Here is a 56747-nt window from a genome sequence, read left to right on the forward strand (position 1 = left end):
GCGATCCACTCCCAGGTGCACCAGGCCCGCCCGGGCGTCGTCGCCGCCGCGCACAGCCACTCCACCCACGGCCGCGCGATCTCCGCGCTCGGCCAGAAGCTGGAGCCGATCACGCAGGACGTGTGCGCCTTCTACCAGGACCACGGCCTGTTCGACGACTACACGGGCGTCGTCACCGACCTGGAGGAGGGCAAGCGCATCGCCGCCGCCCTCGGCGAGTACAAGGCCGTCATCCTGCGCAACCACGGCCTGCTCACCGTCGGCGACACGGTCGACGCCGCCGCCTGGTGGTTCATCACGATGGAACGCTCGTGCCAGGTGCAGCTGCTGGCGAAGGCCGCCGGGCAGGTCGTCCCGATCGAGCACGACAACGCCGTCCTCACCCACGAGCAGATCGGCAACGACCTCGTCGGCTGGATCAACTACCAGCCGCTCTACGACCAGATCACCCGCGAGCAGCCCGACCTGTTCGACTAGTCCCCTACCGGGTCCCCCGGTCCGGCGGCCCCGGCGCACCCCCGTTCGCGCCGGGGCCGCCGCATGCCCGGGGCCCGCGTCCGCCGCGGTTCAGCGGGCCCTCGGGTCGTGGTGGGCCAGCAGCACGCGCACCATGCGCGCGAACTCGGCCCGGTCCTCCGCGGGGAGCGGGGCCAGGAGGTCGGCGTCCAGCTCGGCGGCGCGGCGGCCGATCGCGTCCAGCTCCGCGCGGCCCTCGGCGGTCGGCTCGACCACGTAGCGGCGCCGGTCGGACGGGTCGCGCTCGCGCCGGACGAACCCGGCCGCCTCCAGCCGTCCGACCACCTCCACCAGGTCGCTCGGGTCGATGCGCAGCCGCGCGCCCAGCTCCCGCTGGGAGGCCGGGGCCGCGTCGTCCAGCGCGGACAGCACCGCGAAGTGCCACAGGCCGAGGCCGTGCTCGTCCATCATCCGGCCCATCCGGACGCGGCCGGCCCGGCCCACCTGGGCCAGCGCGAACGTGGTGATCGCGAGGAGGCGGGGCGGCAGCGCGCCCGCGGTGTCGTCCATCCGCCTATTGTAGGGTTACACCCATCATTGGTGAAGACCCATGAATTGGAGGCGGCATGGACGCGCTCTACCCGCGCCTGCTGGTGGACGACTTCGACGCCTGCGCCCGGTTCTACACCGCGGCGCTGGACGAACTGCTCGGCATCCGGCCCGTCAAGATGCTCCCCGCCGCGCAGTACGCCAACTGGGACCGCGAGGACGAGTGCGTCCTGGTCCTGATGGGGCGGGCCCGCATGGCGGAGACGGTCGGCACCGCGGACCTGCCCGCCCCGTCCGGGCAGGACGGCGCGATGCTGGTGTTCCGGGTCGGCGACGTCGACAGGGCCGCCGACGCCCTGGCCGCGCTCGGCGGGCAGGTGGTGGCCGCGCCCGCGGACCGTCCGGAGTGGGGGCCGGGCCTGCGGACCGCGCACCTGCGCGACCCCGGCGGCAACCTGCTCGAACTCCAGTCGTACTGACTCCGCCCCCGAGAGGGATCAGCGCGGGAGCAGGTGCCGGTACGGGCGCCGCGGGACGGGCGCTCGGCCCGGCGGAGGGAGAGTCCGCCGGGCCGACCCCGGTGTGAGCCCGTACGCCAAGCACATCACCCGCGGGGAGGGGGGCGCTTGTCCCCCATCGACGAAAAGGAGCGCGCCACCCCGCCGGGAAGTGACTGGACGCGCGCCGTCAGTCCCCGTTGCGGGACGCCTCGGCCAGCGGCAGCAGAACCTGGAAGCGGGTGTCGCCCGGCAGCGACTCCACCTTGATGTCGCCGCCGTGCCGGTCGGCGACGATCCGCCAGGAGATGTCGAGGCCGAGGCCCGTCCCCTGGCCCACCGGCTTGGTGGTGAAGAACGGCGTGAAGATCCGGTCGATGTCCTCCTCGGGGATGCCGCAGCCGGTGTCGGCGATCTCCACCATCGCCTGGTCGTTCACCCGGGCCGTCCGGATGGTGAGCGTGCCCGAGCCGTCCATCGCGTACAGCGCGTTGACGATCAGGTTCGTCCATACCTGGTTCAGCTCCGCCGCGTACACCGGGACGGGCGGCAGCGACTCGTCGTAGACGGTCTTGACCGTCACGCCCGGCCCGAACTTGCGCTTGAGCATCGTCAGCGTGCTGTTCAGCAGCTCGCGCAGGTCGACCCGCTGGTAGGCGGCCCGGTCCAGCTGCGAGTACTGGCGGGCGGAGTCCAGCAGCGCGGTGATCCGGTCCATCGCCTCGGAGATCTCCGCCTGGAGCTGCCCGACCTCCATCACCTCCGCCAGCCACCGGATCGCCGAGGGCAGGTGCTCGCAGGCCGCCTCCGCGACCTCCTCGGCCTGCTCCACCCCGACCCCGGCGGAGACGAGGCCGGGCGCCAGGTCCCAGGCGTCCTCGACGCCGTGCTCCTCCAGCCAGTCGCCCAGCTCGTCCTCGGCGTCGCTGACCTCCAGCGGGCTGCGCCGCGCACCCGAAGGAGCGGAAAGCGTCGGCCGCAGCGCCACGAGCGCCGCCAGCCGCGTGCAGTCCGCGCCCTGCGCGGCGAGGTCGGCGAGGCTCTTCTGCGCCGCGAGCAGCCGGTCGCCGAGCTCGGCGCTGGCCCGCGCCGCGGCCGCCGCCGGGTTGTTCAGCTCGTGGGTGAGGCCCGCGGTGATCGTGCCGAGCGCGGTGAGCCGCTCCCGCTGGTCGACGGACCGCCGCAGGTTCGTCATCCCGAAGAAGATCCCGGCCAGCAGATGCGTCGCCATCGGGAACCACTTGCGGACGGCCTTGCTGAACTTGCGGGCCGGCAGCACGAACACCCGGGACGGGCGCGTCGCCCGGAGCGTGTGCTGGTACTTCTGCTCGATCTGGTCGTCCAGGTACGCCTGGACGGCGCCGCCGTAGGTGCCGGGACGCGACGTCCGGCTCGTCTCGACGCTGTGGTCCCGGACGAGCTGGCTCATCACCATCTCGCCCTCCAGCAGCACGTACAGGAACTCGGCCGGATCGCCCTGCGCGCAGATCACCCCGTCGGCGGGGATGTCGGCGACGGTGCCGCAGGCCGACAGCCATTCGAGCTTCTCGTCGTCGAGGTCCTCGAAGAGGAACAGCGACCGGAGCTCCTCCGGCGATGCGGTCATGGTCATGCCTGCTCCAGGTAACGGTGGACGAGCGCGACGGCCATGGCGCCGTCGCCCACGGCGGACGCGACGCGCTTCATCGACTCCGAGCGGACGTCCCCCGCCGCGAACACGCCGGGGACGCTGGTCTCCAGGTGGTACGGCTGGCGGGCCAGCGGCCACCCGGCCGGGCGGCGCCCGCCGGCGACCAGGTCGGGGCCGGTGACGACGTACCCGCGGGCGTCGCGCTCGACGAAGCCGTCCAGCCAGTCCGTGCCCGGCTCGGCGCCGATGAACACGAACAGCCAGTGGGCGTCGATGGTCTTCTTCCCGCCCGGCCACGCGAACGTGAGGCGCTCGAGCCGGTCGGTGCCCTCGGCGGCGCAGACCGTCTTGCCGGTGTGGACCTCGATGTTGGGCGTCTGCTCGATCTGCTCGATCAGGTAGTGCGACATCGACTTCTCCAGGCCGTCCGCCCGGACGATGATGTGCACCTTCTTGGCGTACTTGGCCAGGTGCACGGCCGCCTGGCCGGCGGAGTTGGCGCCGCCGACGACGGCGACCTCCTCGTCCGCGCACGACGGCGCCTCGGTGAGCGCCGCGCCGTAGTACACGCCGCGGCCGACGAAGTCGTCCACGCCCTCGGCGTTCAGCCGCCGGTACGACACGCCGCTGGCGAGGATGACGGCGTGCGCCGCGATCTCCGTGCCGTCCGCCAGCCGCGCCACCCGGGCCGTGCCGCGCGCCTCCAGCCCGACGACCTCCCCCGCCTGCAGCAGCTCGGCGCCGAACCGGTCGGCCTGCCGGCGCGCCCGGTCGGCGAGCTGCGCGCCGGTCACCCCGTCGGGGAAGCCGAGGTAGTTCTCGATCCGGGAGCTCTGCCCGGCCTGCCCGCCGAGCGCGCGCCGCTCCACCACGACGGTCTTCAGCCCCTCGGACGCCCCGTACACCGCGGCGCCGAGCCCGGACGGGCCGCCGCCCACCACGATCAGGTCGTAGAACCCGGTGGACGGGGTGCTCGGCAGCCCGATCACCGACGCCAGCTCCGCGTCCGACGGCGCGCACAGCGTGTCCCCGCCGGCCGTCACCACCAGCGGCAGCTCCGGCGAGCCCGCCGCCGCGATCAGCTCCGCGCCCTCCGGGTCGGTGTCCATCAGCCAGGTGTAGGGCGCCTGGTGGCGGGCCAGGAAGTCGCGGACCTCGTAGCAGCGGGCCGACCAGCGGTGCCCGACGACCCGCAGCTCCGCCGGCCGGGACCGGTCGGTGCGCCGCCACGCGTCCAGCTGCGCGTCGATCACCGGGTAGAACTTCTCCTCCGGCGGGTTCCACGGCTTCAGCAGGTAGTGGTCGAGGTCGACGACGTTGATCGCGCGGATCGCGGCGTCGGTGTCGGCGTAGGCGGTCAGCAGGATCCGGCGCGCGTACGGGAACAGGTCCATGGCGCGTTCGAGGAACTCCACGCCGTTCATCTCGGGCATCCGGTGGTCGGCGAGCAGGAGCGCCGTGTCGTCGCCGCGCAGCCGCAGCTCGCTCAGCGCCTCCAGGGCCTGCCGCCCCGACTCGGCGCGGACGATCCGGTACGACTCGGCGTACCGGCGGCGCAGGTCACGCGCGACCGCCCGGGACACGCCCGGATCGTCGTCGACCGTCAGCAGCACTGGTTTGGACAACGCGTCCCCCTCATCCATGACATCCCCGGGCAAAAGCCTACGTGGCCCGGGCAGGTCGCGTCCCGCCCGCACCGGCCGGCCGCCACCCCGGCGCCCCGCGGCCGGGGCCGCATCGGCAATGATCGTCGCATGGACCTGCGTGCAGCGCTGATCGGATACGGCACCGGGGGCTCGGTGTTCCACGCTCCCCTGATCTCCTCGGTGCCGGGGATGCGGCTCGCCGCGGTCGTCACGGGGGACCCGGAGCGGCAGCGCGCCGTCGCCGAGCGGTACCCGGAGACGACCGTCCTCGCCAGCGCGGACCGGCTGTGGGAGGCGTCCGGCGGCTACGACCTGGTGGTGGTCGCCGCCCCGAACCGGCAGCACGTCCCCCTCGCCCGCACCGCGCTGACCTCGGGGATCCCGGTCGTCGTGGACAAGCCGGTCGCGGCGACGGCGGCGGACGCCCGGTCGCTCGCCGCGCTGAGCGCGGTCCGCGGGCTGCCGGTGATCCCGTTCCACAACCGGCGCTGGGACGGCGACTACCGGACCGTGCTGCGGCTGGCCGGCTCCGGCGCGCTCGGCGGGGTGCTGCGGTTCGAGTCCCGGTTCGAGCGGTGGCGGCCCGAGGTGAGGGCGGGCTGGAAGGAGAGCGCGGACCCGCGCGACGCCGGCGGCATCCTCTACGACCTCGGCTCCCACCTGATCGACCAGGCGATCGCGCTGTTCGGCCGCCCCGACCGGGTCTACGCCGAGATCGACACGCGGCGGCGGGGCGCGGCGGCGCCCGACGACGTGTTCGTGGCGCTGGAGCACCGCGGCGGGACCCGCTCCCACCTCTGGATGAGCGCGACCGCCGCGGAGCTCGGGCCGCGGTTCCGCGTCCTCGGCGACCGCGCCGCGTACACGGTGAGCGGGATGGACGGGCAGGAGGAGGCGCTGCGCGCGGGCCTCACCCCGAAGGACCCCGGCTTCGGCATCGCGCCGCCCGAATCGTACGGGGTGTTCGGGACGCCCGGTGACGACCGCCCGGAGCCGACCGCCCCGGGCGCCTACCACGAGTTCTACACGGCGGTGGCGCGCACGCTGCGCGGCGAGGCGCCCCCGCCGGTCACCCTCACCGACGCGATCGCGGGCCTGGAGGTCATCGAGGCCGCCCTCCGGTCCGCCGGCGAGGGCGCCGTCGTGGGCACCCGCCCGGAGTGACGGCCGGTCAGTAGCGGAGGTCGGCCAGCACCCCGTAGTGGTCGGACGCGACGACCCCGTTCACCGGTTCGACGCCCAGCAGCGCGCAGCGGACGGGATGGCCCGCGCCGCCCGCGCGGGGCCACGCGGAGAAGACGTGGTCGATGCGGCGGTCCGGCCACAGGACGGGCCTCGCCCACGGGTTGGCGTTGCTCCAGGTGTGGCCGGGCGTTCCGTCGCCCGCCATCTCCCACGCGTCGTAGAAGACGACGCCGGCCGCGCCGACGGCGGCGCGGCCGGTGAGCATGCGGATCTCGTCGGAGCCGGGGTCGGCGTTGAAGTCGCCCGCGACGACCGCCGGCGCGTCGCGTCCCGCCGTCTCGCGCACGTGGGCGGCGAGGTCGCGGACCTGCTCCTGCCGCCGCCCGCTGTGCCCGAGCTTGTAGCCCAGCCCGACGCCGAACACGTGGACGGGGCCGCGCGGGCCCCGGACATCGGCGTACACGGCGAGACCGCCGTCGCCGCCGGCCTGGTCGCCGAGCGGCCGCTCACCGGTCCGCGCCTGCGGCCAGCGCGACAGGATCGCGATCCCCGAGCGGGCGCCCGGCACGGCCCCGGCGCCGGATCCGCCGAAGACCGCGTGCGGGAGGCCGAGCGCCCGGCCGAGGCGCGCCGCGAGCGAGTCGTCCCCGTCCTCCCATGCCTCCACCAGGACGAGCACGTCGGGCGCCGCTTCGCGGAGGATCTCGACGATCGCCGCCTCGCGCTCCTCGTAGGGGCCGTAGCGGTCCCAGACGTTCCAGGTCGCCACCCGGACCGTCGTCTCGATCAGCGGCCCGTACGGCTCCTCGATGTCATAGCCCATGCGGTGAGCGTGTCATCGCGACGCCCCGCGCGGCCACCCCGTCCGCCACGGGACGGCCCGTCTCACAGCACGGACACGTGGACGTGGTCGTAGTGGTTCTGGGTGACGCTGCCGCGGTCCTCCATCTGGCGCCATCCGCCGCTGCCGCGCATGTCGTAGATGCGCTGCCGCCAGATCACGTACTTGATGCCGAGCCGGGACGCGTTGTCGATCACGTACTGGGCGACGCGGTCGCCGTGCGCCTGGGCGGACGCGCTCGGCATCTTCCCGCCGGTGCTCTCCATGAAGTCGCAGGCGGTGCCGGAGCCGTGGTCCTGCGGGTCGCCGGGGCGCGAGCAGCCGATGGTGGGGAACGGCCCGAACCTCCCGTCGATCTCCAGCAGGACCGTCCGCATCCGCGCGGTCATCGAGTTGCCGACGATCGGGGACTTGCTCCCGGAGACGCCGTCGGGCCTCCCGCCGCCCGCCGGGGCCTTCGGCGTCTCGGGCTTGTACTTGACGAGCAGCTTCTTGACGCGGGCGCGCTGGCCCTCCAGGTCGTCGATCTCCTTGCGCACCTCGTCCAGCTTCGCCTGCGCCGTCCGGTGCGACTGCGCCGCCCTGGTGTTCAGCTGCCGCAGGCTCTCGACGCGGCGGCCGTTGTCCTGGCTGATGTGCTCGACCACCGAGGCGTCGCGCAGCGCCGCCGACGGGTCCCCGGAGGTGACGATCGGGATGAGGTCGAGCCGCCCGGTCATGTAGGTGGTGGACGCGATGCGGGCGACGGAGAGCCGGGCCGCGCCGTACTCCCGGTCGGCCCGGGCGGCGTCGGCGCCCGCCCGCTCGGCGGACTTCTTCGCCTCCTCGAGGGAGATCAGCTCGCCGCGGTACTGCTTGGACAGGGTGTCCGCGCGCTTCTTGAGCTTCGCGTACTCCTTCGCGAGGTCCTTCTTCGGCTCGGCGGGCACGCGGGCCGCGCCGCCGGCGGCCGGGGGGAGCGCCGCCGACATCCCGACCGCGAGGACGACCACCGCGAGCCGCCGCGCCGCCCGGCGCCCGCCGGCCGGGCGCGCCGTCCTGCCGAAGGGATCCAAGGACGCCACAGATCACTCCCGGATAACAGAGGGTCGGAGATTGGCGGGCACGCTACCACAATCACCACAAACCCTCCGACATTCGGGCAAGCACACTGCGTGACACCGGCACTACGGGCGACGTAAAGGGGGCCGGACCGCCCTTGGGCGATCCGGCCCCACCCCCGTGCCGCCGGACGGGGTCCGGCGGCCTCCCCTCAGGTCCCGACGAGGTCCTCCCAGCGCGGGGCCCGCGGCTCCCAGCGCAGCCGCAGCCCGGCCTCGCGGGGCGTTCGGTCCCCCTTGCGGTTGTTGCAGCGGCCGCACGCCAGGACGGTGTTCTCCCAGGTGTTCCCGCCGCCGCGCGACTGCGGGTGGACGTGGTCGATCGTGTTGCCGCGCTGCCCGCAGTAGCCGCACCGGCCCCGATCGCGCAGGTAGACGCCGCGCTTGCTCCACGGCGGCCGGCGGCCGTACCGCCACCGCATCGCGACGTACCGGACGAGCCTCAGCACCCGCGGCACCGGGAAGCGGCCGATGGTCCGGCCCTCCTCCGCCTCCTCGACGACGGCCACCTCGCGGACCAGCATGCGGATGGCGTGCCGCAGGTCCACCTTTTGTAAAGGCTCGTACGACGCGTTCAGGACGAGCACGTTCACCGGGTCACCTCCCACCCCGGGCCGCTGTCCCGCCAGGATTCGAACCTGGATATCCGCATTAACAGTGCGGCGTTCTGCCGTTGAACTACGAGACAATGTTCCGGAAATTCTCCGGTTTCCGGGCATTTCCCGGAAGCCTCCATCAGAATGCCGACGCGCGCCCCGCAAAGGCAACGGTTTTTCCCACCCGCTTCAGGTCACCGGCCCGGCCCCCTCCCGAGGTTTCACCGGGCCGGGTGGGGGCGGGCTCCGGCCGGGCGGGTCGGGGGCGGCCCGGGCGATCTTCGGCATCGCCTCCGCCGCCGCGCGCCACCACGTGTCCTCGGCGGGGCCGGCGTGCGGAGGCGACGCGCACGGGACCGGACCGGGCGAATCGGAGGCACGCGGGGCGGCCGGGACTCGGACGGGCGGGACGGCCTCGATGGCGGCGGCGCAGTCCGGGCAGTCGGTGCCGGTCCAGCCGAGCCGGACGGTGACGGACTCCGCGTCGCCGGGAGCGGGGCCCTGCGGCCCGGTGCCCCAGAAGCGCAGCACGTCGGCGGCGGACACCGCGCGGTCCCGGCGGGTGGCGCGGGTGCGGTCGCGGTGGCCCCGGCCGAGCCACGCGGTCTGCTCGGCGACCAGCTGCCAGGTCAGCCCGCGGACGAGGTTGGCGGCCGCGAGCACGCTCGCGTACGGCACGTGCCGCACGGCGACCTCCGGCAGGCCGAAGCGGTGCAGGCCGGCCGTGTCGACGCGGGCGCGGGCGCCGTCGCCGGGGTCGAGGGTGACGAAGACCGACACCCACGCGCGGCCGAGGACGCACCGCTCCGGCTCGGCGTCCGGTGGCGCGCCGGGGAGGATCTGCCGGGAGTCCAGGTCGGCGACGGTGCCGCCGACGGCGGCGGCGAGGGCGCGGGCGGCGAGCCGGGCCGCCTGCGCGGACCGCGGCTGCCCGGCGGGCGGGCCCTCCGCGGTGACCGCGATGTGCCGGCGCGCGCCGACGACCGTCCCGAGCCGGCCGTGCGGTGCGGCGAGCCGGTGGAAGCGGGCCTTCAGGTCGGCGGACGGGCGCGTGACGGGTTCGACGACGAGGCCCGCGGACGCGAGCATCGCGGCGGCCTCGCGCGCGAGCGCGCCGTCGCCGATGGCGTCCGGGAGGCGGCCGGGCCCGGGGAGCGTCCTCGCCTGGGTCGCCACGAGGAACCGCGTCGTCACCGACGCCGGGACCTCCAGCACGAACCGCCCGCCCATGGGCCCGCCTCCCCCGTTCCGCGGGCACGGCCCCCTGCCGCGCCCGGGGTTCCAGCGTGGCCGGGAGCGGTGGCGGACGGAACCAGAACGGGATTCTGTGGATAGGGCGCGCTCGGACGCCCCTCGGGCGGGGTCAGGGCAGCGCGGACGTCGGCGCCTGGTACTCCAGGGACTCGCGTTCGACGCGGAAGCCGAGCTCCTCGTTGACCGCGAGCATGTGCTCGTTGTCCCCCGAGTTGTCGGTCTCGATCTCGCGGACCTCGGGGCGCTCCGCCGCGAGCCACTCGAGCATCGCGGCCTTGACCCAGATGCCGAGGCGGCGGCCGCGGTGCTCGGGGGCGACGGCGGTGTCGTACTGGGCGGCGCGGCCGGCGGCGTCGTGCGGGACGACGACCTCGGTGAAGCCGGCCACGACCGTGCCGGACGCGTCGAGGGCGGCGACGGTGTAGAGGTCGTCGCCGCGCTTGGCGACCACCTCGGCCGTCTCGCGGACGCGGTGCGCGTCCCAGGGGGCGCCCTCGTACTCGGCGAGGTCGGCCATGGCGTACTTGGCGTGCGCGAGGGCGGTGGCGTGCTCGTCGGGGACGACGCCCTGCCAGCGGATCAGCCGGTACCCCGCCGGGCCCGCCGCGACGAGCCGGGCGACGCGCTCCGGGGGGACCTCGTCCAGCCGCAGCAGCATGCCGCGCAGCACCAGAACGCACTCGAACCCGTGCGACTCCAGGAACGGGACCGCCGGGGTGCCCGCGTGGACCTGCGCGATCACGCTGGTGCGGCCGTCGGCGCGCAGGCCCTCGGCGGCCGCCGCGAGCAGCCGGCGGCCGACGCCGCGGCGGCGGTCCCCGGGCCGGACCTGGATGTCGATCTCGGCGGGGCGGTCGGCGCCCGGCGCGCCGGGCAGCCGCAGCGCCGCGACGCCGGCCAGTCCCCCGCCGGCCGGGCCCCCGCCGGTGACCGCCCACAGCCGCTGCCGCGAGCCCGGGTCGCCGCCGAGGAGCCGCTCGGCCGTCTGCTCCGGCTCCGGCGCCGGCTCCCCCGCCGGACCGGCGGCGTGCACGGCGGACAGCACGGCGTGCCACTCCAGGATCTGCGCGTCCGTCGGATCATCGAGCGCGATGACGTCCATCCGACTGTTGTACCTGATCGTCGTCCGCCGCGACCGGGAGCCCGGGCAACCCGTGGTTTCGGACGTCTGGAAGGCCCCTTTGTATCTCTCGCCGGGGGACGCCTCCCGCGCCCCCGGCCGGCCTCGTCGGAGTCAGTGCCCGCGCGAGAACGCCTCCAGGATGCGCTCGGCGGCGAGCGCCGGGGTGAGCGTCCCGTCCGCGACGCTCTTCTCCAGGCCGGGCGCGATGTCGCGGACGGCGGGATGGGCGTGCAGCTCGCCGAGCAGCCGCTCGCGGACCATCGCCCACGTCCAGCCGACCTGCTGGCGGCGCCGCCGCGCCTCCAGCTCGCCGGACTCGCGGAGCCGCTCCTGGTGCCCGACGATCTCGTCCCACACCTCGTCCAGGCCGGTGCCCTCCCGCGCGCTGCAGGTCAGCACCGGGGTGGCGCGGGCGCGCTCGTCGCTGCGCAGCAGCCGCAGCGCGCCGGACAGCTCGCGGGCGGCCCGCTTCGCCTCCATCCTGTGGTCGCCGTCGGCCTTGTTGACGGCGATGACGTCGGCCAGTTCCAGGACGCCCTTCTTGATGCCCTGGAGCTGGTCGCCGGTGCGGGCGAGGGTGAGGAACAGGAACGAGTCGACCATCTCGGCGACCGTCGTCTCGGACTGCCCGACCCCGACCGTCTCGACGAGGACGACCCCGTACCCGGCGGCCTCCATCACGACCATCGCCTCGCGGGTGGCCTTGGCGACGCCGCCGAGCGTGCCGGCGGTCGGCGAGGGGCGGATGAACGCGTCCGGGTCGGCGGCGAGGCGCTGCATGCGGGTCTTGTCGCCGAGGATGCTGCCGCCGGTGCGGGTCGAGGAGGGGTCGACGGCCAGGACCGCGACCTTGTGCCCCTCTCCCGTCAGCTTCGTGCCGAGCGCGTCGATGAACGTGGACTTGCCGACGCCCGGCACGCCGGTGATCCCGACGCGGCGGGCGTTCCCGGTGTACGGGGTCAGCTCGACCAGCAGCCGCTGCGCCAGCTCCCGGTCGTCGGGACGGGCCGACTCGACCAGCGTGATCGCCCGCGCGATCCACGCCCGCGACCCGTCCCGGACCCCGGAGACGTAGTCCTCCAGGCCGGGCCTCACCGCGCGGAGTGCCCCAGCTCAGCGGTCAGCTCGTCCAGCAGGCCGATCGCCGCGTCGGCGAGCACGGTGCCGGGCGGGAAGATCGCGGCGGCGCCGGCGGCGCGCAGCTCGTCGAAGTCCTGCGGCGGGATGACGCCGCCGACGACGATCATGATGTCGTCGCGGCCGAGCGCGGCCAGCTCCTCGCGCAGCGCGGGCACCAGCGTGAGGTGCCCGGCGGCGAGGGAGTTGACGCCGACGATGTGCACGTCGGCCTCCACCGCCTGCCGGGCGACCTCGCCCGGCGTCTGGAACAGCGGGCCCACGTCGACGTCGAAGCCGAGGTCGGCGAAGCCGGTCGCGATCACCTTCTGGCCGCGGTCGTGGCCGTCCTGGCCCATCTTCGCGACGAGGATGCGGGGCCGGCGGCCCTCCTCCTGCTCGAACGCGGCGGTCGCGGCGCGCGCCTTCTCGATGCTCGACACCGTCCCTGCCTCTTCCCGGTACACCCCGGAGATCGTACGGATCTGCGCGGCGTGCCGCCCGTACGCCTTCTCCAGCGCGTCGGAGATCTCGCCGACGGTCGCCTTGGCGCGGGCGGCGTCGATGGCGAGGGACAGCAGGTTGTGGCTCAGGTCGGAGGGGCGGGTGCCGTTCTCGGCGGCCTCGGCCGCGGCGGTGATCGCGGCGAGCGCCGCCTGCGTCGCGGTCTCGTCGCGCTCCTCCCGCAGCCGCCGCAGCTTATCGATCTGCTGGGCGCGGACGGCGGCGTTGTCGACCTTGAGGACCTCGATCCGCTCCTCGACGTCCGGACGGTACTTGTTGACGCCGATGACGGGCTGGCGGCCGGAGTCGATGCGGGCCTGGGTGCGGGCCGCGGCCTCCTCGATGCGCAGCTTCGGCAGCCCCTCGTCGATCGCCCTGGCCATGCCGCCGGCCTTCTCGACCTCGGTGATGTGGCCCCAGGCGCGGCGGGCGAGGTCGTAGGTGAGGCGCTCGACGTAGGCGCTGCCGCCCCACGGGTCGATCGTCCGGGTCGTCCCGGACTCCTGCTGGAGGAGCAGCTGGGTGTTGCGGGCGATGCGCGCGGAGAAGTCGGTCGGCAGCGCGAGGGCCTCGTCCAGCGCGTTGGTGTGCAGCGACTGGGTGTGGCCCTGCGTGGCGGCCATCGCCTCGACGCAGGTCCGGGCGACGTTGTTGAACACGTCCTGCGCGGTCAGCGACCAGCCGGACGTCTGCGAGTGCGTGCGCAGCGACAGCGACTTGGGGTTCTCCGGGTCGAACTGCTTCACCAGCTTCGCCCAGAGCAGGCGGGCGGCGCGCAGCTTGGCGACCTCCATGAAGAAGTTCATGCCGATCGCCCAGAAGAACGACAGGCGCGGCGCGAACGCGTCGATGTCCAGGCCCGCCTCGCGGCCCGCGCGGATGTACTCCACGCCGTCGGCGAGGGTGTAGGCCAGCTCCAGGTCGGCGGTGGCCCCGGCCTCCTGGATGTGGTAGCCGGAGATCGAGATGGAGTTGTACTTCGGCATCCGCTGCGAGGTGTACGCGAAGATGTCGGAGATGATCCGCATCGACGGCGCCGGCGGGTAGATGTAGGTGTTGCGGACCATGAACTCCTTGAGGATGTCGTTCTGGATGGTCCCCGCGAGGCGCTCCGGCTTCACCCCCTGCTCCTCGGCCGCGGCGATGTACAGCGCCAGGACGGGCAGCACCGCGCCGTTCATGGTCATCGACACGCTCATCCTGTCGAGCGGGATGCCGTCGAAGAGCTGCCGCATGTCGTAGATCGAGTCGATCGCGACGCCCGCCATGCCGACGTCGCCGGCGACGCGCGGGTGGTCGGAGTCGTAGCCGCGGTGGGTCGCGAGGTCGAACGCGACCGACAGGCCCTTCTGCCCGGCGGCGAGGTTGCGCCGGTAGAAGGCGTTGGACTCCTCGGCGGTGGAGAAGCCGGCGTACTGGCGGATCGTCCACGGCTGGGTGGCGTACATCGCCGGGTACGGGCCGCGCAGGTAGGGGGCGATGCCCGGCAGGGTGCCGAGGAAGTCCAGCCCGGCGAGGTCGTCGCCCGTGTACAGCGGCGGGACGCCGATGCCCTCCGGGGTGTCCCAGGTGTGGGCCTCGGGGTCCTTGCCGGTGGCGTCGGCGACGGCGGCGCGCCACCGCTCGGCGGTCGCGCCGGCGGGGGGCGCCGTCCCGAGCCCGATCTCGGTGAAGTCGGGGATCATTCGTTCACTCCCAGATCGTGGAGGGTGGTCTCCAGCGCCTCGATCGCGTCGCATCCGGCGTGCACGCGGGCGTCGACCCCCTCGTAGGTTCCCTTACCCGCGAGCCAGACCTTCACCGCACCGGCGTCCTTCAGGACGCGGGCCGCTTCGGCGGCCTGCTCCTCGTACAGCCTGTCGCTGGAGCAGATGCAGGCGACGGCCGTGCCGGACGCCGCGAACTCCTCGGGCGCGCCCGTGACCGTCTCGATGCCGCCTGCCTGGAACAGGTTCGCGGCGAACGACGCCCGCGCGGTGTGCACGGCGATGGGGCCGAGCGTGGCGAGGAACACCTTCGGGCGGGCGCCGGTCGCCTCGGCGTGCGCGTCGGACCGGTCGCGGAGCGCCTCGAAGTCCTGCGCGTACGTGACGACGGGGAGCCCGCCGCCGGGACGGGCGGGGGCGGCGTCGCGCTCGGGCGGCGTCTCGGCGATGTTCGGGAACTCGCTGACGCCGGTGAGCGGAGCCTTGCGGCGGGCGAGGTCCTTGCGGCGGCGCGCCCAGGTCGCGGCGAGCCGGTCGGCGACCAGGCCGGAGCCGAGGGCGGCGGCGAGGCCGCCGGCCTTCTCGATCTCCGTGAACCAGGCCCAGGCGGCCTGGGCGAGGCCCTCGGTGAGGCTCTCGGCGTACCAGGAGCCGCCGGCCGGGTCGACGACGCGGGCGAGGCTCGACTCCTCCAGCAGCAGCGTCTGGGTGTTGCGGGCGATGCGGCGGGCGAAGTCGTCGGGCAGGCCGAGCCGCGCGTCGAACGGCTGGACGGTGACGGCGTCGGCGCCGCCGACCCCGGCGGCGAACGCCGCGACGGTGGTGCGCAGCATGTTCACCCACGGGTCGCGGCGCGTCATCATCGCCGACGAGGTGACGGCGTGGATGCGCGCGGCCATCCCCTCGGCGGCGCCGCTGACCTCGGCGATCCGGGCCCACAGCCGGCGCAGGGCGCGGAGCTTGGCGATCGAGGAGAACTGGTCGGCGTTGACGGCGACCCGGAACTCGATCTGCCCGAACGCCTCGTCCACGCTCAGCCCGGCGCCGGTGAGGGCGCGCAGGTAGGCGACGCCGGCCGCGGCCACGGCGCCCAACTCCTCGGCGTCGCCGCCGCCCGCGTCGTGGTACGGGGTGCCGTCCGCGACGACCGCGCGCAGCCCCGGGAACTCCCGGACGCACCGGACGGCCAGCGCCGCCGCCTCGTCCAGGGACCCGGCGGTGCCGGTGCGGGCCTGGAGGCCGAGGGGGTCGGCGCCGAGGTTGCCCGACGCGTCCGGGCCGTTCCCGCGCTCGGCGACCAGCGCGAGGAACGCCTCGGCGGCCTCCGCCGTCCGCTCCCCGGCGTCCAGCACGACGGGCGCCAGGTCGAGCAGGACGCCGCGCAGGATCTCCGGCAGCGCGGCGACGGGCGTCCCGCCCTCGCCGAGCCGCAGCCAGACCGAGGTGGCGCCGTTCTCCAGGTCGGCGAGGACCGCCTCGCGCGTCGCGGCCGGGTCCGGGTGGGCGTGCGGCTGCCGGACGTCCCAGCCGGCGAGGCCCTCGCCGTCGGGCCGCACCTCGCGGACGTACGGGGCGAGCCCGGGCCGTCCGGGCGGGGCGTCGTCGCGCGTGTAGAGCGCGGCGATCGGCACTCCGTCGTAGGTCTCGCGGGTCAGCAGGGACTCGATCTCGCCGAGAGGGGTCTCCTCGGTCGCCGCGCCGGACTTGCGCAGCACCCCCTTCACCATCTCCCGCCACCGGTCCCGCTCGGCCGGGGGGAAGGCGGCGGCCAGTTCGAGTTCTTCAGGCGGCACCGTCATGCCCTGGATGGTAAGCGCACGCCTACACCGCGTCCGAGGCCGGGTCCCGGTCACCAGAACCGCCGGGAGGCCCGCGCCCGCCGCCGGTTAGCGGTCCGGGTGCGGGGAAGAGGCACCCGCATGACGCTGGATGCGCTGCCGGGTGACCTGTACCACATGCAAGACCTGCTCGACGGGCGCGAGAAGGAGATCGTCGAACGCGTGCGCGGCTTCCTGGAGTCCAAGGTCGCGCCGATCGCCGACGACTGCTGGAGCCGGGCCGAGTTCCCCTTCGACCTCGTTCCCCGGTACGGCGAGCTGGGCATCGCCGGGCTCGCCCACGACGAGTGCCCCGGGGAGAAGCCGAGCAGCCTGCTCACCGGGTTCCTGGCCATGGACATGGCGCGCGTCGACCCGTCCATGGCCACGTTCTTCGGCGTGCACACCGGGCTGGCGATGGGCAGCATCGGCCGGTGCGGATCGCCGGAGCAGCGCGAGCGGTGGCTGCCCGCGATGGCGCGGATGGAGAAGATCGGCGCGTTCGCGCTGACCGAGCCGGAGGGCGGCTCCGACGTCGCGCTGGGGCTGCGCACCACCGCGCGGCGCGACGGCGACTCGTGGGTGCTGAACGGCGCCAAGCGGTGGATCGGCAACGGCACGTTCGCCGACCTGATCGTCGTGTGGGCCCGGGACGAGGCCGACGACCGGGTGAAGGGGTTCGTCGTCGGCAAGGACGCGCCCGGCTTCACCGCGACCCGCATCGAGAACAAGATCGCGCTGCGCACGGTGCAGAACGCGGACCTGGCGTTCGAGGACTGCGTGGTCCCCGAGTCCGACCGGCTGCCCGGCGCGAAGGGCTTCAAGGACACCGCCGCGATCCTGCGCCGCACCCGCAGCGGCGTCGCCTGGCAGGCGGTCGGCGTGATGCTCGCCGCCTACGAGATCGCCCGCGACTACGCGGTGGGGCGCGAGCAGTTCGGGCGGCCGATCGCCAAGTTCCAGCTCGTCCAGGACCTGCTGGTCAGGATGCTCGGGAACGCGACGGCCTCGCTCGGCATGGTGGTGCGGCTGGCGCAGCTGCAGGACGAGGGGCTCTACCGCGACGAGCACTCGGCGCTCGCCAAGGCGTACTGCACCAGCCGGATGCGCGAGGCGGTGGGCTGGGGCCGCGAGCTGATGGCGGGCAACGGGATCGTCCTCGACTACGGCATCGGGCGGTTCGTCGCCGACGCCGAGGCGCTCTACTCCTACGAGGGCACCCGGGAGATCAACACGCTGATCGTCGGCCGCGCGGCGACGGGGCAGGGCGCGTTCGTGTGACGCCGCGCGCCCGCTCCGGGGGGCGGTGCGCGCCGCGCGGGCCGGAGCCGGTCGGCGCGCGGGCGGGAACGGGTCGGCGCGCCGCGGCCCCGCTGCGGGCCCGCGGGCCGGGCGTTGCTAGAGTTCGGCGTCGAGGACCCGATCACGACGGGTCTCCGTCCCCCACCGAACGCGGAAAGAGAAGACTGCGCATGTCGACTGGCAGCCACGCCGGACGCCCGAAGTCCTGGATCGCCGTGGCCATCATCTTCGTCGGTTTCGTCATCGGCGGCGTGGGCATCGTCATGGGCCCCGACTGGATCGTCTTCGGGGCGGGCGCCGCGGTCGCCGTGATCGGCGGGATCATCGCCCTCGCGGTCGACATCATGACCGACGTCGTCGTCGACGACCCCCGCCAGTAGCCGTGTTCGGGCGACCGCCCATCGAGGAGCGGATCGCGGCCCGCCAGCGCGAGCGCGGGCCGCTGAAGCCCGGGACCGTGTTCCCCCACGGGCCCGCGAAGATGCTGTTCTTCTTCGGCATCGGCGTCGTGGTGGTGACCCACATCATCGCCCTGTCGATGTACTTCGTCGACAAGGGGCCCTGACCTCCTGCCCGACCGGCCCGGACCGCCGGGCCGGTCAGCGGCGGTCCCTGTCCAGGCCGTTGTGCGGGCCCCTCCCCCGTCCGCCGAAATAGATCAGGCCGACGAGCACGAGGGCCGCGATCGCCAGCACCAGCACGAGCACGCCGACCGAGGTCGAGCCGGTCATCCGGACCACCTTCCTTCGTCGTTGCGCGGCGTCTCCCCCTCAACGCTGCCCGCTGAGCGGCGGGTCAAAAGAACGTCAAGAGGAATCCCGCCCCGGAGCGCGGCCACCTCCGGTGGGTGCGAAGCGGGCCGCGAGAACGTACCGTCGAAGTGACGCGGCCGCCTGCGAGCCCCCGACCCCGAGGTGGTGGGATGGCCCTGCGAATGGGAATCGAGGAAGAGTACTTCGTCGTCGATCCCGGTTCCCGTGAGGTCGTCCCCCGCGCCGCCGCCGTGGTGCGGCGCGCGGAGCGGGCGCTCGGCGAGCGCGCCTCCACGGAGCTGGTCGACTTCCTGGCCGAGGCGAAGACCCCGCCCTGCGACGACCTGGACAAGCTGGAGGAGCAGGTCGGGGCGATGCGCGCCGCGATGGCGGGCGCCGCCGCCGCCGAGGGGGTGCGGCTGGCCGCGACCGGCACGCCCGTGCTCGGCGACCTCGTGCCCGCGCCGATCGGCGCGGGCGCCCGCTACGCCGAGAGCCTCGCGGTCTACCGGGCGCTGGACGACGAGCAGAGCATCTGCTCCTGCCACGTCCACGTCGAGATGCCCGACCGGGAGCGGGCCGTCGCGGTCAGCAACCATCTGCGGCCATGGCTGCCGACGCTGCTGGCGCTGGCGGCCAACTCGCCGTACTGGGCGGGCCGCGACACCGGGCACGCGTGCTGGCGGGCCATGACGTGGGCGCGCTGGCCGGTGGCGGGGCCGCCGCCGTACTTCGAGTCGTACGCGCACTACGAGGAGCTGGTCGGCACGCTGCTGGGCTGCGGCGCGCTGATGGACACCGGCACCATCTTCTGGGACGTCCGGCCGTCGGCGCGGCTGCCCACGGTCGAGGTGCGGCTCGGCGACGTCGCGCCGACCGCGGCGGACGCGTCGGTGTTCGCGGCGCTGATCCGCGCGCTCGTCGAGATGTCGGTGCGCGCGGTGGAGGCCGGGGAGCCCCCGCCCGGCCCGTCGCAGGAGATGCTGCGCGCGGCGTACTGGCTGGCGGCCCGCGACGGGCTGGCGGGCGACGGCGTGGACGTGTGCACGGGCCGTCCCGCGGCGTTCCGCGAACTGGCCGGGGACCTGCTCGCGCACGTGCTGCCCGCGCTGCGCGACAGCGGCGACCTGGACCGGGTCGCGGCCGGCGTGCGGCGGCTGATGACCGGCGGGACGGGCGCGGAGCGGCAGCGCGCCGCGTACCGCCGCAGGGGACGGCTCACCGACGTGGTGGACGCCGCCCTCCTCCACGCCCGAGCGCTATGAGATGATTCACCCCGTTTTCACCTGCTCGTTCACGGGTACGGGGGGTGAACCGCGTTCACTGACGGCTTGGGGGCCACGGGGAGATGGATCCGGACGACGCGTCACCGGGGGATCCGTTCGTCCATCCCGCCCTCTTCTACCGGGGCGAGGAGGAGTACCTCGCCGGAACCGTCCCGTTCCTCCGCGACGGCCTCGACGCCGGCGAACCGGTGGCCGTCGCCGTCCCCGGGCCCCGGCTCGGCGTGCTCCGCACGGCGCTCGGCGCGGCCGCCGACGGTGTCCGGTGGCTGGACATGACCGAGGCGGGCCGCAACCCGGGCCGGATCATCCCCGGCGTGCTCCGCGAGTTCGCCGACCGCCACCCCGCCGGGCGCGTCCGGATCATCGGAGAGCCGGTCTGGCCCGGCCGGACCGGCACCGAGTACCCCGCCTGCGCCCAGCACGAGGCGCTGATCAACCTGGCGTTCGCCGGCCGCGAGGTGTCCATCCTGTGCCCCTACGACCTGGCGGGCCTGGACGCCGTCGTGATCTCCGACGCCCGGGCCACCCACCCGGTCGTCATCGACCGGCACGGCACGCGGGCCAGCGGCGACTACGCGCCCGGCCGCGTCATCGACTCCTACAACCGGCCGCTGCCCGAGCCGTCCGACGCCGCGCGGATGAGCTTCGACCTGGACGGGCTCCCCCGCGTCCGCGAGTTCACCTGCCGCTGGGCCCGGCATCTCGGCCTCGCTCCGGACCCGGCGGGGGACCTCGAGGTGGCCGTGCACGAGCTCGCCGCCAACTCCTGCCTGCACGGCGGCGGGAAGGGGACGGCGCGGATCTGGTCCGAGGACGGCCAGGTCGTCTGCGAGGTCAGCGACGCCGGCACCATCGACGACCCGCTCGCCGGGCGCCGCCCGGCGGCGATGAGCCCGCTCGGCGGACGCGGGATCCTGCTGGTCAACCACCTCGCGGACCTCGTCCGCGTGCACACCGGTCCCGGCGGCACCGCCATCCGCGTGTACATGCGGGTCTGAGGCCCGCTCGACGGCCCGCCCGGCGGCCCGCTCAGCCCGCGACGGCGCGGCCGATGCCGGCGAGCGCCTCGGCGAGCAGGGCCGCGCGCCCGGTGGACGCGGCCCATTCGGCGAGCGTCGCGCTGAGGTTCAGCGCCAGCACGCGGGCGGCCGCCTCCCGCTCCGGCGGGACGGGGCCGTACGCGGCCAGCAGCGCGGCGCGGGCGGCGCCGGAGAACCCGGCGTAGGCGATCGACAGGTCGACGGCCGGGTCCGCCAGGCACAGGTCGCCCCAGTCGATGACTCCGGCGGCTCGTCCGCCGCGGTCGAGCAGCAGGTGCCGGACGTGCAGGTCCCCGTGGACGATCACCGGCCCGCCGGGCGGCGGGTCCAGGTGCCGCGCGCCGGCGAGGAGGTCCGTGACGGCACGGTCCCGCTCCCAGACGCCGAGGCGGACCAGCGAGTCCAGCCGGGGGTGCGTCCGCGCGGCGCGGACGGCGGGGTCCGCCCGCTTCATCGGGTCGTGCGGCAGCCCGCCCCCCGCCTCGGCGGCGAGCGCCGGGTCGTGCAGCGCGCGGAGGAAGGCGCCGACGCGCTCCGCGAGGGCCGTCCGGTCCTCGTCGCGGGGCCGGACCTCGGCGAGTTCGCGTCCGGGGATCATCCGCGCGCCCCAGAACGGCCACGGGAACTCCTCCGACGGCCCGGCGGTGAAGCGCGGCAGGGGGATCGGCAGCGGCAGGCGCGGGGCGATCGCGGGAAGCACCGCGATCTCGCGCTCGACGCCGGGGACGGCGATCCGCCTGCGGGGGAAGCGGAACGCCCACTCGCCGCCGACCAGGAAGACCGTGTTGTCCCAGCCGGTGGCGAGCGCCTCCACCGGGGCGCCCGCGAGGCCGGGGAACCGGGCGCCGACCAGCGCGGCGGCCGCCTCCGCCGTCACCTCATGTTCGGGCTCCCATTCGGGAGCGGGCGATGGCGCGGGCGGCGGAGTCGTCACGCCGATGAACCGTACCCGGCGGCGACGGCGGGCGCGCGCCCTCGGGGCGTCCGGCGCTCCGGCGGCCGGCGCGCCGTCCGGCCAGGCGGACCGCCGCGAGGACGAGCACGCAGCCCGCGATCTGCGAGAAACCGGGGCGCTCGCCGAGGACCGCCGCGCCGAACACGACGGCCAGGACCGGCTGCAGGAGCAGCAGAGTCCCGCCCTCCTCGGCGCGGAGCCTGGGCAGCGCGGCGCCGATGAGCATCCATCCGCAGACCTGGCCCGTCACGGCCAGGGCGGCGAGCCAGCCGAGCGCGGCCCAGCCGGGCGCCGGGTCGACGCCCTGCCACGGCGCGCCGATCACGACCGCCATGGCGCCCGCGCCGCAGGTCGACAGCAGGACGGGCTGCGCCCGGTGCTCCTGCCCCCGTCCGGCGACGCGCGTGAGGAACAGGTAGCCCGCGTAGGCGGCGCCGGCGGCAACGCCGAGAGCGATCCCGGCGGCCGGGTCCGTGCCCGTCCCGTGCTCGGCGACCCCGCCGGCGAGCGCCACCCCGCCGAGCATCACCGGGACGGCGAGCGCGAACGGCCGGGACGGGCGCTCGCCGAAGACGGCAAGCGCCAGCAGCGGCACCACCACGACCTGCACGTTCACCAGGACGGTCGCGATCCCGGCGCCGACCCGGTCGATCGACGCGCCCCACAGCACCAGGTCGGCGCCCAGCAGGAGCCCGGCCGCCACGTCCACCGCCCCGCGCCGGCGCGGCCCGGCGCGGCGCCGCTCCCGCAGGGCGAGCGGCGCCAGCACCGGCAGCGCGAGCGCGCAGCGGAAGAACGCGGCGGTCCCCGGCGAGACGCCGGACAGCCGGAACAGGATCGCCGAGACGGAGATGAACGCGGCCCCGGCGATCGCGAGCAGACGCGGGTCGATCCTTCGCACGCCTCCACGCTGCCGCGCCCGACCAATTAGCACAAGCGAATGTTCTTCAGCGGAAATCGGTAGTATCTCTACCGTGACGATGAACCTGGAGCGGCTCCGGGCGCTGCACGCGGTCTCGGTGCACGGATCGATCGCGGCGGCGGCCGAGGCGATGCACGTGACGCCGTCCGGCGTCTCGCAGCAGCTGGCCAAGCTCGAACGCGAGACCGGCCACCGGCTGCTCGAACCGCAGGGCCGCGGCGTGCGCCTCACCCGCGCGGGCCAGGTCCTGGCGGAGCACGCCGGGCGGGTGCTCGCGCAGCTGTCGGCCGCCGCCGCCGAGCTGGACGGGCTGCGCGCGGACGTGACCGGGCCCGTGCGGCTCGGCGCGTTCGTCACCGCCGCCCGGTCGGTGCTGCCGCCCGCGCTCGCCGCGCTGCGCGAGCGGCACCCCGGCCTGTCCCCCACCCTCCGGGAGGGCGAGACGGAGAACGTGCTGCCCGCCCTGGCGCGCGGCGACCTCGACGTGGCGATGGTGGAGAGCTGGGACACGCTGCCGACCCCGTTCCCCGCCTCGGTGTCGAACGTCCTGCTGTCCTCCGACGTCATCGACCTCGCGCTCCCGGCCGCGCACCCGCTCGCCCGCCGCCGCACCGTCGACCTGCACGAGCTGCGCGGCCTGCGATGGGCGGCCTGGACCGCCGGCGGGACCTGCGAGAAGCAGATCGTCCAGACGCTGCGCGAGAACAACGTCGACCCCGAGATCGCCTGCAACGTGGCGGACTACCCCACCCAGCTGGCGTTCGTCGCCGCCGGGCTCGCCGCCGCGATGATCCCCCGGCTCGGCCGCGACCCGGTGCCCGCCGGGGTCCGGATGCTCGCCACCCGCCCGGTCGTGCGCCGCAAGATCTATGTGGCGTGGCGGACGGAGGCCGCGGGGCCGGCCGTCGACGCGTGCGTCGAGGCGCTGCGCGCCGCCGCCGAGCGCTTCTCGGAGGACCGCCTCGCGTCCTGAGCGGCGGGAGGCGGCGAGCCGTGGCCGAGACTTGACCGCGGCTTCAGGTGTAGCGCGCCGCTCGCGGGAATGATCCCTGCGCCCTGAATCTCCCGATCGTTATGGGGAACGATGCGTTTTCTTGCTCGCGCGCACCAGATGCCCGTCCGGCTGATCGTGGGCGCGTTCGTGCTGAACTCGGGCCTGTCGAAGCTCAAGGGCGACGAGGGGACGGCCGACTACGTCCACGGGACCGCCAAGACCGCCTACCCGTTCCTGGAGTCGCAGGACAAGAGCGAGTTCACGCGCAACCTCGGCGCGACCGAGGTCGCGCTCGGCACCGCGCTGGTCACCCCGCTGGTCCCGACGCTGCTGGCGGGCGGGGCGCTCACCGCGTTCGCGGGCGGGCTCATCGGCCTCTACCTGCGGCTGCCCGGCATGCGCGAGGGGCTGCGCCCCACGCAGCAGGGGATCCCGCTCGCCAAGGACTCCTGGCTGATCGGGATCGGCGCCACGCTGGTGCTGGAGGAGCTGAGCCGGGCCCGCGAGGGGCGCCGCGGCCGCCGCTGACCGTCCCTTGCCCGGACCCTCGCCGGCCTGGGCGCCCCGCGGAAGCGCCCCGCCTTGACGGGGCCGCCGCGTCCGGCGAGGATCGGCGCGTCCCGAGGAGGCCCCGCCATGCCGTCCCACTCCCAGCCCTCTCCGCTCGTCCGCGCGGCGGGCGGCGCCGACGCCGCCGCGATCGCCGCGGTGCTCGGGCGCGCGTTCGACGACGACCCGGTCTGGCGCTGGATCCTGCCCGACGAGGCGTCCCGCGTCCGCCGGCTGACCGGCGTGTTCGGCATCCTGCTGCGGCACGTGCACCTGCGGCACGAGGGCACCGAGGCGGCGGGCCGCGGGCCGGACGTGGAGGCCGCCGCGCTGTGGGACCCGCCGGGGCTCTGGCGCGTCCCGGCGCGTGCCCAGGCGGCGCAGGCCGGGCCGCTGCTGCGCACGCTCGGCCGCCGGGTGCCGGCGGCGCTGCGCGCCCTCGGCGAGATCGAGAAGCACCATCCGCCGGAGCCGCACTGGTACCTGGCGGTGCTCGGCACCGACCCGCCCGCGCAGGGCAACGGCCTCGGCGGGGCGCTGCTGCGCTCGAGGCTGGACCGCTGCGACGCCGAGGGCCTCCCGGCCTACCTCGAGAGCTCGAAGGAGCGGAACGTCCCGTACTACGAGAGGTTCGGGTTCCGGGTGACGCGGGAGCTCGCCATGCCGGGCCGGGGCTGCCCGCCGGTGTGGCTGATGTGGCGGGATCCGAACAGCGGCTGACCGGAATCCCGACACGCGGGTGCACCTTCGGTTAAGGCCCTGTCATGGCCGGAAGCGGCCACCTCCGGGAGGACGGTCGCGGCACGCGTGGCGGACCGGTGACGGTCCGCCGCCTCGCCGCGCTCCTGATGCCCGTCGCCCCCGCGCCCGGAAGGCGGAGATCACCGCCAAACGCGGGTGACCCCATGCGGCCATGCCGGCGGCGTTTTCCGGCCCGACCGGGGGCAGCGGCCGCGCCGCCCCCGCCCGTGCGGCCTACCGTCGAAGGGTAGCCACCCCACGATTGGTGAAGCGCCCATGACGCCGTCCCGCCCGCCGTCCCGCACGCGCCGCCGCGCCGCTCCCTTCCGGTCCGGGTACCAGGCCGGGACGGCGCGCCCATGAGCCTGCGCGCCGTGGGCACCGAGCCCGCCGCCGCCGGCCCCTCCGCCGCCCAGTCGTCCCGGCGCGCCGGGACGACCGCCGTCCCGGCGTCCGGCGGCGCCGCGCTCGCCCTGCACCGGCCCGCCTCCTCCCGCGTGCACGACCACCTCCTCGGCGGCAAGGACAACTACGCCGCCGACCGCGACCTCGCCCGGCAGGTCCTGGACGTCCTGCCGCAGGCGGCGGACGCCGCGCGCGACGGCCGGGCGTTCCTCGCCCGCGCGGTCCGCGCCTGCGCCGAGCGCGGCGTCCGGCAGTTCCTCGACCTCGGCTGCGGCCTGCCCGCCGGCGACAACCTGCACCAGATGGCCGCGCGGCACACCGCCGGCCCCCGCGTCGTCTACGTCGACGCCGACCCGCTGGTGATCGCGCACGCCCGCGCGCTGCTGGTCGAGGGCGGCAACATCGCCGCGCTCCAGGCCGACCTGCGCGACCCGGCGTCGATCCTGGCCGCCCCGCAGGTGCGGCGGCTGATCGACCCGGCCGAGCCGGTGGCGCTGGTGTTCTCCTCCGTCCTGCACCTCCTGCCGGACCCGCACGTCCCGCTCGCCGCGCTCGGCGCCGCGGCCGCGCCGGGCAGCGCGCTCGTCGTCTCGCACGCCACCGCCGACCACGCGCCTGCGGCGGTCGCCGAGGCGGCCCGGCGGTACGCGGCGGCGGGCGCCGGGCCGCTGCTGCCCCGCACCGCCCGCGAGATCGAGCGGCTCTTCGGGCCGTTCGCACCGCTGCCCCCCGGCCTCGTGCCCGCCGGGCGGTGGCGCGCCGGGAGCCCGCCCTCGGCGGACGGAACGGCGATCCTGTACGCGGGCGTCGGCGTCCGCTCCTAGCCCCCGGACGGCGGGCTTCGGGGCAGGTTCCCGGACACGCCGTGTTCAGGTGATGTTCAGGGGCTCTGTGGAGAACGCGGAGGCAGGGCCCCTAGGGTGGCCCGGATGCCGACGAACACTCTCACCACGGAAACGAAGGCGAACGGCGCGACGGCGGCCACGGCGTCCCGGATGGGCTGGCTCGACGCCCTGCGGGGCCTGGCCGCGCTGGTGGTGGTGTTCGAGCATTCCCTGGACGTGCTGCTCCCCGAGGTCCGCCGGAACGTGAGCCCGTGGTTCGACTTCGGGCGGTACGGGGTCTTCCTGTTCTTCCTGATCAGCGGCTACGTCGTGCCGTTCTCGCTGGTCCGGCGGGGCAGCGTCCGCACGTTCTGGGTCGGCCGGCTCTTCCGGCTCTACCCGGCCTGGTTCGTGTCCGTCGGGCTCATGCTCGCGCTCGGCGTGACCGGCGTGTCGTGGGGCCTGCCGAACGGGCTCGGCGACCGCCCGTGGATCTCCGCGGTCGCCCATCTGACGATGCTGCAGGACCTCCTCGGCGTGCCCAACGTCGTCAACGTCTTCTGGACGCTGTCCTACGAGATGGTGTTCTACCTCCTCATCACCGCGATGTTCATCGCGGGCGTGAAGGGCGCGAGCGCCCGGGTCTCGCTCGGCTTCGGCGTGGCCGCCGCGATGCTCGGCGTCTCGCTGCCGTCCGCGCTGCTGGCCACCCGCTGGCCCGGCGCGACCCCGATGGTCGCGGCGGCCGCCCTCGCGGCCGGCATCGCGGCCATGGTCAGCGGCCGTCCGGCGGTGCGCCGCGCGGGCGTCGCGATCGTCGCGGCGCTCGCACTGACGCTGCTCGTCCTGGACAGCCGGATCGGCGGCGTCGAGAGCCTCTGCATCATCGCCACGATGTTCGCCGGGACGGCGGTGCGCGGCATCCAGGACGGCCGGATGCCGGCGAAGCCGGCCGCCGCGATGGTCGCCCTCGTCCCGGTCCTGACCCTGCTGGCGGGCCTGCGCCCGCCCGCGACCTGGGCCGCGCACGGCTACTCCCAGTCGCTCGGCGTCGACTGGTCGATCGGCGTGGCCGCCGCCTGGCTGACCTTCCTCGGCGGCCTGGCCCTGCGGCACCGCCGGATGCCCCGCGCGCTGATGTGGCTCGGGCTCGTCAGCTACTCGGTCTACCTGCTGCACCCGATGATCGTCCAGATGGTCTGGCGGGTCGCCGGGGAGCGCGACGCCATGCCGCTGTGGGTGCGGCTGGCCTGGTGGGGCGTGCTGCTGGCCACCGTCCTCGTCGCCGCCGGCCTGGCGCACCGCTACGTCGAGCGCCCGGCGCAGCGCCTCGGCCGCCGGCTGACCCGCCGCGAGCCCCGCGCGCCCGAACCGCCCGCGGAGCCGCCCGCGCCGCTGCCGGAACCCGCCGTCCCCTAGCCGCCGGGGGGACGGCCGGGACCGCCGGGGCACGTGATACGCATTACAGGAGGATTCCGACTACCTTCCGTCCCGACATCCGCCTTCACCGCGAGTGCACCTGATGGTGACAGCGATCACTTTCTTGCCTAGGGTGAGGCCGGTTCACCCTCCCCGAGGGAGGCTCCATGGTCAGTCCCCTGCCGAACGGACACCGGATGGCACAAGGGTCGATGCCCGCCGAGCTGCCCGACCTGCTGCGCCAGCACCTGCAGGCCGCCATCGAGGAGATGGAGCGGGAGATCCGCGACCAGGTGCCCGAGTACGGGGGCGACGGCGACGGCGCCTACGCCCTGCGGGTCGAGCGGACGGTCGGCGAGACGGTCGCGTTCTTCGTCGACTCCGTCGACCACCCGGACGCCGACGCGCGGCACCTGACCGAGCTGTACATGCGCCTCGGCGAGCAGGAGGCCCGGCAGGGGCGCGGGCTGGAGGCGCTGCAGAACGCGATGCGGGTGAGCAGCCAGATCGCCTGCCGCCGCTTCATCAAGGACGCCTACCGGCTCGGCTGGTCCCGCGAGACGCTGGGCCGCCTGACCGACTCGCTGTTCATGCTCGTGGCGCGCATCGCCGACGCGGCGGCGCAGGGCTACGCCCGCGAGCAGGGGCAGCTGGCGACCGAGCGGGAGCAGCGCCGCGAGCGGCTGCGGGACGCGCTGGTCGCCGAGCCGTCGCCCGGGCACGAGGCGATCACCGAGCTGGCGGTCGCGGCCCGCTGGGACCCGCCGCGCAGCGTCGGGCTGGTCGCGCTGCCCGCCGCCGCGCCCGCGGGCGCCCGGATCCTGCCGCCGGCGGTGCTGGCCGCGTGGGACGCGCCCGTCCCGTTCCTGGTCGTCCCCGACCCGGAGGGGCCCGGGCAGGACCGGCTGTGGGCGGCGCTGCGCCGGCTCGGCACCGCCGCGATCGGGCCGACGGTGCCGCTCACGCAGGGCGCGGTGTCGCTGCGGTGGGCGCGGCACGCGCTGACCCTCGTCGAGCGGGGCCTGCTGCCCGGCGGGGCGCCGGTCCGGTGCGTCGAGCACATCGCCTCGCTGGCCACGCTGGCGGCGGAGGAGCTGGTCGGCGCGACCGCCGGGGCCGTGCTCGGCCCGCTGCTCGACCTGGCGCCGGCGCGCCGTCAGCCGCTGGCCGAGACGCTGCTGACCTACCTGCAGTCCGGCGACAACGCCGTCCTCGCGGCCGAGCGGCTGCACATCCACGAGCAGACCGTCCGGTACCGGCTGCGGCGCATCGCCGAGCTGACCGGCGGCCGGTTCACCGACCTCGACGGCCGCCTCGACGTGATGCTGATGCTGAGCTGGCTGGTGCGGTCCGGGCGCGCGGAGGACCCCGCCTGACCACGCCTGCCCACGCCTGACCCGGCCGCCCGGCCGCCCGGCTAGGTTCCGGCGAGGTGGTGGCCGAGGAACGCGAGCTGCGCCCGGAGGCGGGGACGCCAGAAGCCGCCGTCGTGGCATCCGCCGCCCATGGACCCCTCCGGATGGATCCGGCCGCGCAGCTTGCGGACCATCGGCGCGAACGGGTCGCTCGTGCCGCAGTCGACGCGGATCGGGACGCCCTTCAGCGCGTCCAGGTCGTGGAAGACGTCGTTGCGGGCGAAGTCCGCGGCGCCGTCGAAGGACCGCGCGTTGGTACGGCGCGCGTCCTCGTAGGAGGCGAACAGGGCCGGGGACGAGGCGACCACGGCGGCCGTCCGCCCGGCGCCCAGCCTGCGCGCCAGCACGAGCGCCCCGTAGCCGCCCATCGACCAGCCGATGGCCCCGATCCGGGCGGTGCGGGCGCCCTGCCCGCGCAGCCGGGGCAGCAGCTCGTCGACGATCATGCCGATGGGGTCGTCGCCGTCCGCCCGGGCGTGCCAGTAGCCGTCGGGCCCGCCGTCGACGGCGACGATCGCGAACGGGGGGACGCCGCCGCGCGCGACCGCGTCCGGGAGGTAGTGGTCCAGCGCGAGGGACCGCACGGCGGACGCTCCGTCCCCGCCGCTGCCGTGCAGGGCCACGGCGACCGGGAGGCCGCGCAGGGACGTGTGCGCCGCGGGCAGGACGACGGTCGCGGTGACGTCCGTGCGGCGGTGCGCCGAACGCCAGGTGACCTGCCGGACGGCGGTGGACGCGGCGGGCGGCGCGGGCACGTCCCCGCACCTGCCGAGCGCCTTGGCGAGGCGGACCCTGCCGGGCAGGACGTCGTGCTCGACGAGGGCGTAGCCGGTCCCGCCGGCCGCCGCGAAGGCGCCGAGCCCGCTGAGGCCGCCGATCAGCACCGCGCGTCTGGAGATCACAGGAGTCCTTCCGGAAGAGAGCCGTCACCCGCTTGGATCTCCGAAAGGCCGGGAAGGTTCCGCGGAGATCGCAGTCGGCGGGCGGAAGGCGGGAACCGTCCCGGTCAGGGCGCGGCGGGTTCGTCGGCGCGGCCCGGCGCGGACTGGGAGTGCGACAGGACGGTCACCCCCGCGGTGAGCAGGACCGCGCTCAGCGCGACCGCGGCGAGGGCCGACGGCGACCGCGGCGGCTGCGTGTGGAAGGCGAAGACGGCCAGCACGTAGGACGCGACGGGGTTGGTCATCGTCATCGCGGTCATCGCGGCGGGCAGCGATCCGGCGGCGAACGCCTTCTGCTCCAGCACGAGCCCGAGCAGCGTGGACCCGGCGAGCGCGTACCCGGGCCAGTCGAGCGCCGTGGCGGCGACGCCGCGCTCGACCAGGTCGGCGGTGGTGAGCTTGATGAGCACGGCGGTCGCCGCGAACATCAGCCCGGAGCAGATCCCGAGCAGCACGGCCCGGACCGTCCCGCGGCGGATGTTCGCGGCGCGCGACAGCGCCAGCACGAACGGGGCGGCGACCAGCCCGGCGAGGATCAGCCGGGGCCGGGACGGCTCGCCCTGCGAGGGGATCGCGCCGGGCACGGTGAACAGCACCGCCAGGCCCGCGGTGACGGCGATCCCGCCGACCAGGTCGCCGCGGGCCGGGCGGCGGCCGAGCACGGCGGCGCCGAGCAGGATGGTGAACACCAGCTGGGTGACCAGCAGCGGCTGGACGAGCGCGGTGGAGCCCAGGTGCAGGGCGGCGGCCTGGCACATGAACCCGCCGAGGTTCGAGGCCCAGCCCGCCAGCCACACCGGGTCGCGCAGCAGGGCGCCGATCAGCTGGACGGCGGGGACGCGGCCCTTCCCCTCGCCCACGGCGCGGCGCGCCGCCCGGTACTGCAGCGCGGCGGCCCCGGCGAACAGCAGCGCCGCCAGCACGCTGAACGCGGCCGACCACGCCATCAAGGCGTTCCGGTCTGCGCGCCGCTGCGGCCGGGACCGGCGTCGACGCCGAACTCGGCCGCGAGCTTCTCGAACGCCCGCAGCAGGCCGCCGGCGAACCGGTCCGCGCCGGGCAGCGCCCGGGTGTCGGTGATCACGGAGACGTGCAGGGCCCCGTCCCGGCTCAGCGCGCCGACCGCGATCGGGACGCCGCGGGCGGGCGCCAGGATCGGGTGGATGCCGCCGAGCGGCGCTCCGGCCAGCGCCAGCGGGCCTGAGGGGCCGCGCAGGTTCGCGACGACCGCGCCGGCGAACGGGGCCGGGCCCGGGGGCGGGGCGGACCGCTCCCCGGCCGTCCGGCGCATGTCCGCCAGCCGCGCCCGTAAGGGGCGGCCGTCGACGGGGACGTCCAGCCGGCGGGCGCCGCCGGGACCGTCGAACGCGGCGGCGCGTCCCCGGACGGGGAGCGCCCCGGACGGCTCGGACGGGAGGGACGGGACGGCGACGCGCAGCGTCCACGCGCCCGGCGGCGCGGCGCCCCGCCCCGCGGCGGCCTCTGCGGCGGCGTCGCCGGTCAGGGCGGCCAGCAGGCCGGCGACCCGGACGCCGGCGGCGCGGGCGACCTCGCGGACCCGGTCCAGCGGCAGCGTGGCGGTCCCGAAACCGTGCCGGGGGACGGCCGGACCGATGAGCGCGGGGGGCTCCGCCAGGGCGGGCGGCGCGGGCGCCGGCAGCGCCGCGGCCCGGCCGGGCGCGGGGGCGTCCCGGGCCGGGTCGAGGATGCCGCGCAGCACGTCGAAGGGTCCGTCGCCGTCCGCGAGGGCGCGGTGGAGCAGGACGACCACGGCGTCCGGGGCGGTTCCGCCGCCGCGGACCAGGTGGAGCCGCCACGGCGGGCGGCCGGAGCCGAACGGCTCCGCGATCAGCCGCGCGACCAGGGCGTCCCGGGCGAGGCGGTCGCCCGGCGCGGGCAGCGCGCACTCCCGGACGTGCCAGGCCAGGTCGATCTCGCCGGCGTCCTCCCAGCGCGCCCGTCCCGGCGGGCCGGGCCGCCGGAGCCGCCGGGTGAGGCGCGGCAGGTCGGGGAGCCGCTCGGCCAGCAGCGCGCGCACGCGCCCGGCCGTCGGACCGGGCCCGTCGAACTCCGCGACGCCCCCGACGACCCGCGGCGCCTCCGCGCTCTCACCGGACGCGGGCGGCACGCCGGCCCCGCCCCGCCGCCACGCGAGCCTCGCGCGCAGCGCCTCGGCGCCCGCCGCGGCCGGGATCAGCAGCAGGCCGCCCGGGATGTCCACCACGTAGTGCGCGGCGGTCGCGACGATCACCAGGCCGGTGACCACCAGGTGCAGGGCGCACAGCCAGGCGACGGCGGCGCCGCAGCGGGCGCGGACGGCGGTGGCGCCGATCCACGCCACCCAGCCGATGTGCAGGCTGGGCATCGCCGCGTACGGGTTGGCGCCCGCCGAGACCGCGCCGGTCCCCCAGGTGGCGGGCGGGTGGTGCAGCGCGATGATGTCGGTGTACCCCTCGCCGGGCAGCAGCCGCGGCGGGGTCGAGGGCCACACCGCGAAGCAGCAGATCGCGATCAGGGTGATCCAGATCAGCATGTTGCGCGCCCACGGGTAGGCCGGGCTCCGCCGCCACCACAGGTAGCCGAGGAACCCGAAGGTGGCGAGCACGTACGTCGTCGCGTACTCCCACGCGGCCAGCGCGCCGAGCCACCCGTGGCGGATCAGCACGCCGTTGAGCCCGTGCCCGGCGTCCAGGTGCGCCCGGCGCTCCAGCTCCAGCAGCGCCCGGCCGTGGGCGTCGCTGACGGCGCGGTCCCCCGCGAACGCGTGCGTGAACACGAGGTACACCGCCAGCACGACCAGCCCGGCGGCGATCTCGCGCGCGGCCGAGGCCGCGCGCCCGCGCCCCCGCTCGCGCGCGCCGGACGGGGCCGCCTCGCACCGGGTCACGCCGCTCCTCCCGCCTCGCCCATCGCACCACCCCCTCCGATCATCCTCCCCACGATCGAACCCGACGACCACGACCGGGGCGGCCGATCGCCGCCTTTTCCACGGCGGAGACCCACAGAACCGCTCCAACCGGTACTTGTCCGTGGAGTCGGTGATCTACGTTGGAAGGCCCCGGGCGGGACGCGCCCGCCGACCGGAAGGGCCGCAGCCGTGACCGAAACCCCGACCCCGGAGGAGGAGGCGCCGGAGGGGATCGATCCGACCGTGCCGGCCGCCCCGCGGATCTGGAACCACTGGCTCGGCGGCAAGGACAACTACGCCGCCGACCGCCGCGTCGGCGACCGGATGGCCGAGATGTACCCGAGCATCGTCCGGCTGGCCAGGGCCGACCGGGAGTTCCTCGGCCGGGCCGTCCGGCACCTGGTGGCCGAGGAGGGCGTCCGGCAGTTCCTCGACATCGGCACCGGGCTGCCCACCGCCGGCAACACCCACGAGATCGCGCAGGCGCTCGCGCCCGAGTCGCGGATCGTGTACGTCGACAACGACCCGCTGGTGCTGGCGCACGCCCGCGCGCTGCTGACCAGCACGCCCGAGGGCGCGACCGACTACATCGACGCCGACCTGCACGACCCCGAGCGGATCCTGGCCGAGGCGGCGCGGACGCTGGACCTCTCCCGGCCGTTCGCGGTCCTGCTGCTCGGCGTCCTCATCTACATCGACGACACGCCGACCGCGTACTCGATCGTCCGGACGCTGAAGGACGCCCTGCCCCCGGGCGGCCACCTCGTCATCGCGCACAGCACCAGCGAGGTGCACGGCGCGGCGACGGAGGAGGTCGTGCGGCTGCGCAACGAGCGCGTCAAGCCGCCGATGACGCTGCGCAGCGGTGCGGAGATCATCCGCTTCTTCGACGGCCTCGACCTGCTGGAGCCCGGCGTGGTCCCGTGCAACCGCTGGCGCCCGCACCCCACGGCCGCGGGCGGCGAGGACGTCGACGAGTTCGGCGGCGTCGCCCGCAAACCCTAGACCGGGCGGCGCAGAGGCACGTCAGGCGCGCGGCACGTCAGGCGAGGGGAACGCGGAGGCCGACGGTGCCGCGCAGGTCGAGCCAGGCCGTCCCGTTCCCGATGACCAGCCGCAGGACGACGTGCTCGCATCCGGGGCACCGCGCGACGGCGCCCGGGGCGTGCGTGTAGACGCGCAGCCCCGGCAGCGGACCCGCCAGCCCGCACGCCGTGCACCGCACCGCCGCCCTCGTGACGTCCACGCCGAACACCTCGCTCAGCGGCCCGGCGAGCACGTTGCCGTCCTGGTACGCGCCCGCGTCCTCGTAGACGACGGCCTCCGCTCCCGAGCCCGCCTCCGCTCCGTCCCCGCGCGCCCCCGCCCCCGGTCCGTTTCCTCGCATGCCCGCCTCCGCTCCCATGTCAGCCCCCGCTCGGCCCGAAGCGCTCGGTCCTGATCCTGCGCGGGTCGTGCCCCAGCGCGACCAGCAGATCTGCCGCCGCCTCCACGAACCCCGTCGGCCCGCACACGAAGCAGGCCGGGTCGAACTCCGGCGGCCACGCCCACCCGGCGAGGTCGCCCTTCGCCAGCCGGCCCGGCGGCCGCGGCCAGCCGTCCGGCGCGGCGCGCGTGTACAGCGGGAAGACCTCCACGCCCGGGTCGGGGCGCCGCAGCTCGGCGGCGTACCACCGGTCGTCCGGCGTCCGGGCGGAGTACACCAGGCGGAACGGGACGCGCGAGCCCGCAGCCCGCCGGGCCCGCACCATCGCCATCAGCGGCGCCACGCCCGCCCCGCCCGCGATGAGCGTGACGGGCGCAGGGTCGTCCGGGCGCCACACGAACCAGCCGCCCACCGGGCCCCGGATCTCGACCGGGTCGCCGGCCGAGAAGACCCCGGTCAGGTACGGCGACACCTCGCCGTCCGGGACGTTCTGCACGGTCAGCTCGACGCGGTCGCCGTCCGCCGGCGCCGCGAGCGAGTAGCTGCGCTGCGTGCTGTACCCGTCGGCCGCGGTGAGCCGGACGTCGACGTGCTGTCCCGCGAGATGGCCGGGCCATCCGGGGACGTCGAGCACGAGCGTCCGGGCGGTGGGCGTCTCGTCGCGGGTCTCCGCGAGCCGCGCCACCCGCCACCGCAGCCTGCTCAGTCCCCCTGGTACCGCTGTTCCAGCCATGGGTCCCCGTAGTCGTGGTAGCCGGCCGTCTCCCAGAATCCGGGCTCGTCCTGGGTGAGCAGGTCGAGGCCGCGGACCCACTTGGCCGACTTCCAGAAGTACAGGTGCGGCACCAGCAGCCGCACCGGTCCGCCGTGCTCCGGATGCAGGTCCTCGTCCTCGAAGCGGTAGGCCAGCCATGCCTGCCCGTCCAGCAGGTCCTCGAGGGGCAGGTTGGTGGTGTAGCCGCCGTAGGAGCGGGCGAGCGCGTAGTCGGCCGTCGTCTCCACGTCGTCGAGGAGGACGTCCAGGGACACGCCCGTCCAGGACGTGCCGAGCTTGGACCACTTGGTCACGCAGTGGATGTCGACCGTCGGGGTCTCCGACGGGAGCGCCAGGAACTCCTGCCACGTCCAGCGGCGCCGCTCCCCCGTCTCGGTGGTGACGACGAACTCCCACTCGTCCGTGTCGATCCGGGGCGTCGGCCCGGCCGACAGGACCGGGAAGTCCTCGGTGAGGTACTGGCCGGGCGGCAGCTTCACGTCCCCCTGCCGCCGCCTGCCGTGGAATCCGGGCGAGACGATGCCCATCCCCCGCTCCTGTTCGTCCGACGGCCCGTGCTCCGAGATCCTTCCCCCACCGGCGGCGATCCATCCCTGGGCCGCGCGAATCTCGCGGTGGGGGGCCGAGACGCCCGGGACGAAGGCGTCCGGCGGGCCGCGCGGTGCGGCGAAGATCGCGATTTGGCGGCGCGCGCCCGGCCGGACCGCTAGGCTGCGCTGCGGCAAGGCCGTAGCGCAGAGGTCGTCGCGCCTTACAGCGGGCTGGAGGACGTCGGTTCGAATCCGACCGGCCTTGCCACCCCCCGCCCCGGTGCGCCGCGCCGGGCCGCGGGGCACGGCGCGCGGGAACCGGGGGGTCGCGGTGACGATGATCGGCACGCGGGCCGCCCCGCGCGCGCTCCGGCCGGACGAGGCGTCGCGCCTGCGGCGGATCCGCCGCTACGCGGTCCCCCGCTGGATGATCGAGCGGGCCACCGAGCGGCGGCTCGCGGGCGACTGGCGCGGGGCCTGCGCGGCGGCGAACGTCGACGTGGCCTTCGACCTCGCGGACGTCGCCGGCGAGCACGGCCGCGAGGTCGCCGACGCGCTGGAGGACGACCTCCGGCACCTCGCGCCCGACCTGCTGCGCTGGCACGCGCCGCGCGTCGGCCGGGGGCGGACGACGCTGGTCCCCGACCAGGTCCTCGTGCTGTCCGCCGACCCGGACGATCCCCGCCGCACCCTGCACGTCACGACGCCGCGGCAGCTCGTCCACGGGCCGCAGCGGCTCACCCTCCGGTTCGGCGTCATCTCGGCCGACGACTGGCTGTACCTGAACACCGACCTGCCCTACCTGTCGGTGTGGCACAACGTGCTGCACCAGTGGGACACCGCCCGCCACCTGTGGGATGTCCGGCACGCCGACGAGCTGCGGGAGCGCTGCGGCGGCGACGGGACTCGCGCGCCGTTCCTGGAGCCGGACGGGACGCCGCGGCCGTCCGGCCTGCTCCCGTCCGCCGCCTACGGCCGGGACGACCCGGTCGCGCACGCCGAGTGGGCGGTGCTGCTCCACGAGGCCGGCGACGTGCTGGGCGCCTTCGCCGCGGCGGGGATCGCCGTCGACGAGACGGGCGTCGAGCTGGAGGAGTACCTGGGCGGCGGGGTCGTCGAGACCGCCGGCGTCCTCGCCCGGCTGCCGCTGGCCCCGGCGCGGCTCGCGGACGAGGTCCGGCGCCTGGCGGAGCGCGGGCACGGCGACGCCTACTGGATCCCCGCGAACCAGCACGTGGGCGTCGTGCTGCGCCGCGCGGGCGGCGGGCTCGGCGTGGAGCTGGCGTCCCGGGACGACCTCGCCGGGGCGATGCCGGTCCTCCCGGACGCGGCGTGGCGGATGGCGCCGGACGTCGAGGCGCTGCGGCACGGCGTCGTCCCCGCCGAGGAGCTGCACCCGCTCGTCCGCGACGCCCTCGCGCCGGCCCGCGCGTTCACCGGCCCCGGCGGCCCGCCCGGCCCGGACCGCCCCGGCCCGGTCCGGATCCGGTGCCGCGGCGAATGGCACGAGGTCGCCTTCCGCGACGGCGCCCTGCGGATGCCGCACGACGAGGGCGAGCGGCGGCGCGAGCAGGCGCTGCTCGCCCTGGGCGGTGCGGTCGGCGGCTGCGAGGCCGCCGACCGGGGGTGGCGGGAGGGCGGCCGCCTGCCGAAGGCGCTGGACGCCCAGCGGCGCGAGCTGCTCGCGCGGGTCCAGCACGGCGACACCCCCGCCGTGCTCGCCCTCCTGGACGCCGGCGTCGATCCGCGCGTCCGGGACGCGCGGGGCCGCACGCTGCTGCACGCGCTGCCGATGCTGGACTGGGAGCCGCTGCTGCCCCGGCTGCTGCCCGTCCTCGACCTGGAGGCCCGCGACGGCTGCGGGCGGACGCCGCTGCACGTGGTGGTGTTCGAGGAGGGCCCGCCCGAGCTCGTCCGGGCCCTGGTGGACGCCGGGGCGCGGATCGACGTGCAGGACGAGGACGAGATCTCCCTGCTGCGCGTCATCGGCTGGCGCCGCTCCGACCTCGGCTTCCTGGAGAAGCGGATCCGGGACGAGCATCCGGAGATCGACGACTGGTGAGGGCCCGCCCTCGTCGGCGGTCAACGATGATCACGCCCATCTCCGCGCCGGTCCACGCGGCGCGCGACCGCGCGCTCCAGCCCTTCGGCCCGTCCTGCCCGGAGTCGTCGCTCTCGTCGAAGTAGGCGGCCTTCCCGCCCGGAGAGGTCTTCTCGATGACGTCCCGGCGGCCATTTGTACATACCGACCGGTCGGATTCACCTGGAAGATAGAATAGGGGGCGGCGCCGTCAACAGCCGATTTCACGCGTCTCGACGGCCGCCGTTCTTGGACCGGGTTCCCGCCCGGTAGGCTGACGGCTGATCGCGGGCGGCGGCGCGGGGCCCGGCCGCGGACGGAGGTGGAGTCTTGACACAGGCCTCAGTGGGGCGGCTCTCCGACGACGTCCCCCTTCCCGACCGGCTGCTCGCCGTCGCCACCCGGTTGTTCGCCGAGAGGGGCTTCGAGGGCACCTCGGTCCAGGAGATCGTCAACGCCGCCGGCGTCACCAAGGGCGCCATGTACCACTACTTCGGCTCCAAGGACGATCTCCTCTACGAGATCTACCACCGGCTCCTCGGTCTGCAGATGCGCCGCCTGGAGCAGATCGCCGACGGTCCCGGCAGCGCCGAGGAACGGCTGCGCGCCGCCGCCCTCGACGTGCTGGAGACCTCGTTCCTCTACCTCGACGACTTCACCGTCTTCTTCCGCTCCACCCACCTGCTCCCCCGCGACCGCCGCGAGGCCGTCCGCGCGGAACGGCGCCGCTACCAGGAGCGGTTCCGCGACCTGGTCGAGGAGGGTCAGCGCGAGGGGTCCTTCCGCACGGACATGCCCGCCGACATCGCCGTCCTCTTCTTCTTCGGCACCGTCCACCAGATCGGCACCTGGTACCACCCGGGAGGCCGCCTCAAGACCCGCACCATCGCCGAGCACTACGTCGACCTGTTCCTCAACGGGCTGAAGGAAAGCTAGCCGCGCTTTCCCAGGGGCTGTGCCTTTCCCCTGGAAATCCCGTCGCCGCCGGCCGTCCGTTCACCGCTCCGCCGGCGCTCCGCGCGAAACGGCCTGTCGGCCGCCGGGCAGGCCCGCTGCGCTCGCCGGCACTCGCTCCGCGTGCCTGCCCGTGGCCGTGGCCGAGGTCCGGCCTTCCGTACGCATCGTCGGGCCGGGTCCCCGGTCAGCGCTCGATGTGCTCGATCTTCAGGTCCTCGCTCCTGTGGCGGGCGCGGAGGGGCTTCTTGTCGAACTTGCCGACGGTCGTCTTGGGGATCTCGTCCATGAACGTCCAGTATTCGGGGACCTGCCAGCGGGCCACCCGGCCGGCGAGGTGGTCGGCGAGCTCGGCGGCGGTCGCGGCGGCGTCCGGGCGGAGCACGACGCAGGCGAGCGGCCGCTCGTCCCAGCGCGGGTCGGGGATGCCGATGACGGCGGCCTCGGCGACCGCCGGGTGCCCCATCAGGAGGTTCTCCAGCTCGACCGAGGAGATCCACTCGCCGCCCGACTTGATGACGTCCTTGGCGCGGTCGGTGATCTGGTAGAAGCCGCGGTCGTCGATCGTGCCGATGTCGCCGGTGCGCAGCCAGCCGTCGTCGAACTTCTCCGGCGCGGGGTCGCGGTGGTAGGAGCCGGTGATCCACGGGCCGCGGACCTCGATCTCGCCGACGGACTCCCCGTCCCACGGCAGCTCGCGGCCGGCGTCGTCGACGATCCGCATCTCGACGCCCGCGGCGACGCGGCCCGACTTCAGCCGCCAGTCCATCTCCTCGGGCGTGCCGGGTTCCACCTCCGGCGGCGGGAACGCCATGCCGCCGAGGGGGCTGGTCTCGGTCATGCCCCAGCCCTGGATGATGCGCAGCCCGTACCGCTCCTCGAACGCCTCCAGCAGCGAGCGGGGCGCGGCGGCGCCGCCGGACGTCCCGGCCCGCAGCGACGACAGGTCCAGCTCGTGCTGCTCGCCGTAGGAGAGGATGCCGTTCCAGATGGTGGGGACGGCGGAGGCGAGCGTGCTGCGCTCCCGGGCGATGAACTCGGTGAGGTGCTGCGGCTGCATGAACGGGCCGGGCATGTGCAGCGTCGCGCCGGACAGGAACGCCCCGTACGGCAGGCCCCAGGCGTTGACGTGGAACATCGGGACGATCGTCAGCACCCGGTCGGCCTCGGTGATGCCGACCAGTGACGCCGACTGCACGGCCATCGCGTGCAGGAACGTGGAGCGGTGCGAGTAGACGACGCCCTTCGGGTCGCCGGTGGTGCCGCTGGTGTAGCACATGGACGCGGCGGACCGCTCGTCCACCTCGGGCCACTCGTAGCCGGGCTCCTCGGCGGCGAGCAGCTCGCGGTACCGCAGGACGGGGGCGCCGTTGCGGTTGGCCTCGAGCGGCGCGCCGTCGCCGTCGCCGACGATGACGAACGCCTCGACGGCGGGCAGCTCGTCCACCACCCGGGCGAGCAGCGGCACGAGGCTGTCGTCGACGATGATCACCTGGTCGTCGGCGTGGTTGATGATGTGCGCGAGCTGCTCGGGGAACAGCCGGATGTTGAGGGTGTGCAGGACGGCGCCCATGGCGGGCACCGCGAAGTACGCCTCCAGGTGCTCCTGGTCGTTCCAGCAGAAGGTCGCGACGCGCCCGCCCTGGCGGACGCCGAGCCGCTGCAGCGCGGCGGCGAGGCGCTCGGCGTTGTCGGCGACCTGCGCGAAGGTGGCGCGCCGCGGCTCGGCGCCGCCGGTCCACGTGACGCACTCGCTGCGCCCGTACACGCGCCGGCCGTGCCGCAGGATCGCGGCGACCGAGAGCGGGAAGTCCTGCATGGTGCTGGGGATCATGACGGTCTCCGGGATGACGGACGGGATGGGCGGGAGGTCAGCCGACCAGCACGGACAGGACTTCGGCGACGCAGACCGGCTTGTCGCCGCCCTCGCGTTCCACGGTGACGCGGACCTTGGCCCGCGCGCCCCGCGGGGTGCGCTCCAGCGACACGAGCTCGGCGCCGGCGCGCAGCCGCGACCCGACGGGGACGGGCGCGGGGAAGCGGACCTTGTCCGAGCCGTAGTTGACGCCCATCGTCAGGCCCTCGACCCGCGAGATCTCCGACATCAGCATGGGGATCAGCGACAGGGTGAGGTAGCCGTGCGCGATCGTGCCGCCGAAGGGGCCGCCCGCGGCCCGCTCGGGGTCCACGTGGATCCACTGGTGGTCGCCGGTCGCGTCGGCGAACCCGTTCACCTGCTCCTGCGTGACCGTGTGCCAGTCGCTGTGGCCGAGATGGGTGCCGACGGCCTTCTCGTACTCGTCGATGCCGTGGAACGTCCTCATCGCGTTACCTCCTCCGCCGGGCGCGCGCCCGCTCCGTGGATGCCACGATGACAACATACCGACCGGTTGGTATGCAACGCGAGAGGTCGGAGCGCCGTCCCTCGGCTTCGGCGCGCCGGCCCGGGGAGGGGGTCAGGCGCCCTCGATCGCGGCGATGCCCGAGCGGAGCAGCGGCTCGACGGCGTCTCCGATGGCGCCGAACCCCTCCCCCACGGTCTGGCCCCGCAGGTAGCGGTAGTGGATGCCCTCGGAGATCACCGCGAGCTTGAAGCAGGCCAGCCCGACGTAGAACCCGATCGCCGACAGGTCGCGGCCGCTGCGCTCGGCGTACCGGGCCACCACCTCGTCGGGCGACGGGAAGCCGGGCGCGCGCGTCGCCTCGGCCCGCCCCGGGACCGGCGCCGTCCGCTTCATGTAGACGAGCAGGAGCGCGAGGTCGGTGAGCGGGTCGCCGAGCGTCGCCATCTCCCAGTCCAGGACGGCCGCCACCCGGTCGTCCGCGCCGACGAGCAGGTTGTCGAGCCGGTAGTCGCCGTGCACGATCGCCGGGGCGGACTCGGGCGGGACGTTCGCCTCCAGCAGCGCGTGCAGCTCGGCGGCGCCGTCGAGGTCCCGGCTGCGGGAGGCGTCGAGCTGCTTCTTCCAGCGGCGCACCTGGCGTTCGAGGAAGCCCCGCGGCCGTCCGAAGTCGGCCAGCCCCACCTCGGCGGGATCGACGCGGTGCAGGTCGACGAGGGTGTCGATCATCCGTCCGGCGATCGCCGCGACCCGCTCGGCGCCGAGCGGGGCGAGCTCGTCCGCGCCGCGGTACGGGGTCCCCTCGACCATCTCCATCACGTAGAACGGCGCGCCGAGCACGTCCGGGTCCTCGCAGAGCAGGTACGTCCGGGGGACGGGGACGGACGTGCCGGCCAGGGCGCTCATGACCCGGTGCTCGCGGGACATGTCGTGCGCCGTCGCGAGGACGTGGCCGAGCGGCGGGCGCCGGACGATCCAGGAGCGGGTCCCGTCGGTCACCTCGTAGGTCAGGTTCGAGCGGCCGCCGGCGACCACGCGGGCGCGCAGCGGCCCGGCGTCCGCCGGCCACAGCGCGCCGGGGCGGACCCGGTCGACGTGGCGCCGGAACCGGTCCAGCGGCAGGCCCGGGACGCCGCCGTCTTCGAATACCCGCAATGCACCCCTCCTCGCCGATCCGAGCCCTTGTACCGTCCGGTCGGTATGGCGCAGGATAACGAGATGGGAACCCTCGCCGTCCGGGGCCGGAGGGCCCCGGGTCGCGCCCCCACCAGGCAGGCATCGGTGCGCCGATGACACCATACCGACCAGTTGGTATGCAATAGCCGATTCCCATTGCCATTCTCGGTTGGCGGCATTACTTTTGCGGCACGACGCGGAGCGGTGTGAGCTCCGCCACCCCTGGCCGAAGGACCGACCGATGACGACGACCGACCCCCGGCAGACCCGCGACCGGGCGCGCGGCCGCATCGGCACCGCGCCGGACGAGAACGTCCGGCCCGCCCGCGGCGGGCGCGACCGGCCCGCCGCGTCCCCGGCCCGCCTCCGCACGCGACCGGAGGCGCAGGCCGCCGAGGCCCGAACGAGCACCGAGCAGGAGGAGGTCTTCGGCCCCGTCCGCGCCGCCGTCCCGCACGACGGCGGCGACGACGCGGCACTCGCCATCGCCGGCGGCACCCGGTACGGGCCGCCCGGCACGGTGCGGGCGGCCGGACGCGAACGCTCCGCCGCGTTCGCCGGCGCCGCCCCGCGCCCTATCTAGGACCGGTTCTCGGGGGAGACCAGCGCCCGGAGGAGTCCCTGACATGTCCGTTTCATCGTCCACCAACGACGGCGTCGCGCCCGGCGCCGGCGCACCGCCCGGCATCGCGGCGCGGCTGTGGCGGCGGGACCTGCCGCACTACCCGGAGACGGGACGCCGCTACCTGTACCTCGGCATCGTGGTGATCACCACGATCGTCCTGTACTACCTGCTCTACATCCAGTACGCGGTGGCGACCTCCATCATGGAGCACTACCGCATGACGTTCGGCTACTTCATCATGCTGTCGGTGATCGGCAACGCGATCGGCGCCTTCGCGTCGCTGTTCGCGGGGCTCGCCGACCGGTGGGGGCGCGCGAACCTGGTCGTGTACGGCCTGCTGGTCGCGGGCGTGATCGTGCTCGTGCTGCCGCACTCCCCGAACAAGGGCATGTACCTGGCGCTGTTCGCGGTGCTCAGCCTCATCGAGGGCATCGTGCTCGTCGCCACCCCCGCGCTGATCCGCGACTTCTCCCCCCAGCTCGGCCGCGCCACCGCCATGGGCTACTGGACGATGGGCCCGGTCATCGGCAGCCTCGTGGTCACCACGGTGACCAGCGCGACGCTCGACTCCTCCAGCTGGCAGGACGAGCTGACCTTCTCCGGCATCGCGGCGCTCGCGGTGTTCGTCATCGCGCTGTTCGGGCTGCGCGAGCTGTCACCGGCGCTGCGCGACCAGGTCATGGTGTCGATGCACGACCGCGCGCTGATCGAGGCGCGGGCCCGGGGCATCGACCCGGAGGCGGCGCTGAAGGGCAGCTGGCGGCAGATGATGCGGCTGGACGTCATCGGCTCGGCCTTCGCGATCAGCGTCTACCTGCTGCTGTACTACGCGGCGGTCGGCAACTTCGTCGTCTACTTCTCCGCGACGTTCGGCTACAGCGAGCAGCGCACCAACGCCCTCGGCAACTGGTACTGGGCGGCGAACGCGGTCGCGCTGGTCGCCGCCGGCCTGATCTCCGACCGGCTGCGGGTCCGCAAGCCGCTGATGCTCGTCGGCGGCATCGGCTCGGTGGTCTGCACGGCGATCTTCGCGGCGTGGGCGACCGAGCCGAAGACCGGCTACCACGACTTCGCCTTGCTGTTCGTCGGGATCGGGATCTTCGGCGGGCTCGCGTACGCGCCGTGGATGGCGGGCTTCACCGAGACCGTGGAGAAGCACAACCCGGCGGCGACCGCGACCGGGCTGGCCGTGTGGGGCTGGATCCTGCGGATCGTCGTGGCCTGCTCGGCGCTGTTCGTGCCCATCGTGGTGAACTCGGTGACGCCGATCGTGGAGCACGGCGCCGAGGTGAAGGCCGCGTCCGCGCAGGCGCAGCAGGCCCTCGCCATCACGACCGCGCACCCGCAGATCTTCGCCGAGCTCGCGAAGTACCCGGCCGGGCAGGCGCCGCCGGAGCTGCAGGCGCGGGCGGCCCAGGAGGTCGGCGTCGCCGGCCTGCAGACGGTCGCCAAGGCGCAGCCGCAGCTGAAGATCCTCAAGGAGCACGGCGCGGAGGTGCAGAAGGCGGCCAAGGACGGGCCGAAGCAGTGGCAGACCTGGTGGTACGTGGCACTGGGCGGCCAGGTCGTGTTCATCCCGTTCATCTTCATCATGAGCGGGCGCTGGAGCCCCCGGAAGGCGCGCGAGGACGCCGAGGCGCACCAGAGGGCGATCGACAAGGAGATGGCCGCGCTCTCCTGACCGCGCTCCGCAGCGCACCGATCCCCACCGCATGAGCCGATCCACCGGCCGGGACGTCCCGGCCGGTGGATCGCTGCTTTCCGGCGCCTCCCGGAAAACCTAGCCAGGCGAATCTATAGGCACCTTATAGAAGCAAGTGATATAAATCGGGACATGGATGGGCGGTCCCCTCTCGACGAGCTGGAACTGGCGGCCGGTCTCGGCCGCGTGTACTCGCTGATGCGCTCGCTGTCGCTGCCCCGCGACCTGTCGATGACCACCGTGTCGACGCTGGCCACGCTCGAACGCCGCGGCCCGTGCCGGGTGACGGAGCTGGCCGCGCTGGAGGGGGTCACGCAGCCGGCGATGACGCAGCTGGTGTCCCGGCTCGAACGGGAGGGGCTCGCCGAGCGCCGCGCGCTCGCCGGCGACCGCCGGGTCGTCGCGGTGCACCTGACCGACGCCGGGCGCGCCGACCTGGCGCGGCGCCGCGCCGGGCAGGCCGAGCGGCTCGCCGGGCTGCTGGCCGGGCTGCCCGCATCCGACCGGGAGGCGATCGCCGCCGCGCTGCCGGCCCTGGACCGGCTGACCGGCGCCGCCCTCGGCGTTCCCGACACACCTGCTTCCGGAGAGTGCGAATGAGTCAGCCGTCCGCGGGCGCGCAGAGCCCCTTCAAGCAGCCGAAGGCCGTGTGGGCCGTGGCGTTCGCGTGCGTGGTGTCGTTCATGGGCATCGGCCTGGTCGACCCGATCCTGCCCGCGATCTCCGCGGACCTGCACGCCTCGCCCAGCCAGGTCACCCTGCTGTTCACCAGCTACCTCGTGGTCACCGCGGTCGCGATGCTGGTGACCGGCTTCGTGTCCAGCCGGATCGGCGCCAAGCGCACGCTCATCGCCGGGCTGTCCCTGATCGTGGTGTTCAGCGCGCTCGCCGGGACGTCCGGCGGCATCGCCGGGATCATCGGCTTCCGGGCCGGCTGGGGGCTCGGGAACGCGCTGTTCATCGCGACGTCCCTGGCCGTCATCGTCGCCTCGGCCAGCGGCGGGCTCGGCGGCGCCATCATCGCCTACGAGTCCGCGCTCGGCCTCGGCATCGCCGTCGGGCCGCTGCTCGGCGGGCTGCTCGGCGACGTCAGCTGGCGCGGCCCGTTCTACGGCGTCGCCGTGCTCATGGCGATCGCGCTGATCGCGACGATCACGCTGGTGAAGCCGCAGCCGAAACCGGCGCGCAGAACCTCGATCGCCGACCCGATCAAGGCGCTGCGGCACCGCGGGCTGCTGGTGATGAGCCTGACCGCGCTCTGCTACAACTGGGGCTTCTTCACCGTCCTCGGCTACGCGCCGTTCCCCATGCACCTGAGCGCGCTGAGGCTCGGCCTGGTGTTCACCGGCTGGGGCCTGCTCGTCGCGGTGTTCGCGGTGTTCGGCGCGCCGTGGCTGCAGCGGCGGCTCGGCCTCGCCCGCACCCTGTACTTCAACCTCGCGCTGTTCGCCGTCGACGTGCTCGTCATCGCGGTCTTCGTGAACTCGCAGGCCACCCTGATCGTCGCGGTGATCGTCGCGGGCGTGTTCATCGGCGTGAACAACACGGTGACGACGCAGGCCGTGATGATGGTGGCGCCGGTGGAGCGGCCGGTCGCGTCCGCCGCGTACGGGTTCGTCCGGTTCATCGGCGGCGGCCTCGCGCCCTTCGCGGCGGGCAAGATGGCCGAGCACGCCAACATCCACGTCCCGTTCGCCGTCGGCGCCGCCGCGATCGCGCTCGGGATCGGCGTCCTCGCCATCGGGCACCGTGACCTCGCGCGCGCGGAGCGCAACCAGGCCGAGACGGACGCGGAGGCGGCCGGGGGCGGCACGGACGCGGAGATCACGGAGGCCGCGGAGACCGGTTCCGGATCCGGTTCGTAGCACTCCGTGGTACCTGTCTCCGCGGGCACAAAAGAGCGCGATCTTTTGTGCGCCGGGATGCCTAGCCGGGCGGCTCGGCGACGGGTTGGATCAGCCCATGAAGATCGCCGTGCGGGCGGCGATGATCGTGGCGGCGGTGCTCGCCGCTTTCATCGCCCACCCCCTGCCCGCCGGAGCGGCCCAGGACGCTCCCGGAACCACCGAGCACTCCGTCGCCATGGGCGACTGGAACCGCCCCTACCTGCTGCACCTCCCGCCGGGCACGAAGCCCGGCGCGCGGCTTCCGCTCATCGTCGCGCTGCACGGCGGCCTGAACGACGCCGCGTACGTGGAGAACCAGAGCGGCCTCGACAAGGTCGCCGACGAGGACGGCTACGCCGTCGCCTACCCCGACGGGCTGCTCGGCACCTGGAACGCGGGCGCCTGCTGCTGGTTCGCCCGCTGGGCGGGCGTCGACGACGTCGGCTTCCTCGACAAGCTCATCGACACCCTGGTGAAGCAGGGCGTCGCCGACCCCCGCCGGGTGTTCATGACCGGGTTCTCCAACGGCGGCGGGATGGCCTACCGGTACGCGTGCGAGCGGGCCGACAGGATCGCCGGGATCGCCGTGGTGTCGGGCGCGCTCGCCATCGGCTGCGTCCCGAAGCGGCCGGTGTCGGTGCTGGCCTTCCACGGCACGTGGGATCCGTCCGTCCCCTACGACGGGGGCGGGAACATGGACGCCGACGTGCACTTCCCGTTCATCGGCGTGAAGTTACTGATGGAATTCTGGAGATGGGTGGACAAACTGCCCGCCCTGTCGTGGCCCGTGCCGGACGGCCCCGAGGACTGCGTCGGCACCGGGCCGGGGCCCGTCGAGGTCGCGCTGTGCACCAGGCAGCAGGGCGGCCACGAATGGCCCGACTACGCGAGCAAGCTGATCGGCGAGTTCTTCGCGGCCCGCCCGTCGCTGCCGGAACCGGCGTCCTGACCGCCGGCCGCCGGCGGAACGAGGGCGGGCCCACCCCCGGGCCCGCCCTCGGGTCGCCGGGTCACGCGGTGAGGCCGCGCGGCCGCAGGTCCGTCCAGTTCTCGGTGATGTAGGCCAGGCAGTCCGGCCGGGACCCCGGCCCGAACGCCGCGGTCCAGCCGGACGGGACGTCGGCGAACTCCGGCCAGAGCGAGTGCCGGCCCTCGGCGTTGACCAGGACGAGGAACGTGCCGTCCGGGTCGTCGAACGGGTTGGGCATCACGCCTCCTGCGGGACGCTCGCGAGACGCGCGGAGCGCCGCGCGATGGACTGGACGATCTCTCCGGTGCGCACCGCCGTCATCGACAGCAGCGACGAGGCGATGCCGTGGCTGTGCTCGGTGGCCCCCTGCAGGTACACGCCCCACGCGCAGCCCGGCTCGGTGGCGACGCGGTAGTCGCGTTCCACGACCGGGCGGCCGTCCGGGCGGGTCCGGCACCGGGCCCCGGCCTCGCCGAGCAGGTCGAACGGGTCGCGCTCGCGGTAGCCGGTGGCGTAGACGACGGCGTCGGCGTCCAGGTCCGCCGTCTCGCCGGTGGGCAGGAACGCGACCCGCACCCGCACGCCGCCGCCCTCCTCGCGGACGTCGAGGACGCGGGAGACGTTGAGGATCCGCAGCCGCTCGGCGCCGGCGACCTTCTCGGCGTAGGCGCGCCGGTAGAGCTCGTCGATGAGGTCGAGGTCCACGACGGAGTAGTTGGTGTTGCGGGAGTAGCCGAACAGCATCTCCTTCACCTCGTCCGGCGCGGCGTAGTAGTGGTCCACGGCGGCGGGGTCGAAGATCCGGTTGGCGAAGGCGCTGTCGTCGGCGGGCGCGTACCCGTAGCGGGCGAAGACCGCGCAGACCTCGGCCCGCGGGTGGGCGCGGTGCAGGTACTCGACGGCCTCGGCGGCGCTCTGCCCGGCGCCGACGACCACGAGCCGGCGCGGTCGCCAGCCGGGGCGCTCGTCCAGCCGGGTCAGCAGGTCCTCGGTGTGCCAGATCCGCTCCCCCGGCCGGACCCCGTCGGGCAGCACGGGGTCGAGGCCCGCGCCGATCACCACGTTGCGGGCGAGGTGGGTCTCCAGCTCGTCGTCGCGGCGGACGACGACCTCGAGCGTCCCGGCGTCGTGCGGGCGCAGCGCGACGACCTCCGCGCCGTACCGGACGCGCCCGGCGAACGCGGCGGCGGTCCATTCGAGGTAGTCGTGGAACTCCATGCGCGTCGGGAACAGCGTCTTGTGGTTGACGAAGTCGACGAGGCGGCCCTTGGCGTGCAGGTAGGACAGGAACGAGTAGGGGCTGGCCGGGTTCCGCGGCGTGACCAGGTCCTTGAGGAAGTGGACCTGCATCGTGGCGCCGTCGATGAGCATGCCGCGATGCCAGCCGAACGCCGGCTGCTTCTCGAAGAACGCGGCGTCCGCCGACGGGTGCGCCTCCTCCAGCGCGACGGCGAGCGCGAGGTTGGACGGGCCGAACCCGATGCCGATGACGTCGCGGACGGGCGGGTGCGTCCCCGCCGCGGTCAGGTCCTCCGGCATCAGGCCGCCTTCGCCGCGGCCGCCGCCTTGGCGAGCCGCGGGACGACCTGGTCGACCACGTACGGGACGGACAGGGCCGTCGGGGTGCGCAGCGGCCAGAACGCCTTGAGGTCGAGGCGCACGTAGGAGCCGCGCTTGACGACGGGCAGGCCGGAGAAGAGCTCGCTCCCCTCGAACTTCTTCTGCGTGGCCGGGTCGTCGTTGTAGTGGCTCAGCAGGACGTCGGTGTCGAGGACGGACAGCTTCTCCATGCTCAGCTCGGCGGCGAACCCGTCGCCGGGCAGCTTGCTCAACCTCTCGGGCAGCACCATCCCGAACTGCTCGAACAGCTTGACGCTGGTGTCGTCCTTCGACTTCATCACGCCGATGTCGCCGCTGGGGAACACGCTGGTCAGCGCGAAGCCCTTGCCCTGGAGCTCCGGGTGGGAGGTCTTCACCGACGCGATCTTCGCCTCGGCGGCGGAAACGATCTTCTCGCCGTCGGCGGGGCGGCCGACGGCCCTGGCGACCTGCCGGGTGATCTGCTGCCAGGAGTCCTCGGCGGGCCCGGTCTGGTAGGCGACGGTCGGCGCGAGCCTGGAGAGCCGGCCGTACTCCTTGTCGATCGTGAAGTCGCCGCCGGCGAGGATCAGGTCGGGCCGCAGCGCGGCGATCCTCTCCAGGTCGAAGCCGGAGTCGCCGGCCGCCAGCAGCGCCGGCTTCCCGCCGGTGACCTCCGGCGCGCTCCACGGGGCGAGGCCGTCCTTCTGGATCCCGGTGAGCTCCACCATCCCGACCGGCCGGACGCCGAGGGCGAGGAGCGCGTCCTGGTCGACCTCGCCGAGCGCGACGATCCGCTTCGGCGCGGACTCGACGGTGGCGCTGCCGAGCCTGTCGGTGATCGTGACCGGGAACGATCCGGCCGCGCCGCCGGAGGAGGCCGTGGCGGGCTCGTCGTCGCCGCCGCACGCCGCGGTCAGGGCGAGACCGAGGACGAGCGCGCCGGTGGCGGCCAGACGCCGCGTCAGTGTGCGCATGTGGGCCGGTGTCCTTCCAGGTGTTCCAGGGGCTGTCGGGGAGTGATTTTAGGTTAGGCTTACCTAACTAATCAATGTCCTGCGGGGTATGACCCGCCTCACCGCCCTCCCGGGCACCGTCCAGCCGGGCCAGCAGGCCCGCCACGGTCGGCGCCGCCATCAGCGCCGCGATCCGCGCGCCCGCGCAGCCGGGCTCGCGGCGGATCCGCCGCACCAGCCGCATGGCCAGCAGCGAGTGGCCGCCGAGGTCGAAGAAGTCGTCGTCGGGCCCCACCTCGGGCACGCCGAGTTCCTCCGCGAAGATGCGGCAGAGCGCCGCCTCCCGGTCGTCCCGGCGCCGCCCCGCAGACGACGCGGCCGGCCGGGGGTGGGCGTAAGCCTGCGTGACGGCGCGGGCGGTGAGCACGGCGGGCAGGGCGCCGACGGGCGTGCCGGGGTCGTCCGCGACGGTCTCCAGCAGCGCGACCAGGCCCGCGGCCATCGTCTCGACCGTGCCCCGGTCGAACAGGTCGGCGGAGTAGTCGACGACCAGCCGGAGATCGCCGCCGCGCTCCCGGAAGACGAAGTCCAGGTCGAACTTCGCGGCGGACGGCCCGAACGACGCCTCCCGCTGCTCCAGGCCCGGGAAGCGAACCTCGCCGGGATCCTGGTTCTCGTAGCCGACCATCACCTGGAACAGCGGGTTCCGTCCCGGCACGCGCCTCGGGCGCAGCGCCTCCACGACGGCCTCGAACGGCAGGTCCTGGTTGGCGAGGCCGGCGAGCGCGGCCTCGCGGACGCGGCCGAGCAGCTCGGCGAACGTCGGCTCGCCGGACACGTCGGCGCGCAGCACGAGCGTGTTGACGAAGAAGCCGACCAGGTCCGCGGCGGCCTCCTCGGTGCGTCCCGCGACCGGGCTCCCGAGCGGGACGTCGTCGCCCGCGCCCATCCGGTGCAGCAGCGCCGCGACGGCCGCCTGGCACACCATGAACACGCTGGCGCCCGCGTCCCGCGCGACGCCGCGCAGCCGGCCGGCCAGGCCGGGCGGCAGCTCAGCGGTGACGGTCCCGCCGCGCTGCCCCGCCGTGCCGGGCCTCGGCCGGTCGGCCGGCAACGCGATCTCCTCCGGCGCGCCGGCGAGGGTCCGCACCCAGTGGGCGAGCTGCCGCGCGTGCACGCCGCCCGGGTCGAGCGGGTCGCCGAGCAGCTCGGCCTGCCAGAGCGTGTGGTCGGCGTACTGGACGGGCGGCGCCCCCCAGCCGGGCGGCCTCCCTTCCAGCCGCGCGGCGTACGCCTCGGCGACGTCCCGCGCGAAGGGGCCGAACGACCACTCGTCGAAGGCGATGTGGTGGAAGACCGCGAGCAGGAGGTGCTCGCGCTCCCCCTCCGGGAACACCGCGACGCGCAGCGGGATGTCGCGCGCCAGGTCGAACGGCCGGGCGATGACCTCCTCGGGCGCGCACGCCGCGACCTCCAGGACGGGTCGGGCGTCGTCCGGGTCGAGGATCCGCTGGTAGGGCGTGCCGTCGTGCTCGGCGAAGACCGTCCGCAGCGCCTCGTGCCGCGCGGTGACGTCGCCGATCGCCGCTTCGAGGGCGGCCAGGTCCAGGTCGCCGCGCAGGCGGACGGCGAGCGGCAGGTGGTAGGCGTCGCGCGGCCCGTCGTCCTCGCGGAGCAGCTGGTCGAGCAGCCACAGGCGGCGCTGCGCCGACGACAGCGGGACCCGCTCGGGGCGCTCCCGCGGCGTCAGGGCGGGGCGCGGCGCCTCGGCCCCGTCGCCGCGCAGCCGCTCGGCCAGCTCCGCCACGGTCGGCGCCTCGAACAGGTCGCGGATCGCCAGCCGCGCTCCGAGCGCCGCGCGCGCACGGCCGACGAGCCGCGTCGCGAGCAGCGAGTGCCCGCCCAGGTCGAAGAAGTCGTCGTCGACGCCCGCGCCCGGCGCGTCCAGCACCTCGGCGAACAGCGTGCACAGCACCCGCTCGACCGGCGTGCGGGGCGGGCGGCCCCCGGCGCGGCGCGCGCCGTCCCGGCCCGGGTCGGGCAGGGCGCGGCGGTCGAGCTTCCCGTTCACCGTGAGCGGGAGCGCGTCCAGCGCCACGACGGCGCTCGGCACCATGTAGCCGGGCAGCCGCCGCTTCAGCCTCTCCCGGACGCGCGCGCCCAGCACGCCGTGGTCGCGGGCCGCCACCGGATCGTTCGCGTACGCCGACGGCGGCCTGCCGGGCTCGGCCGGCAGGTTCGCCGCTCCCCCGCCGAAGACGGCGTCGTAGTGCCCGGCCCGCGCGGACGGCGTCAGGACCGCGTCCGGGCACAGCGCGCGCAGCGCCTCCGGTTCGATCCCCGCCGGCGCGGCGGCGAGCGCCTCGCGCGCCTCACCCGGGGGCGCACCGGCGCGGAGCGCCTCCAGCGCCGCGATCTCGCCGGACAGCCTCGGGTCGGGGATGCCCGTCACGCGCAGCGGTCCCCCGGTCCACGCCGCAGCCGTGTCGCCACCGGCGCTCCGGGCGGCGCCGGGCGACGCGCCGTCGCGCAGGGCCAGCAGGGCGCGGACGGCGGGAGGCCCGTCGACCTCGTCCAGCGCGGCCCAGTCCACGGCGGGCGTCTCGGGAACCGGCGGGACGCCCGGTCCAGGCTTCCAGAGGACGGCGTCGTAGCGGTGACGGGTCAGCTCGTTGTGGTGGACGCCCCGCTTGGTGAGGACGTCCACCCGCGCGGGGCCGTCCAGAGCGTCGAAGAAGGCCGGGTCGAGGAGGAGCTCCTTCTCCATCCGGACGGCGCGTTCGACGGCGCGGAGGTCGGTGTCGCCGCGTCCGAGCCGGATCGCGGCGTGGAAGGGGTGGATCGTCCGCAGGTCGCGGACGTCGCCGACGAAGAGCCGTCCGCCGGGGGCGAGCAGCCGCATCGCCTTGGCGATGACGTCGTCGAGGTAGGCGGCGCCGGGGAAGTACTGGACGACCGAGTTGATCACGACCGTGTCGAAGCGGCCCTCGGGAAGGCCCTCGGTGTCGTGGGCGGGGCGGTGGCTCAGCCGGACGGGCGAGTCCGGCCCGAGGTCGGCGCGCAGCTTGGCGATGACGGGCTCGGAGAAGTCCGTCCCCCAGTACTCCTCGCACTCCGGGGCGAGCCGGGTGAGGAGCAGGCCGGCACCGACGCCGATCTCCAGGACGCGGCGGGGCCGCAGGGCCCGGATCCTGTCGACGGTCGTGTCCCGCCATTCGCGCATCTCCACGAGCGGGATCGGCGCGCCGTCGTAGCTGCTGTCCCAGCCGGCGAACTCCTCGTGGTGGACGACCGTGCCGACCTCGGTGTACTCGGCGTCGTAAAGCTGCCGCCACTCGGCGAGCTGCTCCTCGGCGGCGCCGTCGCGTGCCCCGTCCGGGACGACGTAGCCGATGATCCGCCTCACGCCCGGGACGTCGGTGTCCGCGGCGATGACGGCGGCCTGCCCGACGCCCGGCTCGGCGGCGAGCGCGGTCTCGATCTCGCCGAGCTCGACGCGGTACCCGCGGATCTTCACCTGGTCGTCGGTGCGGCCGAGGAAGTCGATGTTCCCGTCCTCCCGGACGCGGACGAGGTCGCCCGTCCGGTACATGCGGCCGCCGGTGAACGGGTCGGCGACGAAGCGCTCGGCGGTCAGGTCGGGGCGGCCGAGGTAGCCGCGGGCCAGCCCGGCGCCCGCGATGTACAGCTCGCCGGGCGCGCCGGGCGGGACGGGCCGCAGCCACGCGTCGAGGACGTGGGCGCGGGTGTTCCAGATCGGCCTGCCGACCGTCGGGGTGGCGCTGTCCTCGGTGCCGCCGCCGAGCGTGTTGATCGTGTACTCGGTGGGGCCGTACAGGTTGTAGCCGAGGACGCCGTCCGCCTCGGCGAGCCGGTCCCAGACGGACGCGGGGACGGCCTCGCCGCCGAGCAGGACGAGCGGCGGCCGGTGCTCGCCGTCGAGGAGGCCCTCGTCCAGCAGCTGCTGGGCGTAGGTGGGGGTCACGTTGATGACGTCGACGCGGTGCTCGCGCAGGTAGGCGGTGAGCGCCTCGGCGTCGCGCCGCAGGTCCTCGTCGCAGACGTGGACCTCGTGGCCCTCGATGAGCCACAGCAGCTCCTCCCACGACATGTCGAAGGAGAACGACACGGTGTGCGCGATCCGCAGCCGCCGCCCCGCGGCCCTCACCACGGGGTCGAAGATGGTGGCGCGGTGGTTGAACTGCATGTTCGTCAGCCCCCGGTACGGGGTGACGACGCCCTTCGGACGGCCCGTGGAGCCCGACGTGTAGATCACGTAGGCGGGGTGGTCGAGGCGTCCGGGGGTTCCGGGCGCGAATCCGGGCAGCTCGCCGGATGCGACGTCGGTGCCGGGCAGCGCGGCGAGCCGGCGGGCCGTAGCGGGATCGTCCAGGGCGAGGGTGGTTCCGGCGAACGCGAGGCCGGCCGCGATGCCGCCGTGCGACACGAGCACCGCCGGGGACGCGTCCGCGATCATGTAGTCGAGCCGGTCGGCTGGGAGGTCGAGTTCGAGCGGCAGGTAGGCGGCGCCGGTGCGCAGCACGGCGAACAGCGCGACGACCATCTCGGCGGAGCGCGGCAGGGCGAGCGCGACGACGCACTCCGGACCGGCGCCGTTCGCCAGGAGCAGCCGCGCGAGACGGTTGACCTCGGCGTTCAGCTCGCCGTAGGTGAGGCGGACGTCCGGGACCGAGACCAGCGCGGTGTCGCCGGGCCGCTCGGCGGCGCGTTCGGCGAGGAGTTCGGCGACGGTCTGCTCGGGGACGGGGTGCCACGCCTCGTCCCAGCCTCGGCGCAGCAGGTCGTGCTCCTCGGGAAGCAGCAGGTCGAGGCGGTGGCACGGCGCCCCGGGCGCGTCGGCGATCCGGCGGAGCACGTGGACGTACCGGTCGGTGACACGTTCGGCCTCCGCCTCGGTGAAGGCGTCGCCCCGGTACATGACGCGGAGCGCGGCGCCCGGGTCGACGACCAGGGTGAGCGGGTAGTGGGTGGCGTCGCGGACCTCGCGCCCGGTGACGCGCAGGGCCCCGTCCGGCCCGAATCCGCGGTCGGTCGGCATGCCGGGGAAGTTCTGGAAGACGAACAGCGTGTCGAACAGCGTCCCGAGGCCGGTGGCGCGCTGCACGTCGGCGAGCGCGACGTGGGAGTGGTCGAACAGCTCCGACTGCGCGGCCTGGACCCGTCCGAGCACGGCGGCCACCGGGTCGGAGGGGCCGGCCTGCACGCGGACCGGGACGGTGTTGAACAGCAGGCCGACCATGGACTCGACGCCGTCCACGTCCGGGTGGCGGCCGGAGACGGAGGCGCCGAAGACGACGTCGTCGCGGCCGGTCATCCCCATCAGCGTCAGGCCCCACGCCGTCTCGAAGAGGGTGCCGGGGGTGACGCCGTGGTCGCGCGCGGCCGCGTGGAGGCGTCCGGCGAGCCCGGCGGGCAGCGCCCGGTGCACCTCGCCCGCCGCGGCGAGGTCGGCGGGGCGGTCGGCCAGGCCGGGACGGATGAGCGCCGGCTCGTCGAAGCCGTCGAGGGCGCGGCGCCAGGCGTCCACGGCGGCATCGCGATCCTGCCGGCCGATCCAGTCCAGGTAGGCGCGGAACGGCGGGACCGGACGGGCGGCCTCGGCGGCGGCGTCGGTGTAGGCGTTCAGCAGCGAGGTGACGAGCAGGCCGCCGGACCAGCCGTCCAGCAGGATCAGCTCGGACGTCAGGACGAGCCGGTGGTCGTGCTCGCCGAGGCTCGCGAGCGTGAACCGGATCAGGGGCGGCGCGGCCGGGTCGAACGGCTCGGCGCGCTGCGCGTCGACGAACGCGTCGAGGCCGTCCTTGCCGGACACCTGCGCGTGCGTCCAGGGCGTCTCCCATGCGCCGGGGACGAACTGGACGGCGCGGTCGCCGTTGGTGCGGAACCCGGCGCGCAGGTTCGGGAACTTCTCCAGGACGGCGTGCGCCGCGTCCGCCATCCGCGCCGGGTCGACCGGGCCCGACAGCGACACCACGGCCTGCTGCACGTAGACGTCGCGGCCTTCCCCCGCCATCATCAGGTGGAAGAGCAGGCCCTCCTGGAGCGGCGACAGCGGCAGCTCGCCGGCGGTTCCGTCCTGGGCGGCGGCCGCGGGCGCCGGCGTGCCGGCGGCCCGCGCGAGGGCCTCGACCGTCCGGAGCCGGAACACGTCGCGGACGGTGAACGACAGCCCGGCGCGGCGGGCGCGGGCGACGAGCAGGGCCGCGCCGATGCTGTCGCCGCCGGAGCGGAAGAAGTCGTCGCAGGCACCGACCGTGTCGCGGCCGAGGACGGCGGCGGCGAGGCGCGCGAGGACGCGTTCGGCCTCCGTCGCGGGGGCGCGCCCGGCGGCGGGCCGTCCCGGTTCGGGCAGCGCCCGCCGGTCGGTCTTGCCGTTCGGGGTGGCCGGCAGCTCGTCCAGCACCATCACCTCGGCCGGGACGAGGTGGGCGGGCAGGCGCGCGCGGAGCCCGTCGAGCACGGCGCCGGCCGCGGCGTCGCCGGTGACGTAGCCGATCAGGCGGGATCCGTGCACGGCGACGGCGGCGCGGCGGACGCCGGGCTGCGCGGCGAGGGCCGCCTCGACCTCGCCCGGCTCGATCCGGAACCCGCGCAGCGAGATCTGATCGTCGGCGCGGCCGAGGAAGTCCAGGCCGCCGTCGCGGCGGCGCCGCACCCGGTCGCCGGTGCGGTAGAGGCGGGAGCCGGGCGGGCCGAACGGGTTCGCGACGAACCGCTCGGCGGTGCGGGCCGGGTCGCCGAGGTAGCCGCGCGCTAGACCGTCGCCCGCGAGGTACAGCTCGCCGGCGGGCACCTCGCGGAGCGCGGCGTCGAGGACGTACGCGCGGGTGTTGGCGATGGGGACGAGTCCCCCGCCCTCCGCGATCAGGCTGTCCCCGGCGGCCTCGGAGCAGCCGTACAGGTCGACGAGCCGGGTGGGGACCTGCGCCGCGAGGGCGGCGGGCAATGCCTCGCCGCTGCTGATCCAGGTCGTGACGGACGGCGGCAGGCCGCGCTCCACCAGCGCGGCGAGCAGGCTCGGGACGAGCGTGACCGTCCGCACCCCGTGCCTTTCGATGAAGTCGCCGAGCGCGACGGCGTCGGCGGCGTCGTCGGCGATCACGACCGTGTCGCCCGCGACGAGGCCGCCGAGCAGTTCGGTGGTCCCGTCGATGAACGCGGGAGAGCTCTTGGCGACGCGGAGGCCGGGGCCGGTGAGGCTGGCGCCCCACGCGAGCCGGTTGGCGAGGGCCTCCTGCGTGCCCGCGACGGCC

The 56747-nt window shown here is 75.0% G+C and carries 49 protein-coding genes and 2 tRNA genes (2 of these 51 only partly in view); 23 read left to right on the plus strand and 28 right to left on the minus strand.

From position 1 onward, the window contains the following. A protein-coding gene (locus J4557_RS24065; protein WP_208268997.1) for a class II aldolase/adducin family protein crosses the window boundary here: on the plus strand, nt 1–477 show its 3' portion. It extends 318 nt beyond the left edge of the window; only the last 477 of its 795 coding nucleotides appear in the window; its start codon lies beyond the left edge, outside the window; the stop codon is at nt 475–477. Nucleotides 478–567: 90 nt separating this feature from the next. Here J4557_RS24065 and J4557_RS24070 read toward each other — a convergent pair whose 3' ends face one another. Next, nucleotides 568–1026 (minus strand): MarR family winged helix-turn-helix transcriptional regulator, encoded by a 459-nt coding sequence (locus J4557_RS24070; protein WP_208268998.1) that lies wholly within the window; start codon nt 1024–1026, stop codon nt 568–570. Between the two features lie 56 nt (nt 1027–1082). On the opposite strand from J4557_RS24070, the gene J4557_RS24075 reads away from it, so the two are divergent. Next, the gene (locus J4557_RS24075) at nt 1083–1484 is read left to right on the plus strand and encodes a VOC family protein (RefSeq protein ID WP_208268999.1); all 402 of its coding nucleotides are present in this window, start codon (nt 1083–1085) and stop codon (nt 1482–1484) included. Between the two features lie 208 nt (nt 1485–1692). Here J4557_RS24075 and J4557_RS24080 read toward each other — a convergent pair whose 3' ends face one another. Both J4557_RS24080 and J4557_RS24085 read right to left on the minus strand, forming a co-directional pair. Then, nucleotides 1693–3114 carry an ATP-binding protein gene (locus J4557_RS24080; RefSeq protein ID WP_243776252.1) on the minus strand — a complete coding sequence of 474 codons (1422 nt, stop codon included), beginning with the start codon at nt 3112–3114 and terminating at the stop codon, nt 1693–1695. Continuing rightward, nucleotides 3111–4757 (minus strand): NAD(P)/FAD-dependent oxidoreductase, encoded by a 1647-nt coding sequence (locus J4557_RS24085; protein ID WP_243776253.1) that lies wholly within the window; start codon nt 4755–4757, stop codon nt 3111–3113. The genes J4557_RS24080 and J4557_RS24085 overlap by 4 nt, the downstream gene beginning before the upstream one ends. A 129-nt stretch (nt 4758–4886) precedes the next feature. Between J4557_RS24085 and J4557_RS24090 the strand changes: the two genes are divergently transcribed. After that, nucleotides 4887–5942, plus strand: coding sequence for a Gfo/Idh/MocA family oxidoreductase (locus tag J4557_RS24090; RefSeq protein ID WP_208269001.1), 1056 nt, complete (start codon nt 4887–4889; stop codon nt 5940–5942). 7 nt (nt 5943–5949) lie between these two features. Here J4557_RS24090 and J4557_RS24095 read toward each other — a convergent pair whose 3' ends face one another. The 9 genes from J4557_RS24095 to J4557_RS24135 form a co-directional block, all read right to left on the minus strand. Continuing rightward, entirely contained in the window at nt 5950–6786 is an 837-nt protein-coding gene (locus J4557_RS24095) for an endonuclease/exonuclease/phosphatase family protein (RefSeq protein ID WP_208269002.1), read from the minus strand. A 62-nt stretch (nt 6787–6848) separates the two neighbouring features. Beyond that, nucleotides 6849–7868, minus strand: coding sequence for a coiled-coil domain-containing protein (locus J4557_RS24100; RefSeq protein ID WP_307800164.1), 1020 nt, complete (start codon nt 7866–7868; stop codon nt 6849–6851). 188 nt (nt 7869–8056) lie between these two features. Then, a complete protein-coding gene (locus J4557_RS24105) occupies nt 8057–8497 on the minus strand; it encodes an HNH endonuclease (protein WP_208269003.1) in 441 nt (146 codons plus the stop codon). 24 nt (nt 8498–8521) lie between these two features. Next, nucleotides 8522–8592, minus strand: a tRNA-Asn gene (locus tag J4557_RS24110). A gap of 97 nt (nt 8593–8689) precedes the next feature. After that, entirely contained in the window at nt 8690–9730 is a 1041-nt protein-coding gene (locus J4557_RS24115) for a hypothetical protein (protein ID WP_208269004.1), read from the minus strand. 133 nt (nt 9731–9863) lie between these two features. Next, nucleotides 9864–10856: a GNAT family N-acetyltransferase gene (locus J4557_RS24120; protein WP_208269005.1), complete on the minus strand. Its 993-nt coding sequence runs from the start codon at nt 10854–10856 to the stop codon at nt 9864–9866. Nucleotides 10857–10988: 132 nt separating this feature from the next. After that, entirely contained in the window at nt 10989–11972 is a 984-nt protein-coding gene (gene meaB / locus J4557_RS24125) for a methylmalonyl Co-A mutase-associated GTPase MeaB (RefSeq protein WP_208269006.1), read from the minus strand. Next, nucleotides 11969–14182, minus strand: a complete 2214-nt coding sequence (gene scpA / locus J4557_RS24130; protein WP_208269007.1) for a methylmalonyl-CoA mutase — start codon at nt 14180–14182, stop codon at nt 11969–11971. Before scpA ends, meaB begins: the two co-directional genes overlap by 4 nt. Beyond that, a complete protein-coding gene (locus J4557_RS24135; RefSeq protein ID WP_208269008.1) occupies nt 14179–16002 on the minus strand; it encodes a methylmalonyl-CoA mutase family protein in 1824 nt (607 codons plus the stop codon). Before J4557_RS24135 ends, scpA begins: the two co-directional genes overlap by 4 nt. A 120-nt stretch (nt 16003–16122) precedes the next feature. Between J4557_RS24135 and J4557_RS24140 the strand changes: the two genes are divergently transcribed. From J4557_RS24140 to J4557_RS24150, 3 genes are all read left to right on the plus strand, one after another. After that, nucleotides 16123–17301, plus strand: coding sequence for an acyl-CoA dehydrogenase family protein (locus J4557_RS24140; protein WP_208269009.1), 1179 nt, complete (start codon nt 16123–16125; stop codon nt 17299–17301). A gap of 191 nt (nt 17302–17492) precedes the next feature. After that, a complete protein-coding gene (locus J4557_RS24145; RefSeq protein ID WP_151542630.1) occupies nt 17493–17702 on the plus strand; it encodes an HGxxPAAW family protein in 210 nt (69 codons plus the stop codon). Nucleotides 17703–17704: 2 nt separating this feature from the next. Then, nucleotides 17705–17887, plus strand: coding sequence for a hypothetical protein (locus J4557_RS24150; RefSeq protein ID WP_173091808.1), 183 nt, complete (start codon nt 17705–17707; stop codon nt 17885–17887). A gap of 34 nt (nt 17888–17921) precedes the next feature. Here the strand turns inward: J4557_RS24150 and J4557_RS51060 are convergent, their stop codons facing one another. Next, nucleotides 17922–18053: a hypothetical protein gene (locus J4557_RS51060; protein ID WP_279576161.1), complete on the minus strand. Its 132-nt coding sequence runs from the start codon at nt 18051–18053 to the stop codon at nt 17922–17924. A gap of 203 nt (nt 18054–18256) precedes the next feature. On the opposite strand from J4557_RS51060, the gene J4557_RS24155 reads away from it, so the two are divergent. Beyond that, nucleotides 18257–19339 (plus strand): carboxylate-amine ligase, encoded by a 1083-nt coding sequence (locus tag J4557_RS24155; RefSeq protein ID WP_243776254.1) that lies wholly within the window; start codon nt 18257–18259, stop codon nt 19337–19339. Between the two features lie 83 nt (nt 19340–19422). Then, complete coding sequence (locus tag J4557_RS24160; protein WP_208269011.1) at nt 19423–20358, plus strand: anti-sigma factor RsbA family regulatory protein; 936 nt, start codon at nt 19423–19425, stop codon at nt 20356–20358. 31 nt (nt 20359–20389) lie between these two features. On the opposite strand, the gene J4557_RS24165 is transcribed toward J4557_RS24160, so the two are convergent. Together J4557_RS24165 and J4557_RS24170 are read right to left on the minus strand one after the other, a co-directional pair. Continuing rightward, nucleotides 20390–21334 carry a phosphotransferase gene (locus J4557_RS24165; protein ID WP_208269012.1) on the minus strand — a complete coding sequence of 315 codons (945 nt, stop codon included), beginning with the start codon at nt 21332–21334 and terminating at the stop codon, nt 20390–20392. Then, nucleotides 21279–22256, minus strand: coding sequence for a DMT family transporter (locus J4557_RS24170; protein WP_307800165.1), 978 nt, complete (start codon nt 22254–22256; stop codon nt 21279–21281). Before J4557_RS24170 ends, J4557_RS24165 begins: the two co-directional genes overlap by 56 nt. Before the next feature lie 79 nt (nt 22257–22335). On the opposite strand from J4557_RS24170, the gene J4557_RS24175 reads away from it, so the two are divergent. The 6 genes from J4557_RS24175 to J4557_RS24200 all read left to right on the plus strand — a co-directional run bounded on the left by J4557_RS24175 (nt 22336) and on the right by J4557_RS24200 (nt 28585). Continuing rightward, entirely contained in the window at nt 22336–23250 is a 915-nt protein-coding gene (locus tag J4557_RS24175; RefSeq protein ID WP_208269110.1) for a LysR family transcriptional regulator, read from the plus strand. A gap of 111 nt (nt 23251–23361) precedes the next feature. After that, complete coding sequence (locus tag J4557_RS24180; RefSeq protein WP_208269014.1) at nt 23362–23799, plus strand: hypothetical protein; 438 nt, start codon at nt 23362–23364, stop codon at nt 23797–23799. 108 nt (nt 23800–23907) lie between these two features. After that, complete coding sequence (locus tag J4557_RS24185) at nt 23908–24540, plus strand: GNAT family N-acetyltransferase (protein ID WP_208269015.1); 633 nt, start codon at nt 23908–23910, stop codon at nt 24538–24540. 380 nt (nt 24541–24920) lie between these two features. Beyond that, entirely contained in the window at nt 24921–25790 is an 870-nt protein-coding gene (locus J4557_RS24190; RefSeq protein ID WP_208269016.1) for an SAM-dependent methyltransferase, read from the plus strand. A 105-nt stretch (nt 25791–25895) separates the two neighbouring features. After that, nucleotides 25896–27209: an acyltransferase family protein gene (locus tag J4557_RS24195; protein WP_208269017.1), complete on the plus strand. Its 1314-nt coding sequence runs from the start codon at nt 25896–25898 to the stop codon at nt 27207–27209. 167 nt (nt 27210–27376) lie between these two features. Next, on the plus strand, nt 27377–28585 hold the full coding sequence (locus tag J4557_RS24200; protein ID WP_243776255.1) for a PucR family transcriptional regulator: 1209 nt from the start codon (nt 27377–27379) through the stop codon (nt 28583–28585). A 41-nt stretch (nt 28586–28626) separates the two neighbouring features. Here the strand turns inward: J4557_RS24200 and J4557_RS24205 are convergent, their stop codons facing one another. The 3 genes from J4557_RS24205 to J4557_RS24215 all read right to left on the minus strand — a co-directional run bounded on the left by J4557_RS24205 (nt 28627) and on the right by J4557_RS24215 (nt 32452). After that, nucleotides 28627–29526, minus strand: a complete 900-nt coding sequence (locus tag J4557_RS24205; protein WP_208269018.1) for an alpha/beta hydrolase — start codon at nt 29524–29526, stop codon at nt 28627–28629. 104 nt (nt 29527–29630) lie between these two features. Continuing rightward, the gene (locus J4557_RS24210) at nt 29631–30512 is read right to left on the minus strand and encodes a DMT family transporter (protein ID WP_208269019.1); all 882 of its coding nucleotides are present in this window, start codon (nt 30510–30512) and stop codon (nt 29631–29633) included. Continuing rightward, nucleotides 30512–32452: a bifunctional phosphatase PAP2/O-acyltransferase family protein gene (locus J4557_RS24215; protein WP_208269020.1), complete on the minus strand. Its 1941-nt coding sequence runs from the start codon at nt 32450–32452 to the stop codon at nt 30512–30514. Before J4557_RS24215 ends, J4557_RS24210 begins: the two co-directional genes overlap by 1 nt. Nucleotides 32453–32662: 210 nt before the next feature. Here J4557_RS24215 and J4557_RS24220 point away from each other — a divergent pair, with 210 nt between their 5' ends. Next, nucleotides 32663–33478 carry an SAM-dependent methyltransferase gene (locus tag J4557_RS24220; protein ID WP_208269021.1) on the plus strand — a complete coding sequence of 272 codons (816 nt, stop codon included), beginning with the start codon at nt 32663–32665 and terminating at the stop codon, nt 33476–33478. 37 nt (nt 33479–33515) lie between these two features. Here the strand turns inward: J4557_RS24220 and J4557_RS24225 are convergent, their stop codons facing one another. The 3 genes from J4557_RS24225 to J4557_RS24235 are packed head-to-tail and all read right to left on the minus strand — an operon-like array spanning nt 33516 to nt 35201. Continuing rightward, nucleotides 33516–33860, minus strand: a complete 345-nt coding sequence (locus tag J4557_RS24225) for a DUF6510 family protein (protein WP_243776257.1) — start codon at nt 33858–33860, stop codon at nt 33516–33518. Between the two features lie 19 nt (nt 33861–33879). Continuing rightward, on the minus strand, nt 33880–34632 hold the full coding sequence (locus J4557_RS24230; RefSeq protein WP_208269022.1) for a ferredoxin reductase: 753 nt from the start codon (nt 34630–34632) through the stop codon (nt 33880–33882). Next, the gene (locus tag J4557_RS24235) at nt 34602–35201 is read right to left on the minus strand and encodes a sulfite oxidase-like oxidoreductase (protein WP_208269023.1); all 600 of its coding nucleotides are present in this window, start codon (nt 35199–35201) and stop codon (nt 34602–34604) included. The genes J4557_RS24230 and J4557_RS24235 overlap by 31 nt, the downstream gene beginning before the upstream one ends. A 196-nt stretch (nt 35202–35397) precedes the next feature. Here J4557_RS24235 and J4557_RS24240 point away from each other — a divergent pair. From J4557_RS24240 to J4557_RS24250, 3 genes are all read left to right on the plus strand, one after another. Beyond that, nucleotides 35398–35472 (plus strand) — tRNA-OTHER (locus tag J4557_RS24240). A gap of 69 nt (nt 35473–35541) precedes the next feature. Then, nucleotides 35542–37266 carry an ankyrin repeat domain-containing protein gene (locus J4557_RS24245; RefSeq protein WP_344407035.1) on the plus strand — a complete coding sequence of 575 codons (1725 nt, stop codon included), beginning with the start codon at nt 35542–35544 and terminating at the stop codon, nt 37264–37266. A 348-nt stretch (nt 37267–37614) separates the two neighbouring features. Further along, entirely contained in the window at nt 37615–38220 is a 606-nt protein-coding gene (locus tag J4557_RS24250) for a TetR/AcrR family transcriptional regulator (protein ID WP_243776258.1), read from the plus strand. Nucleotides 38221–38425: 205 nt separating this feature from the next. Here J4557_RS24250 and J4557_RS24255 read toward each other — a convergent pair whose 3' ends face one another. The 3 genes from J4557_RS24255 to J4557_RS24265 all read right to left on the minus strand — a co-directional run bounded on the left by J4557_RS24255 (nt 38426) and on the right by J4557_RS24265 (nt 41735). After that, nucleotides 38426–40072 (minus strand): long-chain fatty acid--CoA ligase, encoded by a 1647-nt coding sequence (locus J4557_RS24255; protein ID WP_243776259.1) that lies wholly within the window; start codon nt 40070–40072, stop codon nt 38426–38428. Between the two features lie 37 nt (nt 40073–40109). After that, on the minus strand, nt 40110–40562 hold the full coding sequence (locus J4557_RS24260; RefSeq protein ID WP_208269025.1) for a MaoC family dehydratase: 453 nt from the start codon (nt 40560–40562) through the stop codon (nt 40110–40112). A 132-nt stretch (nt 40563–40694) separates the two neighbouring features. Continuing rightward, nucleotides 40695–41735, minus strand: a complete 1041-nt coding sequence (locus J4557_RS24265) for a phosphotransferase family protein (RefSeq protein ID WP_243776260.1) — start codon at nt 41733–41735, stop codon at nt 40695–40697. 262 nt (nt 41736–41997) lie between these two features. On the opposite strand from J4557_RS24265, the gene J4557_RS24270 reads away from it, so the two are divergent. The 5 genes from J4557_RS24270 to J4557_RS24290 all read left to right on the plus strand — a co-directional run bounded on the left by J4557_RS24270 (nt 41998) and on the right by J4557_RS24290 (nt 46918). Then, on the plus strand, nt 41998–42339 hold the full coding sequence (locus J4557_RS24270; protein ID WP_208269027.1) for a hypothetical protein: 342 nt from the start codon (nt 41998–42000) through the stop codon (nt 42337–42339). A 43-nt stretch (nt 42340–42382) separates the two neighbouring features. Beyond that, a complete protein-coding gene (locus tag J4557_RS24275) occupies nt 42383–44062 on the plus strand; it encodes an MFS transporter (RefSeq protein ID WP_208269028.1) in 1680 nt (559 codons plus the stop codon). A gap of 153 nt (nt 44063–44215) precedes the next feature. Beyond that, on the plus strand, nt 44216–44683 hold the full coding sequence (locus tag J4557_RS24280; protein ID WP_208269029.1) for a MarR family winged helix-turn-helix transcriptional regulator: 468 nt from the start codon (nt 44216–44218) through the stop codon (nt 44681–44683). Then, on the plus strand, nt 44680–45948 hold the full coding sequence (locus J4557_RS24285) for an MFS transporter (protein WP_208269030.1): 1269 nt from the start codon (nt 44680–44682) through the stop codon (nt 45946–45948). The genes J4557_RS24280 and J4557_RS24285 overlap by 4 nt, the downstream gene beginning before the upstream one ends. A 97-nt stretch (nt 45949–46045) precedes the next feature. Next, nucleotides 46046–46918, plus strand: coding sequence for a CE1 family esterase (locus J4557_RS24290; RefSeq protein ID WP_208269031.1), 873 nt, complete (start codon nt 46046–46048; stop codon nt 46916–46918). A gap of 61 nt (nt 46919–46979) precedes the next feature. On the opposite strand, the gene J4557_RS24295 is transcribed toward J4557_RS24290, so the two are convergent. The 4 genes from J4557_RS24295 to J4557_RS24310 all read right to left on the minus strand — a co-directional run. Continuing rightward, nucleotides 46980–47177 (minus strand): MbtH family protein, encoded by a 198-nt coding sequence (locus J4557_RS24295; protein ID WP_243776261.1) that lies wholly within the window; start codon nt 47175–47177, stop codon nt 46980–46982. After that, nucleotides 47177–48478 carry a lysine N(6)-hydroxylase/L-ornithine N(5)-oxygenase family protein gene (locus J4557_RS24300; protein ID WP_208269033.1) on the minus strand — a complete coding sequence of 434 codons (1302 nt, stop codon included), beginning with the start codon at nt 48476–48478 and terminating at the stop codon, nt 47177–47179. Before J4557_RS24300 ends, J4557_RS24295 begins: the two co-directional genes overlap by 1 nt. After that, nucleotides 48478–49494, minus strand: a complete 1017-nt coding sequence (locus J4557_RS24305; RefSeq protein WP_208269034.1) for an iron-siderophore ABC transporter substrate-binding protein — start codon at nt 49492–49494, stop codon at nt 48478–48480. The genes J4557_RS24300 and J4557_RS24305 overlap by 1 nt, the downstream gene beginning before the upstream one ends. Nucleotides 49495–49561: 67 nt before the next feature. After that, nucleotides 49562–56747: the 3' portion of a non-ribosomal peptide synthetase gene (locus J4557_RS24310; RefSeq protein ID WP_208269035.1), read on the minus strand. It continues 4988 nt past the right edge of the window; 7186 of the gene's 12174 nt are visible here — the last part of the coding sequence; the start codon falls outside the window, past its right edge; the stop codon is at nt 49562–49564.

This window comes from Actinomadura nitritigenes (assembly GCF_017573545.1).
Classification (GTDB): domain Bacteria; phylum Actinomycetota; class Actinomycetes; order Streptosporangiales; family Streptosporangiaceae; genus Spirillospora; species Spirillospora nitritigenes.

Coding starts and splice junctions, on each gene's coding strand:
- J4557_RS24285 (WP_208269030.1), top strand. CDS start 44,680: ATGAGTCAGCCGTCCGCGGGCGCGCAGAGCCCCTTCAAGCAGCCGAAG.
- J4557_RS24255 (WP_243776259.1), bottom strand. CDS start 40,072: ATGATCCCCAGCACCATGCAGGACTTCCCGCTCTCGGTCGCCGCGATC.
- J4557_RS24180 (WP_208269014.1), top strand. CDS start 23,362: ATGCGTTTTCTTGCTCGCGCGCACCAGATGCCCGTCCGGCTGATCGTG.
- J4557_RS24175 (WP_208269110.1), top strand. CDS start 22,336: ATGAACCTGGAGCGGCTCCGGGCGCTGCACGCGGTCTCGGTGCACGGA.
- J4557_RS24090 (WP_208269001.1), top strand. CDS start 4,887: ATGGACCTGCGTGCAGCGCTGATCGGATACGGCACCGGGGGCTCGGTG.
- J4557_RS51060 (WP_279576161.1), bottom strand. CDS start 18,053: ATGACCGGCTCGACCTCGGTCGGCGTGCTCGTGCTGGTGCTGGCGATC.
- J4557_RS24155 (WP_243776254.1), top strand. CDS start 18,257: ATGGGAATCGAGGAAGAGTACTTCGTCGTCGATCCCGGTTCCCGTGAG.
- J4557_RS24160 (WP_208269011.1), top strand. CDS start 19,423: ATGGATCCGGACGACGCGTCACCGGGGGATCCGTTCGTCCATCCCGCC.
- J4557_RS24190 (WP_208269016.1), top strand. CDS start 24,921: ATGAGCCTGCGCGCCGTGGGCACCGAGCCCGCCGCCGCCGGCCCCTCC.
- J4557_RS24270 (WP_208269027.1), top strand. CDS start 41,998: ATGACGACGACCGACCCCCGGCAGACCCGCGACCGGGCGCGCGGCCGC.
- J4557_RS24230 (WP_208269022.1), bottom strand. CDS start 34,632: ATGGCTGGAACAGCGGTACCAGGGGGACTGAGCAGGCTGCGGTGGCGG.
- J4557_RS24275 (WP_208269028.1), top strand. CDS start 42,383: ATGTCCGTTTCATCGTCCACCAACGACGGCGTCGCGCCCGGCGCCGGC.
- J4557_RS24145 (WP_151542630.1), top strand. CDS start 17,493: ATGTCGACTGGCAGCCACGCCGGACGCCCGAAGTCCTGGATCGCCGTG.
- J4557_RS24260 (WP_208269025.1), bottom strand. CDS start 40,562: ATGAGGACGTTCCACGGCATCGACGAGTACGAGAAGGCCGTCGGCACC.
- J4557_RS24225 (WP_243776257.1), bottom strand. CDS start 33,860: ATGCGAGGAAACGGACCGGGGGCGGGGGCGCGCGGGGACGGAGCGGAG.
- J4557_RS24295 (WP_243776261.1), bottom strand. CDS start 47,177: ATGCCCAACCCGTTCGACGACCCGGACGGCACGTTCCTCGTCCTGGTC.
- J4557_RS24115 (WP_208269004.1), bottom strand. CDS start 9,730: ATGGGCGGGCGGTTCGTGCTGGAGGTCCCGGCGTCGGTGACGACGCGG.
- J4557_RS24290 (WP_208269031.1), top strand. CDS start 46,046: ATGAAGATCGCCGTGCGGGCGGCGATGATCGTGGCGGCGGTGCTCGCC.
- J4557_RS24280 (WP_208269029.1), top strand. CDS start 44,216: ATGGATGGGCGGTCCCCTCTCGACGAGCTGGAACTGGCGGCCGGTCTC.
- scpA (WP_208269007.1), bottom strand. CDS start 14,182: ATGATCCCCGACTTCACCGAGATCGGGCTCGGGACGGCGCCCCCCGCC.
- J4557_RS24120 (WP_208269005.1), bottom strand. CDS start 10,856: ATGGACGTCATCGCGCTCGATGATCCGACGGACGCGCAGATCCTGGAG.
- J4557_RS24135 (WP_208269008.1), bottom strand. CDS start 16,002: ATGACGGTGCCGCCTGAAGAACTCGAACTGGCCGCCGCCTTCCCCCCG.
- J4557_RS24195 (WP_208269017.1), top strand. CDS start 25,896: ATGCCGACGAACACTCTCACCACGGAAACGAAGGCGAACGGCGCGACG.
- J4557_RS24140 (WP_208269009.1), top strand. CDS start 16,123: ATGACGCTGGATGCGCTGCCGGGTGACCTGTACCACATGCAAGACCTG.
- J4557_RS24070 (WP_208268998.1), bottom strand. CDS start 1,026: ATGGACGACACCGCGGGCGCGCTGCCGCCCCGCCTCCTCGCGATCACC.
- J4557_RS24305 (WP_208269034.1), bottom strand. CDS start 49,494: ATGCGCACACTGACGCGGCGTCTGGCCGCCACCGGCGCGCTCGTCCTC.
- J4557_RS24080 (WP_243776252.1), bottom strand. CDS start 3,114: ATGACCATGACCGCATCGCCGGAGGAGCTCCGGTCGCTGTTCCTCTTC.
- J4557_RS24210 (WP_208269019.1), bottom strand. CDS start 30,512: ATGGCGTGGTCGGCCGCGTTCAGCGTGCTGGCGGCGCTGCTGTTCGCC.
- J4557_RS24200 (WP_243776255.1), top strand. CDS start 27,377: ATGGTCAGTCCCCTGCCGAACGGACACCGGATGGCACAAGGGTCGATG.
- J4557_RS24185 (WP_208269015.1), top strand. CDS start 23,908: ATGCCGTCCCACTCCCAGCCCTCTCCGCTCGTCCGCGCGGCGGGCGGC.
- J4557_RS24300 (WP_208269033.1), bottom strand. CDS start 48,478: ATGCCGGAGGACCTGACCGCGGCGGGGACGCACCCGCCCGTCCGCGAC.
- J4557_RS24245 (WP_344407035.1), top strand. CDS start 35,542: ATGATCGGCACGCGGGCCGCCCCGCGCGCGCTCCGGCCGGACGAGGCG.
- J4557_RS24235 (WP_208269023.1), bottom strand. CDS start 35,201: ATGGGCATCGTCTCGCCCGGATTCCACGGCAGGCGGCGGCAGGGGGAC.
- J4557_RS24095 (WP_208269002.1), bottom strand. CDS start 6,786: ATGGGCTATGACATCGAGGAGCCGTACGGGCCGCTGATCGAGACGACG.
- J4557_RS24075 (WP_208268999.1), top strand. CDS start 1,083: ATGGACGCGCTCTACCCGCGCCTGCTGGTGGACGACTTCGACGCCTGC.